This window comes from Mycolicibacterium pyrenivorans (assembly GCF_025821625.1).
Lineage (GTDB): Bacteria > Actinomycetota > Actinomycetes > Mycobacteriales > Mycobacteriaceae > Mycobacterium > Mycobacterium pyrenivorans.
In genome coordinates this window covers 1-50,321 of record NZ_JACKSH010000295.1, presented here as the reverse complement: position 1 = coordinate 50,321, position 50,321 = coordinate 1, and the positions used below count along the sequence as shown (strand labels likewise).

The window sequence follows — 50,321 nt, the reverse complement described above, 5'->3', positions numbered from 1 at the left end:
AGCCTCGATCCACCGATAAATTGGTTGGTCGTGGGGTGTCGGAATGAGGAAAGTGCCCCTTGAGCTGGGAGGATTGGTGTTCTCTACGCATCAATCAGGCCAGTTCAGAAAGGCACTTCCGGTGAAAGTGTCCCATAGGTTCGCCGCTGGGTCGGCGGTCTTTGATGATGAGCATCTCGTGTCGTGCGCGGGGCTGGTGCCGGTGATGACACTGGCCACCCAGACCGGGCTGCCGAAACTGTTGGCTGACAAGATTTCCATCCCGGCACCCAAGGTCAGATCTGGCTCGGCCAATCCGGCACCGAAGCTGACCACGGTGATCGCCGGGATGTGCGCTGGCGCTGACAGCATCGATGACCTCGATGTGGTGCGCTCTGGTGGGATGAAGAGCCTCTTCGGCGGCGTGTACGCACCGTCGACGATTGGAACATTGTTGCGGGAGTTCACTTTCGGACATGCCCGCCAACTGGAGTCAGTCCTGCGTCATCATCTGGCCGCGCTGTGTGAACGGGTGGACCTGCTGCCCGGCGCGGACACCCAAGCGTTCATCGACATTGACTCGTTGCTGCGTCCGGTTTTCGGTCACGCCAAGCAAGGTGCCTCCTACGGTCACACCAAGATCGCCGGCAAGCAGGTCCTGCGCAAAGGGCTCTCGCCGTTGGCCACCACGATCAGCACCCCCGGGTCGGCACCGGTGATCGCCGGGATGCGACTGCGTGCCGGCAAGACCGGCTCCGGGAAAGGCGCGGGCCGGATGATCACCCAAGCCATCGCGACCGCCCGCGCTGCCGGCGTGACCGGGCAGATTCTGGTGCGTGGTGATTCGGCCTACGGCACCCGCGCCGTCGTGGGTGCCTGCCGAAGCCACGGCGCCCGCTTCTCGGTGGTCATGACTCGAAACTCGGCCGTTGATCGGGCCATCACCGCGATCGACGAGTCCGCCTGGACACCAGTGAAATATCCCGGTGCGGTGCGTGATCCCGACACCGGGGACTGGATCTCTGATGCCGAGGTCGCCGAAATCAGCTACACCGCCTTCGCGTCGACCAAAGACCGGTTCACCGCCCGCCTAGTGGTGCGCCGGGTCAAAGACGCCAGATTCCGCGACGCCCTGTTCCCCGTCTGGCGATATCACCCGTTCTTCACCAACACCGACCTTCCCACCGCCAAGGCCGACATCACCCACCGCCAACACGCGATCATCGAAACCGTGTTCGCCGACCTGATCGACGGCCCCCTGGCCCATATGCCGTCTGGGCGGTTCGGGGCGAACTCGGCGTGGGTGTTGTGCGCCGCGATCGCGCACAACCTGCTGCGCGCCGCCGGCGTGCTGGCCGGAGGCGCCCACGCGGTAGCCCGCGGCGCGACATTGCGCCGCAAGATCGTCACCGTCCCGGCCCGGCTGGCCCGGCCACAACGCCGACCGATCCTGCACCTACCAGCACATTGGCCTTGGGCAGATCACTGGCTCACGTTGTGGCGCAACACCATCGGCTACAGCCCACCAGCCACCGCAACCGTCTGACCACTCGCCGAACAGGCACTACCGGAGACCACAGGAAAAGCTGGACAGACCAGCGGATTCACGCTGCCCACCCACCGCAGCACAGCAAAATCAGTCTGACCGGACCTCAACAGGGTCGATCCACGGATTGAGGCTNAAGCTGGACAGACCAGCGGATTCACGCTGCCCACCCACCGCAGCACAGCAAAATCAGTCTGACCGGACCTCAACAGGGTCGATCCACGGATTGAGGCTAAGTTCGACGCCGACCCGGCGAACTACGCTGTTGCCTAACCCTTGATCGGCGATGGGTGGTGTGGCGCCCGGCGCAGATGCGCGCGGCGGGCATCACCCATCGCCGCATTTCGCGCGACAATATCTGTGCACTACATCGGAACAGGAATCCGCTGGGATACGCGTAGGCCTGCGGTCCCGGGTGTCAATCCCGGGTGCACCATCTGGGAGGAACAAATGCCCACATCAGCAACGAAACCCACACCCGCGCAGACGCCGCCGCGGCATGGCTACATGACGGACAAGGACCGCTACCTGGACCGTCTCAAGCGCATTGAAGGACAGGTGCGCGGAGTGCACCGGATGGTCGCAGACGAGCAGTACTGCATCGACATCCTCACCCAAGTCAGTGCGCTGACCCGGGCACTGCAAGCGGTCGCGCTCGGTCTGCTCGACGATCACCTCAAACACTGCGTACTAGACGCCGCGCACGCCGGGGGCGATGACGCCGACGCCAAGATCAAAGAGGCCACCGACGCCATCAATCGCCTGGTGCGCTCGTGAGTCGCGGGACGCGGTCAGCCCAGTGACGTCAGCAGCTGTCGGCAGGCTTGTTCACAACGCCGGCAGGACTCCGCGCAAATGCGGCAGTGCTCATGGTGGTCGGCGTGGCGGTCACACTCGTCCCCGCAGGAGCGACATGCCGTGGCACACGCTTCTAGCATCAAGCGGGTCAGGTTGGCGTCGTAACCGGTATGGCGGGACAGCACGTGCCCGGTCGCCGCGCACACATCGGCACAGTCGAGGTTGGTGCGCACACAGGTGGTGAGCTGCTGCACCGAGTCTTCACTGAGGCAGGCGTCGGCGCAGGCCGTACACGCTTGCGCGCACTCCAGACACGCCTCGATACAGGACGTCAACGCGGCGCGGTCGATACCATCCAGGTCTTGCGGATAAGTTTCAAGCATCTTGCTCGCGGTACTCATACCGTCCTCCATTTCCATGGCGCGTATCGCATGGGCTGACCGTGGCGTGGCCCACGGTCGACAGCCGCATACCCATCCCCCTATGGCCAAACCCCGTTTCGGTGATGGACAGGCGCCCCTGCAACGCACAACAGCTTCAGCGGCCCTCGCACCGAATGCTGTTGATATGAAGCGGCTTTCGAATCGAAAGTCAGCACGCCTGGCCAACTTCTTGACCGCGTTGGACCCTGTGGAGGGTCGCGACGAACGACGCTGCTGCCGCCGGGCCGTGTGCGCTAGCCACGCTGTGGTGGCACCGAGGAGTCGCGTCGAGCGTGAGGACGAATCGATTAGCATCTGTGTACCAGAACAGTAGATGTCGGTGCGGGCCGTCAACGCCGCGGTCCGCCGGTCCAGCCCAATGGAGGGACGTGGGAAGGCTTCAAGCCATCGACCGCCAACTCGAACTGCTCAGCGCGGTCAGCGCGTCCATTCGCAGGCTCGGTGGCCACCCCGACACCTCCTTGATCGATGAGCTTCTCGATGAACGCTGGGAATGCCAGTGGCAGCTAAGCGATGTGCCGGCCACGGTGAGAACGGACCACGGTGCTGCAGCCTTTCGTGACGCCGGTTGACCCATGTCTTTGGGGGCGTCGGCGCGACTCAGACTTCCTGTGACGACGAGGCGCGCAGGCGGGCGTCGGTTCGTCGAACCCGCAGATGGTCAGCGCCACACCAGGGTGCGGCCGCTTTGCTCCCAGGCCTGCATTCCGCCCGCTAACTCCACCACGTCGTGATACCCCAGGTTGGCCAGAGTTGAGGCGGCGATAGTGCTCATCCGTCCGGTACGGCAGTAGACCGCCAGCGCAGTGCTGCGAACGGTCGGCAACCTGTTGATCTGCGCCTCGATTTGGTCGAACGGAATGCTGAGATCCGTGCCTGCGATGTCGCCTTCGTAGGGCACGTGCACATTGATGGTGACCCGCTCGGGTGCGGCGATAGCCTCGGCGAATTGTTGCGGTCCGATTGAGCGCGGTGCGCGAGCCGCAGTATCGGTCTGTCCTACCGGCGGCGGTGTCGACGACGATGTCAGCGGTTCGGCGGGAGAACCGCAGCCAACCAGTGTCAGCACCGCACCGACGATGGCGACGTGGACACGGACGCTCGGGATCGACGACATCACCTCCACTATCGTACTAAGCCCGATAGTAGGTCGAAGCCTCGCCCCACCACGTCATCGTGACGACGCTGAACCGGGATCGCACTCTCCCATCCGCTGCCAGGACCGTCGTGGCCTGTACGCGGCACTGCTCAACGGATACCCTCAGGGGGTATTTCGTGGTGTGGAGAGGAGATAGGGATGAGCACAGATGTGAAGCCCAAGGCGGCGGGGCTGGTACGAGTTGCGCGGCATCCTATGGTTCGCGCGGTCGTCAAGTGCGCGGTGATGTGTGCACTTGGCGCCAACACCAGGCAACGGCGCGCCGTGAAGCACGACAACAAGTGCTGCCCATGAGGACCGGGCTCTGGGTGCCGTATCGCCGTCCGTCGATGGCGAGCGATCCTCCGCATCTGAATTGAACACTTCAGCGGCAAGTTCAGTGCGACGTGGATGCACAGTGGCGGCGGAGTCCGTCACCACCGTGCCGCCGGATCCCAGAAGCGGGGAGGGCGTGGCCCCCGATGATGAGACCACCCCCGCCCCGCCATGGTCAGCAGGACGCGTCGACGTAGACCGTCGTGTATAAAACGCGCTCAACAGTTTGGTCCCGCCGATTCTGGCGAAACTCGGTGACCTCGCGGCCCGGGCGCACCCCGCTGACCGTGCACTTCTCCAGCGGTGCTGTCCCCACCTTGTTGAGGATCACCTTGTAGCCGTTGGACTCCAGTCTGTTGACAGTGTCCTGTACGGAATCGGGCCCGGCCGGCGCTGCGGCGGCCGGTTGTGCGGCCGCGATCATGAATGTGGCGATACCAGACAGAGCAATAGTCGCCAGTGCGGTCATCTTCACGGTTGTTCTCCTTTCGCGTACTTCAACGCATATACGGCTGCGCTCAGTACGTAGCTAATCAGTAGCTACATCGAGAATACATGGTTGCGAACCCATGCCAAGACCCGCGCGCCACGATTCGGTAACGAGTTAACGTCATATGCGCCAAGGCTTTTCGAAGAGTCCACATAGCTGCTCGCAGTGGTGCCGTGGGCAGGGCAGCAGCAGGCCGTCACGACCGCTCAGCAAACGCCGCGGTTAGTCACCGGGGCCGCGGGGGTCCCCATGGGTCGGGCTGAATCCGACTGTGTTCCCGGTTCTGGCGGAACAGTTTGGAGTAAGGTGCGTTATCACATCGAATGGGCGGCCCTAGCTGGCGGCGACCCATTTCGGATTCCTATGTCGTGCTCACGCCGACGCACGCGCCGGCACCTGACCGCGATGCCTTATCGTCGCGCCGATGTAGCCAGTACTGGCTGGGGCGCGAGATGGCCACGGCGGTCAAGTCGATGCAACGCAAGTGCCGCCACCAACCCAACCAATGCCAGTCCGCCCCAGAGCAGTTCGTCTGCACCGGCGTCGCGCGCGGCCTGCAGGAGTGCACCGGTGGCCAGATTGCCGGCCAGAATGCCCACTCCCACTATGGTGTTGTAGAACCCGTAGTGTGTCGCGACGAGGCGGTTGCCCGCCAAGGACACCACCGTGTCCATCTCGAACGGGAAGACCGCTGCCGATCCGACCGCCAGCAGCCCTGCTGCCATCAGCAATGCCACGATGGCCGCAATGGCACCAAAGCGCCCGCCATGGGGAACCACCAGCAGCGGCACGAACGACGCAGACAGGATGAGCATGCCGATCATCAGCGATCGTCCGGCGCCCCAGCGGGCCGCGAACCATCGCGTGATTCGCAGCTGCCCGCCCACCGCGACGAGCCCGGAGACGACGAAGACCGCGGCAACCAGCAGTGATTCGTGTTGCGGTGCCAACGCTGCAGCATGTAGCGGCAGGGCCAAATAGACCTGGAAACTCAACACATAGGACCCGATCATCGCTGCGGCGAACCACAGGAATGATCGGTTGGCCACGACGATGCGCCAGTCATCGAGGATCGCCGTCTTCTCGGCGACGGGGCTGGCGCTATGTTGTGGCAAGGCGAACAGCTGCGCCACGGTGAGCACGGCGAACACTGCGGCCGCGACGGCAGCGGCGATGCGGAAGTCCACCACCATCAGGGCCAGCCCTGCCAGCGGGCCCGCCAGGATGCCCGCCTGATAGAACATGTTGAACATGGCGAACGCTTCGACTCTGCGCTCTTGCGAATCGGCCGCCAGGTAGGCGCGCACCGCCGGATTGAACAATGCTCCTGCGAAACCCGTTGCCGCCGAGGCGATCAGAACAGCGGGCAGCGAATGCGCGAATATTAAGAGCCCAAACCCCGCGGTGCGCAGCAGGCAGCCGGCCACGATGAGCGGCTTGTAGCCAAGCCGGTCGGCCAGCGTTCCGCCGATGATGAACATGCCCTGCTGGGAAAAGTTGCGCACACCCAGAACCAGACCGACCGCCCACGCCGCCAGTCCCAGCGGCCCCGCCAGATAGCCGGCCAGATAGGGCATCAGCATGTAGAACCCGAGATTGATGCCGAACTGGTTGACCATCAGCAGTCGGCTGGGCCAGCCGAAGCTGCCGAATTGTCTGACGACACCCATCACCGCACACTCCGCACCGGATCGACCACATGGAGGCACCGCGTCCAGGAGTGAACGACCTGATCGGTCGGATCGGTGATGACGGCCGGCTCTTCCGGTGGTTGTCCACCGACAAGGCCGTGCTGGCGGCAATAGTCGTCGTTGTAGACGGTGTCGAAGTAGCGTTGCGGGCCGTCGGGGAAGACGGCGGCGATGGCCGTATCCACCGGGTGAGTTCGGGCGACCCAGCCGGCGACCAGCGCGACTGCGCCCACACTCCACCCGCCACTGGCGTAGTGGGTTGCCGCCAGCGTGCGGCAGGCCCACACCGCCTCGGCCGGCGCCACCCAGTGCACCTCATCGAAGGCGTCGTAATCCACGTTGCGCGGATAGATGCTCGAGCCCAGTCCACGCATCAACCGAGTGGCCGCGGGCTGGCCGAAGATGGTCGACCCGACGGTGTCCACCCCGATCAACCGCAGATCAGGATTGAACTGCCGCAGCACTCGCGCCACTCCGGCGGAGTGCCCGCCGGTGCCCACTGAACACACCAGCACGTCGATCTCGCCGAGCTGGGCGTGCAACTCGAGGGCCAGGCCCTGGTAGGCCTCCACGTTGTCGGGGTTGTTGTACTGGTCGGGGTACCAGGAGTGCGGGTGGGCGGCCAGCAGTTCGGCGACGCGGTCGCGGCGGGCCTGCTGCCAGCCGCCCTGCGGATGAGGCTCGGTCACCACATCGATGTCGGCGCCGTAGGCCGACAGCATCCGGTGCATCATCGGCTCCATCCCCGGGTCGGCGACCAGGGTCACGGGGTGGCGGTACACGGTGCCGGCGAAGGCCAGCCCCAAACCTAGTGTGCCGCTGGTGGATTCCACGATGCGCGCACCTGGACGAAGGTCACCGCGGGCCGTTGCCTGCTCCACCATGTGCATGGCTGGCCGATCTTTCATGCCGCCGGGATTGAATCCCTCCAGCTTGGCCCAGAAGCCGCGCTGATCGTCACTGAACGGTGAGGATATCCGCAGCACAGGAGTGTTTCCCACCATCGTGGCTAGCCGGTGATTTCGGCCGAGCCCGCGGTGGCGCGAGAAGTGAAGATCGCTGGAATGGATGGACAGAACATCAGTCATATGAGTTATCGCTTCTGCATCGAAGCCGCGACTTGGACTTGGGTGCGCGGCAGCTGACAATGGGCAGCGGTTACCGACCGGCCGTGCCCGTCTGAGCGCGGTCGGTCTGGCGCTGCCCGGTCAGCGCCGCGAAATGCAGAAGCGGGCCAGCAACTGGCGGCCCGATACGACAGGGCCAAGTCCACGCGGTGGACCGCGCACCGCTGCCCAGATCCCGTGCCCGCGGTACAGCCACGCCGCCGCGACGGCGACGGCCAACCCCAGAGCCACCAGCACGGTGGCGACCCGCGGCACCACGGCGGTGGCGAAGGTGTCGGGTGAGATCGCCGCTGAAGCGTGTTGAAAATGTGGGTGGTCCATCACCACAGCAAACTCGTGAGACACTGCTGTCGTCACTGCGTGAGGACCGTGGTCATCTGGACCGTCCGACCACGGCAACGCTACGTCACTGCCGATAAGCAGCACCCAGAAAACAACCGCCAGCGCTAACGCCGACTGCAGTCGCTTCCTCGTGGGGGCGTCGTTGTACCTCACAATGTCGCCCACTGTAGCAGCTTGTACGGGCATCCTCCGTAGGTCCCCAAGTCGAGTCCATGTCGTTACGCGCTTGCGATTCGCGGATGTGAACCGGCCGAGCAGGCGATATATGCCGACTATGTGATCTGCATGACTATCTCAGTGCGGCAACTCTTTTCACTAATTGTCTATGTGCGACAAGCTTGTGAAACTCATATGCGCAGTCCACCTACTGTTCTGGTACGTAGCAATCAGCTGGCGGCAAGCGTGACGACTCCCGAAGTCGGGCCTCGACTGCCACCGCGCCCTTGCGTGTCGTATCCGCCATGTCTCACTGGCACCCGCAATCCCATTATTAACAGGCCGGTGGCTGGGGCGGTGCGGCGATCACGCGCATCGGCAAGCCGCTAGCCCATCCTGTGGCACCGCTCAACGGGTACAGAAATGCCCCATAAAGGAGCTCAGCCCCACACAGATGGGCGATTGGGGGCCGCTCAACGCGAGTATCCAGCTAACTTTTGCGCACGGGTGTGAGTGTTAACTATGCGGCCGTATGGGCGTCACCACGCCCGGGCGCGACAATCACCGGTTGACTGGGCGGATGCGGTGAGCCGCCGTCAGGATCCGGGTGTCCTGCTGAGCTACGCCGGTGGACCGCCCGGATTCTGGTTGGGAATGTCGGTGATGGGCAGGTTGGGCGCCGGTTTGGGTGAGGGGGTGTCGGGCAGTGTCGGAATCCGGTCGGCGGGAATGTCGGCGATCGCGTTGGCTGGCGGGCCGTTTTCCCGGCCTCCGTAGCTGCTGCCGGGTGCGCGGTCGCCGAGCAGGTGGCTCACGGTCACCATGTGATAGCCGTTGGCGATCAGTACGGGAAGAAATTGATACACCAGGTCGACTGTGCTGGAGTAGGTGTCGTGCAGTAGCACCACCGAGCCGGGTTTGATTTGGGTTTTGAGCATGTAGGTGGTGGCTGCCAGGTTGGCGTCGTTGATCCAATCGAAGGGAATGACGTCCCAAAGGATTTCAGCCAGACCCTGTTTTCCTGCTTCGGCGCGTACGGCGTCGTTGGATAGTCCGCCGGCCGGGCGGTACAGGTTGGGGGCGTGACCCGTTGCGGCCGCAATCGCCTCGGTGGCTTTGCGTAATTGGCTGGGGATATCGGCGACCGGGATGGTGGTCATGTTGGGGTGCTCCCAGGTGTGGCTGCCAACCTCCATGCCGGCGTCGGCGATGCGCCGTGCCGCGTCGGGGTCGGCGGCGACCTTGTTGCCGATGAGGAAGAAGGTCGCCTTGGCGCCTTGGTCGGCCAGGACTTGGAGCAGCCGGTCGGTGAAAGGTGTCGGTCCATCATCGAACGTCAGGGCCACGCACTTGTATTTGGCGCAATCCACCTCGTCGGCGCCCAGCCGCTGTTGGCCGCGCGCCCCCTCGACCATGAACGCGGCCACGATCACGATCACCGCGACCAGCACGCCCAGCTGCCACCACAGGCCCTCACTAAAACGCCGCAACCGCATTCAAGGCACCTTTCCGCGCCCGCTTTTCCTGCCGGCGCGCTGTTACTGAGCGCGACCGTAAATGGTTGCAGGGCGCCCTGTCCAGCCAGTACTGGCAGCCGATTCACATGCTGGCGCGCCGTCCTCCGCAGGCGGGTACCGGAAACCGTTGTCCTCGCATGCTTTAGTCCGGTGGGAGTCGGCGACCCCGCCTGTGTCGATGCGGCCCCACAGCTTGCTGGTGCGGCAGCTCGACGGACTCGTACCATGGCGGAAGTCCAGCCAATCGCGGGAGACCACATGGGCTTCATCACTTCATCGGCCGCTCGTCCAGGCCGGTGGCTGCCCGTGTCGCTGACGGCGCGGCGACCGGAATCGCCGGTGTGGACATGGTTGGCGCTGGCCGGGTTGCTGGGCGCGCTGGTGCTCGCCGTGCTGGGGGTTCCGCCGGTCGATATCCACGGGCCGCTGCATTACGCCGGCATCATGGATCCGTTCTGCGGCGCAACACGATCGGTGTATCTGACAATGCACGGTCAATGGGAGGCCGCGCTGCGCTACAACCCCGCGGCTCCCCTGATGCTCGTTGTGGCGGCCGGCTGGGTACTGCGCGGCGCCGCCGGGTGGTGGACCGGACGCTGGATGCAGGTCCGAATGCCGCGTCGCGCCGTGATCGCGGTCGCTGTGGTGGCGTTAGTTGCGCTCGAGGTCCGCCAGCAGTCCAGCGTGGCCCTGCTGACCGCACCATGGACGGGCGGCTAGCTCTGTGTCAAACAGGGGATGGCGCCGGCGGCCGTGATGCCGCCGCCGACGCACATACCCCGCAGCTGATCGTTAGCACCAGCTGGCCGACACGATTCAGGATCCGGGCGGCGTTGTTGCTCCGGCTGCTACGCGACGGCCCTGGCGCGCAACCAGTTCGTCCTCGTCGACCAGAACAAGCATCGGCTGACCTGGCGCGCACAGCATCGTCACGAGGAATCGCACCGGGATGTCCGGGCGGTTGTTGGCGTCCTGGTAATGGATCACGTCACCGCCGGGTTCCCAGAACGCTTCGCCGGCTTTGAGCACGCGCGGCGGCTCACCTTCCAGCTCGAACAGGATCTCGCCTTCGAGCACATAGCCAAACGCTGGTCCGCCGGGGTGGCGGTGTGGCGGGGCGCCCGGGTCGCCCGGCGGGTACTCAATCACCACGGTCATCACCTCCGCGCCTTCGGGAAGTGCCGGCGGTGTCGCGGTCTGTATGACGGTCAGTGCCGTCTGCCACGCGGTGCTGCGCTCGGGGTTGTTCGACATCGTTGTTCTCCTCTACTTATGCGAGTCCATATTGCTCTCCGGTACGTGGTGAGAGTCCATAACGGACCGTCGAACTCAGATTGGTGGGTCACCGACAGCAAGCGAGCCCTTGGACGTCCGTAGTCCGTCCGTAGTCCGTAAGTCGTTCACGCGCTAGCCATGTATGCGCAGGCATGCCCCGGGGGCGCTGATTGGCGCTTCGGCATGCCGGCGTCGGACTGTAAGACATTTGCCACCCTTTTCTCACTGTGGCACCACTAGTCACGCCAGTATCGGAAGTGCAATATGGCCACAGTGTTGACTTAAGCACCACATCGCAGCGGGCGGCTCCGCGCCTGTGTCGGGGAAGGACCACGATGAGGGCAGTCTGCAGGTTTCTCACCGCCATCGCCGTCAGCGGGGCGCTCGCGGTCACCGCGCATGCCGTCGATCCAATATCGGCCTACGCCAATGCGATCGATTGGGACGCCATTGCGCAATGCGAATCTGGAGGCGACTGGTCGATCAGCACCGGCAACGGATACTTCGGCGGGCTCCAGTTCCAGCCCTCGACATGGGCAGAGCATGGCGGTCGAGGCAATCCCGCCAACGCAGCTCGCACCGAGCAGATCCGCGTCGCCGAGCGTGTAATCGGCACGCAAGGACTGGGGGCGTGGCCGGTCTGCGGCCGCCAGGGAGTTGAACACGTCGGCTGGTACGTGCCTATGCGCCCCACCGGATGCCAAGCCTTGGCCGCCAACATGTTTGGCATTATCGATCTGCGCCAACTGTGTCAGACGCTGACCAGTCCGGGAAGGATCGTGCTCGGCGGGGCCTGACCGTCGGGTAGTCCGCGACCACCGCGGGCGTCCGGATTGCGCAGCGGCGCAGACCACGATTGGCCGTGCGCATCGCAGCTAGACAGCTAAACGGTAGCCGATTCCGCGTACGTTCAACACCAGCAGTGGTCTGGCGGGGTCGTCTCCCAATTTTCTGCGCAGATGACCGATGTGCACGTGGATGTTTGTGATGCTGCCCGCCCAGCGCGATCCCCACACCGCGTCCAACATCTCTTGACGGGTCGTCACGGCGCCCGGCCGTTGAGCCAGCATCGCCAGAATCTCGAACTCCGTTCGGGTCAAGCTGATCTGCTCGTCGGCAAGGAAGACCTCGCGCCGCGCAATATCGACGCAAAGCCGCCCGAATACCTGCCTTGCTGGCGGATTCTCGGAATACGACCCGACAGTGTGGTCCGCCGGCGACGCATGCAAGCGGCGCCGGATTGCCCGTATGCGGGCGGCAATCTCACGACTGGAGATTGGCTTGGCGAGCACGTCGTCGGCTCCGGCGGCGAGCCCAGCGATCGTAGTGCCCTCATCACGTCGTGCGGTCAACATGGTGATATGGCCATCAGATAGCGTGCGCATCCGACGGCACAGCTGCATGCCGTCGCCGCCGCGCACATCGGCATCAAGAAGGATTATCCGGGGCTGCAAATTCTTGGCCGCGGTCAGTGCTTCATCGCAGTTGTCGGTGACCACCACCGACACCTCCTCAGCGCGAAGGTATTCGGCGAGAAGGTCAGTCCAGCCGGCGTCGCCATCGACAACGAGCACTTGCTGCGATGGTGCGGTGGGTGCGCTGTTATGCACCCACTCAATACTGCCCTACTACGTATTTCGTAGGTGGCCGGCGCGCCCGGTGCCGCGCATCTTCAACAAATCTTTATAGAACAACGATTGATTCGCGACATCGTTGGATCGGTCGCGCGATGACTTGCCGGCTGCCTTGAGGTTTATGACCGCGGCAGCGGTCAGCGCCGGTAGCGGGCACGGCGTCCGAGACGAACTCGGCTGAGCGGCGCAGCGCACCGCCGTCATGACGCGCACCGTTATCCTGGCTGCTTACTCCGACATACTTCCCATCGGGCATGTGGGAGGAGACCAGGCGGACATCTTCCGGCTCCATGTTCGCGAAGTCAGGCAATCTGACGACAAGTGTGTGCGTGGCAGGCATACCCGCGAAGATCGCCGGTCCTCAAGTTCTACTGTCAAGACTAGTACTAGCTGAGGTCGTAGATTGTTGAGTGACGCCACGATGTGATGGCGAATCCGATGAGGACGGTGGTAAATGGTGTACAGACCAGGGATCGCGCGTGGCGGAGTCAGTCATCGTCTGCGCAGTGGTTCTGCGTGGTTTGGGCCGTGCGGGAAGTGAGCGCCGACGGTGGTTGTGTGCTGGGTCGCCGGCTGGCCAAAGCAGCCGGCGCGGTGGCCGCAGGGCTGCTGGTGGCGGCGAGTTTTCCACCGCTGGGCTGGTGGCTCAGCGCGATCGTGGGCCTGGCGCTGTTGGCGTGGGTGCTGGCCGATCCGTTGACCGGCGTAGCCGGCGGCTTCGGGTACGGTCTGTTGTTCGGGTTGGCGTTCTATCTGCCGTTGTTGCCGTGGGTCGGCGCCCTGGTGGGCCCGCTTCCCTGGGTGGCGCTGGCCGTCGTGTGTGCGCTTTTTCCCGCCATATTCGCCGTGCCGGCCGTGCTGCTGCGCGGACGGATCGGGTGGCCGTTGTGGTGGGCGGCCTGGTGGGCGGCCATCGAATGGCTCAAGAGTGTGTTTCCATTCGGCGGTTTTCCCTGGGGCGTGGTCGGATTCAGCCAGGCCGACGGCCCGCTGGCCGTGTTGGCGCGCGTGGGCGGGGTGGCGCTGGTGTCGTTCACGACGGCGTTGGTGGGCTTTTGTGTGGCCGGCCTTGCCCTGCTGGTTCGGCGCTCGGCGAGCACCGATCTCAGGGTCACCGTCGCGGTGTGCGTTGTGTGCCTGGCGCTGGTCACCGTCGGCAGTGCGGCGATGGCGCCCCTGGTGTGGGCCTCAACCGGGCACGGCGGGCCCTCGGTGACGGTCGCTGTGGTGCAGGGCAATGTCCCCCGGCTCGGTTTGGATTTCAATGCCCAGCGCCGCGCCGTGTTGGACAACCATGTCCGCCAGACGCTGCGACTGGCCGACGATATCCGCTCCGGGCGAGCCGCCCAACCGCAGTTCGTTATCTGGCCGGAGAATTCTTCGGATATCGATCCGCTGCTCAACGAGGATGCGGGGCGGCAGATCACGCGGGCCGCCGGGGCGGTTGGCGCGCCCATTCTGGTTGGCGCCGTCCTGGCTCGGCCCGAGTGGAGTCCATCGACGCCGGTCAGTGCCAACTCGGTGATCGTGTGGGATCCGGTCAGCGGGCCGGGACAACGGCATGACAAGAAGATCGTTCAGCCGTTCGGTGAATACCTGCCCTGGCGTAGCTTCTTTCGCCACGTTTCCGATTTCGCCGACCGGGCCGGATACTTCACGGCGGGCGCCGGCAGCGGCGTCGTGCAGGCGGGCGGGGTGTCGGTCGGTGTCACCACGTGCTGGGAGGTCATCTTCGATCGGGCCGCGCGCGAGGCGGTGCTCAACGGCGCGCAGATGCTGGCGGTTCCGAGCAACAACGCGACGTTCAACGAGCAGATGAGCCGCCAGCAGTTGGCATTCGCCAAGATCCGGGCCATCGAGCACGGGCGCAGCGTTGTTGTGGCGGGTACGACGGGTATCAGCGCGGTGATTACCCCGCAAGGGGAGGTCGTGGCGGGCACCGGCTTTTTCGAGCCTGCCCACCTGGTCTATCGAATCCCGTTACAGGCCAACGTCACTGCGGCGACGCGGTGGGCGGCGCAGGTGCAGTGGGCGCTCATCGCGATCGCCGCCGCTACGCTAACCGCGACGCTGATCGGCCGGATCCTCACTCCCCCAGGCACCGCGGGTGACATTGCCGGTCCGGCACGCCGCGTCAACGGCTGGGTTTGGCCGCCCACCCGACGAGCATGAAGCCGGCGAGCACCAGCATCCCTGCCATGGGATAGCCCAGCAGCAGATCCTGATAGCCCACGATGCGCAACCGTGCAAGGTGCGTGTAGACGTGCACGAGCGCCATCACCGAGCCGACACCGACGAGCAGCCAGCCCAGCAGTCAGCGCAACCGTTCACGCCGATATTCCGGCGTGTAGATCGACGGTTTCCGGCTGCGCGGCAGCCGCCGCTTGGGGCTCATGAGTGACCGGCCTTCCCAACGAGTACGAAGCATCATAGTACTACCGTCATTAGTACCTCGGTGCGGATAGGTGCGTGGCCGTCGACGATTCGCTCAAGTAGCGTCCGTCGCGTTATCGATGGTGCCCGAAAGGGTGGGTAGCCAACGGCTTCGACAGTGGTGCGTTGCGCTGAGCCGGGCCTTAAGCGCAGGTCAGTGCCTAACCGACGAGATCTCCAAGGGTGAGGCCCCGCGCGGCCAACCACGGTGCAGGATCGACACGGTCGGTGCCGTTGGCGTGCACTTCCAGGTGCAGGTGGGGTCCGGTGGAGTTTCCTGTGCTTCCCATCGTGGCGACCTGGTCGCCGGCCATCACGCGCTCTCCGACGTTGACGGTGGTGCTGTTGAGGTGAGCGTACAAAGTGACTGTCCCATCGGCGTGGCGCAGCTTGACCCAGATACCGAAGCCCGACACAGGTCCGGCGGCGGTGACCACGCCGTCGGCGACGGCGTAGATTGGTGTGCCGGTCGCGTTGGCGATGTCGATCCCGCTGTGTAGCGTCCCCCAGCGGTAGCCGAATCCAGATGTGAGAATGCCCCGGGTCGGCACGACGAACAACGGCCGCTGCAGCCGTGCCTCCCGTTCGGCGCGCTGCTGGGCGAAAGCGACACCGCGGGCGAATTCCTCGGCCGCCACTGCTGGATTGACCGACGGAGCCGCCGCGATCACCTGCATCCCGCCGCCGCTGGCGTCAGTACCGGTGTGTAGAACAGTTGCTTCGGCGGTCATCACCGCCGGCCCGGAATCCATGTCTGCAGCGCCCAGTGCGGATTGGGCGGCCGCGCCCACCGCGCCGGCGGCCATCGCTGCGATCAGAACACGGCTGCGCTCCGCGCCCGCGACGACGTTGCGGTGGCGCCCTCGCCGCGGTGGTCGCATCGGACCGCTGGAGTGCCCCACAGGCGGTAGCGGTCGGTGGCGCACTCCGGCGGGGTGCCGAGGGACAGGCCCGAGCAGCCGCAGCGGTGCTTGATCAGCGTCCAAGTCGAGATCGTCGCCCAACTCGCGGGCGTGTATGACCTGGAAGTCTTTGTCGAACGCGCAGTGCTCCCGAAACATGAGTTCAGCGAGTGCGCCGAACTCGTTGAACGGAATGACCTCGGTGATCTCGGCGTCCCAGTCGGTCGCGTGGCGCGGCTGCGCGGGCCAACGCTGCTCAGCCAATCCGGGGACCTCCGCGCTGTGACCAAATCGTTACTTTGGATCAGGTGACTTAACCAAACTCACCGCCCGGTGACAAGCGATTCGACGAAACTCGTTACCCACGAACGCTTTGGGGCGCCTTCGAGGCACAGCTCGAGCCAGCCCGCCGGGCTGGCGGCGGCGTCATCGGCGCCGGCTTGCGTGGAGTCCGAGCCAGTTTAGTACTATTCGCGATAGTAGTTTTCCTGGAGCGCTGTGCATGCGAACAGAGAAGGAATCATTGTGGAAGCGTTGAGCCTGGCTGATGTATCGCGTCGCGTGTTGGTGGTGGCGTCAGTGGCAGTTGTGGTGCTGACCACGATGAGCGTCCTTGGCACTGCAACCGCGCGGGCGTTTTCTCGTCCGGGCCTGCCGGTCGAGTACCTGATGGTTCCGTCAGCGGGGATGGGACGCGACATCAAGGTTCAGTTCCAAAGTGGCGGCCCTAACGCGCCGGGCGTTTATCTGCTTGACGGCCTTCGTGCACAGGAAGACTTCAACGGCTGGGACATCAACACCGCCGCCTTCGAGTGGTATCTCGACTCGGGCCTGGCTGTGGTTATGCCGGTCGGGGGGCAGTCCAGCTTCTACAGCGACTGGTACTCACCAGCTTGCGGCAAGGCCGGCTGCTCCACCTACAAGTGGGAGACGTTCATCTCCAGTGAGCTGCCCAACTACCTCGCCGCCAACAAGGCCGTCGATCCCACCCGGAATGCCGCGGTGGGCCTGTCGATGGCCGGTTCGGCCGCATTGGTGATGGCGATCTACCACCCGCAGCAGTTCCAGTACGCCGCATCGCTTTCGGGCTTCCTGAACCTGTCCGAGGGCTGGTGGCCGATGCTGGTCGGCATGTCGATGGGTGACGCCGGCGGCTACAAGTCCAAGGACATGTGGGGCGAATCGAGTGACCCGGCGTGGAAGCGCAACGACCCGATGGTCAACATGGCCCAGCTGGTCGCCAACGGCACCCGCATCTGGATCTACGCCGGTGACGGCAAGCCGTCCGAACTGGACGCCGGCATGAGCTCGGGCAACCTGTTTAACGCGAAGTTCCTCGAGGGCTTCACACTCCGGACGAACAAGACGTTCCAGGAGACCTACATCGCCGCGGGCGGTAAGAACGGCGTGTTCAACTTCCCGCAGAACGGCACCCACCAGTGGAACTACTGGGGCGCACAGCTCCAGCAGATGAAGCCCGACATCCAGCGGGTGCTCGGCGCTTCCCCCACATCATGAAGAGGGTTCTGGGGCTGCGCTGGATGCGGGGGCAGAACCTCGCCGGAAAACGGTGCCATCCCCCGGGCTCGGCACCACCCGCGCCCAAGAAACGACACATGTCTTTCCACGCAGCGCTAACAACCAGCTAGACGCCGCACATAAAGACCCCAGATACGCCGAGCACAAGTGTGCCCAGCGGCGCGATGGCAATCATCGCTGTCGCGCTGGTAAGAGCGGCCTGCGTACGTACGCGGACATGATTCGCCGGCGGAAGGGCCAGTCGCTCAGCGCGATTCAACACCGCGACATCGGCGGCGCCCAGCGCGGCAGCCGGCGCGCCTGCGGCCAGAGCCATCAACCCGGTGAGCAGGGCACGCTTGCCGTGCCGGCGCGCGGCAGCATCGTCGGCACACATTTCTAACAACCGTGATATCTCGGCGGCACCGCGCGTCATCAGCGCAAGGCGGGGAAAGACCAGCGCCAAGCCGCGCAACGCCGTGACGATTCTGGGGTGGTGCCCGTCAAGATGGGCGCGTTCATGTGCGAGCACCGCTGCGAGTTCGCGCTCGTCGAGAGCCGCTACTGCTGCGGTTGTCACCACGATCGCAGGTGGCTTTCCTGCCACGCAATACGCGGTGCGCTCGGCGGCGTCGACGACATACACGTCGCGTTCGCCGGTCGGGCGGCCCACCAGTCGAACAGCTTCTGCATGCTCGTAAGCGTGCGCACGCAGCCGCCCAACGACGCGTACGAGCCGGATGCCGATGACGGCGACGGTGCCCACCACGGCAACCGCCGAAGCCAGCAGCATCACTTGGGGTGCGCTACCCGCCTTGCCCGCAGCCAGATCACACAGCAACCGGACGCAGGACACAACGAATGAGCCACCGTCGTGCCAGTGCGCAACCACGTCGACGATCACGAGCACAACAACGGTCAGCCAGGTGAGCAGGACACTGCCGATCGCGATTAACCAGGCCGCCACTCCCGATCGGGGAGCATGCCCGGCACGGGTGAGAAAGCCCAACGCCGGTGGTCCGAACACAATCACCGCGACGCTGTAGAGCAGCAGGCACGCCGCGACGTTCACCGCTTCTTGGCCCTGCTTGACCGCCTCGCCAGCCGCCGCAACGCTTCCCTGAGTCGCTCGGATTCCTTGGGGCCGATCTGCTCGATAAAGTAGCTGAGCACCAGTTCTGAGCGGCCTCCCCCGTCGAGCGCGTCACGCATCAACCGGGCGGTGTGTTCCTCACGGGTCAGGGTGGCCCAATATCGGTAGGCCCGGCCATCGCGTTCGCGCTCGAGCCACCCTTTGTTGTACAAGTTATCCATGGTCGACATCACGGTGGTGTAGGCAATACGACGCTCGCCCGAGAGCTCTTCGAAAATGTCGCGCACCGTTACCATCTCGGGATCGTGATTCCACACGCGATCCATCACCACGGCTTCCAGCTCGCCGAATCCTCGTACACGCACCGTTTCGCCTCCAGCAATGTCGTTGCCGAGCCTACCTCGCGCCGCACGTTTCCCCGTGGTGTGACGCGGAAAATGTCAGCGGGACTGCCCGTGTAACGCGCGTTTGGTCACCGGGTGACGGTTTGGACGGCCCGCGGATTTTGCCGTGTGAGCGTGGCTTAGCTCTGGACGATCACTGGGTCGCCGACCTTGACAGTGTTGAAATACCATTCGGCGTTCTCGGGACTGAGATTGATGCAGCCGTGGCTGACGTTGGCCGAGCCCTGCGACCCGACCGACCACGGTGCCGAATGTACGTAGACCCCGCCCCACGTCACCCGCACGGCGTACTCTCCGTCGATCAGGTAGCCCTCGGGGTCGTCGAGGGGAATTCCGATGGTGCGCGAATCGAAGACCACGCTGCGTTGCTTCTCCAGCACTTTGAAGGTCCCGAGCGGGGTTTCGAAGCCCGGTTTACCCAGCGACGCGGGCATCTCGCGCACCACTTGGTCGTCGATTTTCACTGTGAACGTGTGGGCCGAGACGTCGGCTACGCCCACCACCGCCGCCCCGGTGGTGAATTCGGTTTTCATGCCGCCGACGCGCAACGTGACCGTCGAATGCGCCGGCCAGAACCCGTCCGGATTCCACTCCACGAGACGATCGGTCAGCCAAGTGAATTCACCGTCCACCGGCCGCGGCGCGCCGACGGTGATGCTGCGCTCGGCTGCCGCGCGGTCGTCGACGGGCCCGCTGAACCCGACCAGCACCGGATGCCCAACTCCTACAACCTGGCCAGGACCTGGACGCACCATCGCGACTTGGCCGTCCATGCCCGATGCTGCGGTCGCTCCCGACTTCGCCGGCGGTGGCGCCACTGCCACCGCGGCGGCCGTGACGGTCAGTATCAAAAGCCCGCGAAGCGTGCCGTGCACGAGCCCTCCCTTCACCGCGGTGCGCAACTAGCACCATGTTACGTATGTACTACGTATGCCGCTGTGCGGCGCGCTCGTGTTACACGCGGCTATAGATGATCTAGCGACACTGCGACTTGGCCGCAGCACATGTTCTGGCGGTCACGCTAAAACGTCGACTAAATTCCTTGGTACTACCCGTGATAGCAGCCCTGCCCGTGTCAGCAGTGACGGCACTGCTTCAACCGTTGTCCTGCAACACCATTGCGCCGCTGACGCCGATTGCCTGGCTCGTGGACGCCCTATGCGCGTTCACGAAGCTGATCACATCACGGGTCTGCCGGGTGGCGACTTGATCTGGGCGGCACCGATTGCAGGCCTATCAATAGCAGGCCCACCAGGACTAAGAGCACGGCCATCGGAAAGCCGATCAGCAGATCTAGTGCCCCGACGACCCGCATGCTCGCCAGGTGAGCAATCAGATGGGCAACGGCCATTGCCGAGCCCACCACAACGAGCACCGAGCCCACCGCGCGTCTGAAACGCGCCCACCGGCGCGAGTTTCGATTCAGCCGCCGGGATCCAGCCTGGTATGTGTCGCCTGGCGCCATGGCGCTCCTGTTCCAACGCGGCCGATTATCTACTATCGAGATTAGTACTCAGCATAGTGTGGACCGGGTAGGCCCTCGGCGGGTCGCAATACGGACGTGGTCTGCCACCGGCGTTTGGCAGCCTCTTCGTGGCATCAACTCATTCGGGCGCGCCGGCTGCGGTCACCGCAGTGGATAGCTGGCGCTCGGCCAGGCGAGTGAGCCGCTTGAGGTGATCACGGCTGTACTTGAAGCCAGCCGAGCGCACCTCAATGATGAGCGGCCCGTCACGGGCCGCGATGGTTACACCCATTGGGCCGACCAACTGTCTCGTGACGATAGCCAGCGCATCTTCACCGACATAGGGCCGCCCAGCCCTACAGAGCCGCGCGAGGATCGAAGGCCCTCGACGAGATTGATGAAGGCCGTGAAGGCGCCCTCATCGGTTGGGTAATCAGCGACCGCCACGGTGAGCTGGACCATTGCGGTCAAGTCGCTGAACTGTGATCGCCGCGTTGCTTGTGGCGTACCCGGCGCCTCGGGATCCACACCTGTGCGAGCCATCCGGGTCATCATCGGGAATTCTTGGCGCACAACGGATAATGAAAGGACTTCGTTAGCAGGCAGCGCAGGTGGTGCCGCGGCATTGCGGTCCAGCAGGGTGTCCAGAATAGGGTTGGCACAGCCGCTGAGGATCGCCGCCGACACAACGGCTAGGGCCAGAGCGCGGCGGCCGCAGCGTCGGCCGCACAACATACTAACTACGCTAGTACTGGTTTTCTGCCGACAGAGGTGCTGGGTTATCGCTCCACGGTTGGAATGTCACGTCCGGTGTCGTCAGCCGGCGGTGCAGGACGCTAGCCCGGTCAGGGCGGCGAAGGTGAGGAGCGTGGTCATGCCCAGCACGAGCGCTGCCCCCCAGGCGGCGTTTGAGCCGGCGATGCGCCCCGCGGATGAGCGGCGCCCGTCGAGCCGGGCCAGTCGCAGTTGGATGCACTCGCTGGCGATGCCCAGTGCGGGCGCCGGTGCGGGAGCGCTCTGCAAGGTCTGCAGCGCCCGGTGCAGGCCCCTGGGGCCGTGGGAGCGGGCGGCGTGCGCGTCGGCGTCCAGTTCGACCAGTGTGCGAACCAATGAGGGTGAGTGACGCATCAGGGGCAGCCATCCCAATCCCGCGGCGGCGGCCTGGGCGACGGCTATCAGCAGATGATGGCGTCGGCGCACGTGGGCGCGCTCATGGGCTTCCACAGCGCGCACGGCTGCGCTGTCGAGGCACTGCCGCAGTCCGGTGCTCATCACCACCAGCGGCGGGGTGCCAGCCAGGCTGTAGGCCAGCGGCTCGGTCGCCGGCAGCCACAGCACCGCGCCGGCGTTGGGGCTGTGGCCGGTCAGCAACCAACCCAGTTCGACGTGCTTGTCGTGCAAGCGACGTCGATGCCGGCCGATGCGGCTCAGCTGCCAACCTCCGCGAATGGCGGCGGCGCCCAGCGCGGCAGCACTGAGGATTCCCGCGACGGTATCCACTCCTCCGGGCGGACCCGCGTGCAGCGCCAGCCAGCACCGGTGCAGCAGTTCGGCCAGCCCTGGCAGCGCGACCGCGGCGAGCGTGACGCATACGAGCACACCCCACAGCACCAAGAGCACCGCGGCGTCGGTGCCGCGGCGGGTCAAGGCCCGCAATATCGGTGGTGTGAGGACACCGACGGCGAGGCCGCCGACGGTCCACCACATCACTGCGGTCACCGTCGTCGGCCCCGTTCTTTGAGCCCGCGGGTCAAGGCCCGCGATTCGGCGGTGGTGGCGCTGCGCGCGAAGTGCAGCAGCGCCGCGGCGGGGTCGCCGCTGTCAGCGAGTAGCTCGCGCAGCGCGTCGGTGGCCGCCTGAATGCGGTCGCGGGTGGCCTGATAGCTGTAGGCGCGCCCGTCGAGCTCGCGGCTCAACCATCCCTTGCGGTAGAGGTTGTCCATCACGGTCATCACGGTTGTATAGGCGGGCTTGCGGAGGGGTTCGAGTTCGTCGAGGACGTCACGGACCCGCACCGCGTCGTCGGTGCGCCAGACCACGTCCATGATCGCCGCCTCCAACTCGCCCAGCCCGGGCAACGGCCGAGTCTGGCGTGCTGCGGTGCGCCGCGATGCCCGGCTGGTCGTCTTGCGGGCTGTCATGGTCTCTGCCTTTCCCCAAGCGCGGCGGCGACGGTTTCGGTGACCTCGTCGACATCGCGAAGCACCTGCATCGGCAGGCGGCGCACGGAACCGTCGGTATCGACAAGGTAACTCAGCGGCAGCAGTTGCGGTGCCCGCAACGCGCCCGCGACCGCATCGGCGTCGGTGAACGACGGATAGCCGATATTCAGGTCGCGGACCAGGGCCGCAGCCGAGGACGGCCGGTCGCGCACATCGACACCGATAACCCGCACCGCGCCTGGGGTGTCGGTGTAGGCGTCGAGCACCGGCATCTCCTCGCGACACGGTGCACACCATGACGCCCACAGGTTGAGTAGTGTCGGCGCGCCGGCTACGGCTGCACCCACATCCACCGGCTGCGAGGACCCCAGGCACCGGGCCATCACCCCGGACAGTGTCGGCACCGGCGAGCCGCCGGGCAGTGGCGCCGGGCACGGCGCGGCGCCAGCTTCGGTGGCGGCGGGGTCTGCGCGCGCCTCCAGGTGGTTCTCTGCCAGTCGCTGCTTCGCCGGCGCGGACACCGGGTCGTGACTGATAAGTACACCAGCGACGGTGGCCGCCGCGACGGCGACCAACCCAGCCAACGCTCGACCCCGCACCGCTAGCTGTCGCGCTCGGGCGCTGGACCGACTGCGGTCACCGGATGCGACGGTACTCCCTCGCCTCCCACTGGGCAGGAACGCAATGTCGTTACCCGCCGCCACAACGCCCACCCCAGCACTGCCAACGACGCCGCCGCGATCGCGGGCTGAATCGGCGCCCACACGGTAAATGCCCCGCTGACGCCGACGGCGGCCACCACCAGTTTGTTACACACCGGGCAGCCCACCGCCAGCACCGAGCCGACGTTGGCCAGTATCCCGGCACGTCCCGGCGCCGCGGATACAGCCGCGCGGCCATGGACATAGGTTGCCGCCAGCACACCACTGAGCAATGCAGTCAGCGCCCACGCGGCGTAGCTCCACCACGGCACCGGCGTCATGCGAACGAAAAAGGGGTTGGCCAGCAAGGCGCTGGGAACGCCCACCGCCACAGCGACAACTGCGGCCGCCAACACTGCGACGGCGAGCTGCAGCCACACCACACGACGCGCCATCCTCTGACCACCATCCCGCACGCCCAGTCCCACAACGTTCCTCAGCTTAGTACTAATCCTCATAGTATTTAACGGTGCGGGTGATCGTGCGATACGGCCTTGTCGCCGGCTTGCGCACCGATGTGGGTGGCCGGTGCGCGGTCAGCGCCGCAATGCCCACGTTTGCGCTCACCACGCTCCCAGCACCGCGGTGATCAGTAAAACGGCGGCAAGCACAAAGACTTTGAGCCGAAGATCGATGATCAAGCTCATCCTCCCTGTGTCCGATTGGGCATGTGTCACTGGCCGAGACATCCCGGCCACCCCTAACTACTATCCTACATAGTAGCTACGTTGTGTAGGCCCGCGCCGCCGACGCCCAGCAGCTGCACTAGGTCACCGTTCGATGCGGATGACTCAACGGATCGCGCACGTGCCAGGCCCAGACCGTTATCACAATGAGACTGTGACCCATGTTTCCAGTGTGACAGTAGTGATGTACGTTGCGTGTACGTACTGGACAACTGCTTACTGGCTGGAGCCGTAGCTGCGCCAGGGGAGCTCTGACGGACGGCCGGCCGACGGTGATACGCCAGCGCCCCCGCTAAGGGAGATCATGTGATGAGGCCCCTACGCCACTGGGTCAGCCGCCTCACCGCCGTGACGATCGGTGTTGCCGTGCTGGCCTGTGGTGGTGGCGTCACCGCGCAGGCCTCCCACAATGGCACCGGCCATTCGGGTTCGGAGATCTCCGTGCTGGTCGCCGACCTCGCGCAGGCCAATCAGCGCCTGGCTGACATCGGCGCGCAGATTCAGGGGCAGCAGGAAGGTGTTAACAAAGCCCTGGTGGAGGTTGCCAACGCGCGTGATGCTGCCGATGCCGCGCGCCGCGACGTGCAGGCCAGCGAGCAAGGGATGGCCGATGCGAACGCGGCGATCGCCGCCGCTCAAAGGCGCTTCGATGACTTCGCCGCCGCTACCTACGTCAACGGCCCACCGCAAGCGCTGGTTTCGGCGGCCAGCCCGGAGGACATCATCGCCACCGCCAGCGCCGATCAGACCCTGGCGCTCAGCCACCGCAACGTGCTGACCGATCTACAGCGCGCCCGTACCGAGCAGGCGAATCGGGCGTCCGCGGCGCGCGCGGCCCAGCAGCGCGCCGACCAGGCAGCCGCCGATGCCGAGCGAAGTCAACAGGCGGCGGTGGCCGCCCTGACCGAGGCGCAACGCCAATTCGGTGTCCAGCAGGCCGAAGTCGATCGGCTCGTCGCCGATCGTGACGCCGCGCGGGCCCGTCTCGACGCCGCCCGTCCGGCGCCCTCACCGTCAACCCAGGCGCCTGCGAACGCCGCGGGCGCCGAGTCTGCGGCTCCGGATCGGTGGGACCGGCAAGGTCCGGCCGGGGCACCGGCGCCCGCCGACACCGGTCAATGGGACACCACTTTGCCGATGGTGCCCAGCGCCAACGTAGCCGGGGACCCCATCGCCATCGTCAATGCGGTCCTGCAGATCTCGGCGACCTCGGCACAGGTGACCGCCGACATGGGCCGAAAGTTCCTGACACAACTCGGGATCCTGCCGCAAGCCTCCGCACCCGCCGACCCCGGATTCACCAACGGGCGCATCCCGCGGGTGTATGGCCGCCAGGCAATGGAATACGTGATCCGCCGGGCCACGTCGCAGCTGGGTGTGCCCTATTCCTGGGGCGGCGGCAACGCGAACGGACCATCCCGCGGCATCGACCAGGGCGCCAACACCGTCGGATTCGACTGCTCCGGACTGATCCTGTACGCCTTCGCTGGTGTGGGCATCAAACTGGAGCACTACTCCGGCACGCAGTACAACTCCGGACGCAAGGTCCCCTCATCACAAATGCAACGCGGCGATCTGATCTTCTACGGCCCCAACGCAAGCCAGCATGAATCGATGTACCTCGGCAACGGGCAGATGATCGAAGCGCCCTACACCGGCTCGGTGGTTAAGATCTCGCCGGTACGCACCAGCGGCATGATGCCGTATGTCACCCGACTCATCGAATACTGAGAGCTCTCGAAGCTTTCCGGGCTGACATGACCGTTCGCCGCTGAGGGCGGCTGTTCGATGTGAGCCACCTTGTCACCGCCGAGCTGCGGTCAGTTGATGTAGTTGAGGCTGGTCATCATCCCGGCTTCCTGGTGATAGGTGTTGTGGCAGTGCAACATCCACTCGCCGGGGTTATCGGCGACGAACGACACGCGCAGCTGCTGCATGGGCAGCACGATCACGGTGTCCTTGCGTGCGCCGGGGCGCCCGTTGGTGGTGAGCACCTCGAAGGTGTGGCCGTGCAAATGCATGGGATGCCACATCATCGAGGTGTTCTTAAATGACAGCGTGACGCGTTGACCCTCACGGACTTCCAATGGCCGGGTGTTGGAGAACCGCAGACCGTTGATCGTCCAGTCGTAGGGCATCATCGACCCGCCCAGATCGGCCGGCAGCTCCACGTCGGCGCGCGCAGCCGGCAACGCCGCACCCGGGGCAGCGCCGAACATGTCAATGGTGCCGACACGACCCTGCAGCTCCGGAGGCGCATAGTCGGCGGGCGGTGGCGAACCCGCCCCGCTGACCAACAGTGCCCGTGCCGACGCGTTCTTTCCTTCCGCGGCCGCAACGAGCGGGAAGACGCCGTCGCGGGCGGTGACCACCACGTCGTAGCGTTCCCCCATCCCGATCAGCACCGCGTCAACTTCGGTGGGCACGACCGGAAAGCCGTCGGTGTGGGTCACCGTCAATTTGTGCCCGGCCAACGCGACCCGAAAGGCGGTGTCCGAGCCGGCGTTGATCAGCCGGATCCGCACACGCTGACCAGGCTTGACACGAAAACTGCTGGCGGCCTTCGGAATACGCCCGTTGATCAGATAGTAGGGGTAACTGACGTCTCCGGCGTCGCCACCGAGCAGTGAGCTGCGGCCCGCTCCCCCGACCCCCGGAACGGTTCCCCTTCCGGGCATGCCCGGCATGTCGCCCATCCCGGGCATGTCGTGTCCGCCCATTGAATTGCGAAGCCCGTCATAGATCTGGGCCGGGCTCGATCCGACGCCGTCGGTCCAGTCGTCGAGCATGACCACCCACTCGGCGTCATAGCTGCCCGGGTCGTTGGGGTCGTCGACGATGACGGGGAAGTACAAACCTGTGTCAGCGTCCAGTCCAGTGTGCGGATGAGCCCAGTAGGTGCCTGGATATGGAACGGAGAACCGGTAGGTGAAATCACGGCCGGCGGCAATGTCCGGTGTGGCCGGCGACGCGCCATCCATGTCGTTGCGCAGCGCGATGCCGTGCCAGTGCACCGACGTGGTGCGGTCGAGCCGGTTGCGCAGCGTGACGGCCAGTTCGTCGCCCACCGACGCGCGCACCAACGGGCCCGGAACCGTGCCGTTATACGAGACCGTCTGCGCCACCGTGCCGCCGAGATCTACACCCGTGCGATCCGCGGTGAGCGTGGCCGACACGGTGCGCCCGCTGTGCGGGCGGCGTGCCTCCGCGCCGGCAACCGCGTTATTGGGCACGACGACGGTGCTGCCGCGCGAGCACGCGGCCAGAGTCGCCCCGGCCGCCACCGTTGCGGCAAGAAAGCTTCGCCGACTCCACTGCCCGCGCAGTTCAGCCATTACCCGCACGCCCCTGTCGCGACTCATCTTGTCCGGGTTTGTCGCCGCGTACACCCCCATCAGAGGTGGCGACTCGGCGACTTTGGCGACCGCCCGCTGCGCCGAATAACGTCGCCGTGGCGACAACGACGAGCCCCCAACACAAGACCAGTACGCCGGTCAGCGCCAGCCAGAGCTGCCAGTCCCCGGCGGCGTCGAACGCCACTGGCGCCCATCCCATACTCATAGCGGCCTCCTTCGCTGACCACGATGCGAGCCGCAAGCCGCCGAAACGATAAGGGTCGTGTGAAGATTCGTTGAAGAATGCCGTGGGGCGTCACCGCGTAGCGGTGACCCGGCACCATGAACTCCATGAGCAACACATCAGTGCCCTCGGGTGAGGATGCGCGAGGCTACCGGGCGCTCGTGGTCGATGACGAGGCCGCGCTGGCTGAGGTGGTGGCCAGCTACCTGAATCGCGAGCACTTCACCACCCGCATCGTCGACAACGGTCCCGATGCTGTGGCCGTGGCCCGCGACTTCGACCCCGACGTGGTGATCCTCGACCTCGGTCTGCCCGGTATGGACGGGTTAGAAGTGTGCCGCCAGCTGCGCACCTTCTCCGACGCCTACGTGGTCATGCTCACCGCCCGCGACACCGAAATGGACACCATCGTGGGACTCACTGTCGGCGCCGACGATTACGTCGCCAAACCCTTCAGCCCACGCGAACTGGTGGCACGCATCCGCGCGATGCTGCGGCGCCCGCGCGCCACCCCCGAGCCCGAGAGCGACCGCGGCGGCGACTTACCGGCCCCGCTGTCGTTTGGGCCGTTGCGTATCGACGTGGCGGGCCGAGAGGTGTCTCTGGATGGTGAACCGATCCTGTTGACCCGCACCGAATTTGACATACTCGCCGCCCTGTCGGCGCGCCCGGGCGTGGTACTGAGCCGCCGCCAGTTGCTTGAGACCGTGCGCGAGGGGCCCTGGGTCGGTAACGAACACCTCGTTGATGTCCATATCGGCCATGTGCGACGCAAACTTGGCGACGATCCAGCCGCACCGCGTTACGTCATCACCGTTCGCGGCGTTGGATACCGCATGGGAAGCGGGCAGTGATGGCCACGCCGATGCGTCGGCGGCCCGGCATCGGTATGCGGCTGCTGATCGCTCAAACCATGGTGTTGCTGGCCGGCGCCATCACCACCTGGGTGGTCGCCGCAATCGTGGGGCCCCCGCTGTTTCGTGAACACCTACACCAAGCCGGCGTGGCTGCCGGTTCCGCCGAGGAGTTCCACGCCGACGAGGCCTACCAGTACGCCACCGCGCTATCGGTCGGCGGCGCGGTGGCCGTCTCGGCGTTGGTCGCGTTCGCTGTCAGCTGGTACGTCAGCCGCAGATTGCAGCGTTCCATCACTGAAGTGGCGTCGGCGGCCACCGCGGTCGCCGAGGGCCGCTATGGGATCCGGGTATCACCGCCGCACCTCGGTGAGGACTTCGACTCGCTGGCGCAAGCTTTCAACCAAATGGCAGCCCAGCTGCAGGCTGTCGACACCAGCCGGCGGCAGCTGTTCGCCGATCTTGCCCACGAAATACGCACTCCTGTATCGGTTTTGCAGGCCTACACCGAGGCCATCGAGGACGGTGTGCGGTCATTGACTCCCGACACCACCGCGATGCTGCGCGACCAGACTCAGCGCCTGGTGCGTTTCGCCGAGGACGTCGCCGCGCTGGCGCAGGCTGAGGAAAGCGCGACTTCGCTGGAGTTCGCCGACATCGACGTCGCCGAGCTGATCGCCAAGACGGCGGCCGCGCTGAGCGGGCGCTACCGCGCCAAGGCCGTGTCGTTGTCGACGCATCTGCCCACCACCGAGCTGCCGCCGCTGTGGGGCGATGAGCAGCGACTGTCCCAGGTACTGGCGAACCTCCTCGACAACGCGCTACGGCACACACCGCCGCACGGGCGGGTCGACGTGCACGCCGACACCGATGGCACCAGACTCCTGCTGCGCGTCACCGACACTGGCGAGGGCATCGCCGCGGAGCACTTATCGCATGTGTTCGAACGGTTGTACCGCGCCGATGCGGCCCGCACCCGCGACCACGGGGGCTCCGGGCTCGGCCTGGCCATCGCCAAGGCGCTCGTTGAGGCACACGGCGGCCACATCAGCGCCACAAGTCGGGGTGCGGGGACCGGGACAACGTTCACCATCGCGCTTCCGCTGCAACGCAACGTGGCCTCAGCGCACGCCGGCACGGTTGAGCGGGCACTCTGAACGTTCAAGCATCCAAAAGTGGTGGGCGGATGGAGTTCTCACACCCGCAGCAGCGCCTCCACGGTGGCGTGGGCAAGCTTCTCGCGGTCTACCGGACTGATCGGCGCCGTGTCCAGCAGCGCCCGTGCCGAGGCGTTGTCGGTGTAGGGATAGTCGACCGAGAAGATCAGCCGGTCGATGCCGACCGTCGACAACGCGCATTGCAGCGGCGGGAAAGTGGTATAGCCACTGGTGGTGAACCAGACGTTGGTTTGGAAATACTGCGCGACCGGTTGGCGCAACTCGGTCATTGGGCTCAGCACAGTGTCGATGCGGGCCAGGGCGAACGGAATCATCTCCCCCATATGCCCCACGATGACCCGCAACTCTGGGAGGCGATCGAACACCCCCGTGCTGATCAACCGCAGGACATGTAGTGCGGTCTCGGCGTGCCAGCCCCAGCCGGCGGTGGCCAGCAGATCGGCCAGCACCGGCGGCAGTCCGCCGAAGTAGATCTGTGCCACCTGCGGCGGCGGAAACGACGGATGCAGATACAACGGCACGCCCAAATCGGCTGCCGTAGACAGCAGCGGCGTGAAGTCCGGGTGATCGAGGAACCGGCCCTCGATAAGCCCGTTGATCATGGCGCCGCAAAAACCGAGAGTTCCCACCGCTCGCTGCAGTTCGGTCGCCGCAGCCTGCGGATCGCGCATCGGCAGCGCGGCGAATCCCGCGAACCGATCCGGATGTGCCGCAATGACTTCGGCCAGATCGTCGTTGGTTTGACGAACCACATCCACGGCTTGAGCTGCAGGCAGCGCTTCGGCGCCGGGCACCGTGTGGGACAACACCTGCATGTCGATGCCCGCGGCGTCCATGTCGGCGAGGCGGCCCGCGCCAAGGTCTTCCAGCTTGTCCTGGATTCGGGCCAGTTGAGGATGCTTGCGCAAGTTGGCCAGCGCTTCGGCCGGCTGCAGACCGGGATGGGCGTAGTGCTCTTCAATGGCGATGACCCGCATATCAACTCCCTCGGATTGCATGATCCCCTACCCGGTAGGGTATCTGGGTTTCAAGGAGGTGGGTTCCCGTCGGCCCGTTTACACAAACGCGGTGCTGTCCGAGGCGCCGGGCGGCAACACCTGGGTCTCACCAAAGAGCGGTCCCCGTGCCGGAGGGACAACACCGGCACGGGGACACGGGGGAAAGTTCGCCGTCTGAGGTCGGCGGGCTCGGCCCTACAGTGAGCCGAGGATCTGCTGCATCGTGTCGATTTCCTTCTGCTGAGAGGAGATGATCGCCCGCGCCATCTCGATTGCGGGCGCGAACTGACCGCTGTCGACCTCGGTTTGCGCCATAGTGATGGCGCCTTTGTGGTGTTCGGTCATCTGCGTCAGGAACAGCCGGCTGGCCTCGACACCTTGCGCGTCGCGCAGAGCGGTCATGTCTTGCTCAGACATCATGCCTCCGCCGCCGCTCATGTCTCCCATGTCATGTCCCGGCATGCCTGGCATGCCGCCGCCGGGCGACGTCGTGGCCATCCCCCAATCGGCCAACCAGCCCTGCATTTGTTGGATTTCGGGCCCTTGAGCCGCCTTGATCTGGTTGGCCAACGACACCACGCGCGGCTCGATGCCCTGCTTGGCCAGCAGCATGTCGCTCATCTCGATCGCCTGCTGATGGTGCGGGATCATTCCCTGCGCGAAGCTGGCGTCCGCGTCGTTGTGGGCTTGGGCCTGCGTGCCGCCACCGGCCGGCGCTGATGGTGCCGGCGTCGCCGCGGCCGAGGTCGTCATGGTCGCCATGTCATGCTCGCCCTGCGGATTGTCGCTGCTGCAGGCGCTCAACGCCACCGTGACCGCTGCCGCGGCCGCGGCGAGGGTAACGAACCGTTTGGTGTGCACACGAATTCCTTCCGTAGTCATCGGTGGTGATGCTTTGTCCCCGGTGGACGATGCGCCCGGCGGGCGAGCGCATGCCTGACATACCCGGCGATTGGCTGTCCACTCATCGGCTGCCAGCGTGGAGCCCAGACCTAAGGGTCGGCTCGTCATTCGATGAAGAATCGGTAAAGACTGCCGGCGGCGTCGCAACGCGATCAAGCCACTCATGTCGGAGCATGTCCGAGGTACGTCGAAGAATCGCCGCGGTCTGAGGGTTTCGGCCGCCCATAGTCGGGTGCGCGGACCGCACCTATCCGCACTTCAGCGGCCCCCGGGCGAGCCGCATATACCCTATAGGGGTATTTCGGAGGGAACCGATGTCTAGCGGCAGTGTTTACACGACCCCCGACGGGTCGACGATCGCCTACGAGCTCACCGGCCGGGGACGGCCCGTTGGTTATGCCCATGGAGTGTTGCTCAGCAGGGCGCGCGTGCGGCGCCTGGAGCTGTTCGACATAGATGCCGTTGCTGCCGGTCGCCGGCTGCTTACCTACGACCAGCGCGGGCATGGCCACTCCACCGGGCGCGCGGTCGCCGAGGATTACCGCTTCGAGCGCGCCGCCACCGATCTGCTGGGCGTACTCGAGGCCGCGGCGATCGATGAGCCCATTGACTTCGCCGGCTCATCCCTGGGTGCGGCGGCCGTGCTGTGCGCGGCCTTGGCCGCGCCGGAGCGGTTCGGCCGACTGGCACTGCTGATTCCGCCGGTTTCCTGGGAAGCAGGCCCGCGCCCGGCCCGCCAGTGGTACGCCGATACCGCGCGCCGCATAGACGAGATCGGCCCGGCGGTGTGGCGCAAAGAATGGGCGCAAGCTGCACCGTTGCCCATCTTCGCCGACTATCCGCAGGCGAAGTTCAGCCCGGATGTCCCCGACGAACTGCTCGCATCGGTGCTCCGCGGAGTCGGCCTGTCGGAGCTGCCCGACCCGGACGCGCTGGCCGCGCTGCACCATCGCACGCTGATTTTGGCGTGGGACACCGATCCCCTGCATCCGGTGTCGACCGCGGCGCGCCTGCATGTGCTGATGCCCCACTCCACCTTGCACGTCGCCCGTTCGGTCGCAGACGTCAAGACGTGGACACAGCGAACCGCGGAGTTCTTTGGCGGCTGACCTGACGCTTAGTAGCGGCGGGCGTTGTGGATCGGAGCGTTCGAGATGGGCGACACCTTCACCGGTGTGCCGTACGTCGAGGCGTGCACCATCATCCCGTCACCGATATAGATGCCCGCATGAGAGACATCGGAGTAGAACGTCACGATGTCACCGGGTTGCAGGTCCGAGACTGCGACCGGTTGACCTCCCTGCGCCAGCGCCTGACTCGAACGCGGCAGCGACTTGCCGTTCTGCAGGAACGCCCACTTGATCAGCCCCGAGCAGTCGAAGGCATCCGGACCCGTGGCGCCCCACGAATAGGGAGCACCCACCCGCGTCAATGCCGCCTGCACCACAGCCACTCCCTCGCCCGTCGGCGGTGCCGCAACGTCGCCCGGCGGCTGGCCGGGCATCGCGATAATCGCCGGGTCAGCCGGGGGCGGAACAGGCGGCAGTGGTGGAGGCGGCGGACCCGGATCGGCCAAGGCGGTGCGCTGATCGGGCGTCAGTGCGTCGTACTGTGCCTTCACCGCGGCGATCTGGCGCTGCAGCGCACTTTGCTTGGACTGCAGCTCGGCGCGCACCGCGGCCGCCTGCTCCGCAGCCGAACGCGCAGCGTCAGCCGATGCGGTTGACGCCTGGGCCGCCATCACGGCCCGCTCGTTGGCTTTCTGGAAAGCCCGCATCTGGTCGGCCATCTCGGTGGCCATCGCCCGCTCGACCGAAAGCTGATCAATCAGCTGCTGCGGAGAATCGGCGGAGAGCACCGCCGATACCCCGTCCGGGCGACCACCCATGTACATCGCCGCCGCGACCTTGTCGACGGCGCCCTGATACTTGATCAGTTCCGCCTTGGCCGCTTCCAGTGCCGCCTCGTCGGCGGCCTTGCGGTCCTCGGCGTCCTTTTGCGCGGCAAGTTTGGCGTCCAAGTCCAACTGCGCCGAGTGCATGGCCTCAGTGGTCTGTTCGGCCGTGCGGGATAACTCGTTAAGCCTGGCCAGCGCGTCGGTGGCCGGATCGGCGCTCACATTGCCGGCCACCATCGAGCCCAACACCGCCGCAGCCGCAAGCGCGCCACCAAGCCATCGCCCAAACGACGAACCCCTACGTGCTTTACGGTCGAGTTTCAAAACGGACGATCCTTAACTGCGATGGCCGAAGTCCGGTGAAAGTACGTAGGTCTCGAATAGGTTACGAAACGGACACGGAGTTGTCCATGCGGAGCGGGCAACTGGCGCAGCGCTTGCGGTCCCGTCCCTAGCGCACAGCGGCCCGCGACAGCGCTTCGCGGGCCGCGACAGCGCTTCGCGGGCCGTGGTGGCCTCACCGTTGTGGTGAAGTGTGTGCCGTCCCAACGGTGGCTGGGCGTGGCGACCCAATGCCGCGTTGCGTGTCCGAACACGCGTCGGGTCCGAATGCCGCACCAGTGATGGCTCGCCTCGCCGACTGTGCGCTCAGGACTCGATGATGCGCACCAGGTACGGCGACATGCCGGCGGTGCGCAGTGGATGAACGCCAACCTGGCCGTAGCTGCTGGCCGACTCCAGTACTTGACCGTTGCCGAGGTAGATGCCCACATGCTGGGTGCCGCCCGGCCCGTAGAAGATCAGGTCTCCACGCTTGGCTTGCGAGGGTGGAATCTTGCGGCCGGTGTTGTACTGGTCGCCGGAGAACTTGGGAATCAGCACCCCGACGCCGGCGAAGGAGAATTGGGTGAATCCCGAGCAGTCATAGCCCACGGTGTTCGCGCCGGAGTCCACGCCTAGCGACGGTCCGTTCGGCTTGCCACCGCCCCAGGAATAGGGAACACCGATCTGGGAGGCCCCGCGCCGGATCACGTATTCGATCGCCTGGCTGCCCCTGACTCCCGTGAGGCGCCCGGGAACCGCGCTGGGCGGCACGGCGGTTTCGCCGCCGATCCCGAGGCTGCTGAGGAACTTTCGGCCCAGCTCCATCGTCGTCTGCGTGGCGAGGCGGCTCACCTCGAGCGAAGCGTTGGCGATCGCGACCGGATCACCCGGCGCACCGGAACTGACGATCTTCGGCAGCGTCGGATCCCACTGCGCGTCTCCCGGCTCCGCGGACGCGGGCGTGGCGAGTGTGGTCAGAACTAACAGCGCGCAGCAGGCTATCCCCATCGCCCGGGTGAAGCGCAGATGCCTATGGCGCATGGACTTTCACCCTCTCCAGTCACAAGGCGTCTGACGACAGCTGCGGCGCGCCGCTATCCCGGCGGCCGAAACTCGCATCCCCGGTCGCGGCGTCGGTCGATCGTGCGCTGATCGCGAAGCGGTGGAAACGTTGCTGGCCTGCGGCTTACGGGTGCCCGGCGCATCGCGGCTCACCGCCGGACGCAACCTCCTTACGGCACCAAATGCTTCGGAGGTAGCCGGAAGCATCGACGCAGCGACGACATCAGCCCTTCCCATCGGAGACTCCTTAACTGCGTAATCAGGCGCTGGGAAAGATCCGCGACGCTTTCAAAACAAGAGCCAGATGTGTTTTCCCACAACGCAACATACATCCCTTTCGCACCATTAATAACGCTAGTCACACAATTGCAATCTTCGTAGTTAGCCCAGGACAACGCCTTTGATCAGGGCAAACGACCACCAAACCCGTGTTGAGACCGATACGTGAATCGCTAGTACTGAGAACCGCAGTACTGGGCCGAGCATCAGCGTCCCGACGGTTCTGCACCTGTTGGCAAGCTGGTGTACCGGACGGTGAGGCTTAGGCTCGGCACGGCGCTACATGGGCCGTTTGAGTTAGTGCCCGAGCAGCAGTATGTACTGAGCCGCGACTTGCTGATGTGCATCCTCGAGTGACGGTGATCGTGCCTCGATGACGTATCGGTCCACCGGTGCGACGCAATAGAAGCCCTCTGTGACTTGCATGCATTGGCTGGCGGGCATGAATTCGACGCGATCGACGAGCTTCCCTGCTGAAGCTTGGATATCAGCGGTGAACTCGTCGACCATGAGAAGCGCGGCGTAGGCGTCTGACAGGCGGTATATGTTCGTCTTGGCTCTAGCCGTCAAATCCATGACCGTGTCGTCGAACAAGGCAGACGACCAGATCGGGTCGTTTTGGAAATGCAATGCCCCGCGTTTGCCGAATCGTGCATTCTGTACCGTCGTGGCCTGGTCCGGCGGCAGCAGCAGCGTACGCGCCAATAAGCCGGTGGGATCGAGGGCGATTTCGGCGAAATCTGCTGGATCGGTCGCCGGGAACTGGTCGATGATGACGCGTTGGCGGTTGATGACGTTTGCCACGAGCCGTGCTGCTGGCGCCGGGCCGCCGACCGATACGGCAACCTGGGCAAGTACATACGGGCCGTGGAAAGCAAAGGAGCGCATAGCGATCCACTGGCGTCCCTTCTGGGAGTCCGTGACGGTATAGCTGATGGCCAGCGCCTCGGGGTGTCCGGGAATCGAGACTTGTTGTGGCGACGCCCAGTTGCTCGGTTCGGTCAATTTCGTTTTCCGGAGGTCGGAGACCGCTGCAGCCGCCGACGGCGGGTCGCCAAATCGCAGTACAGCGTTCAGCAGGCTCTTCCCATTTTCAGCCTGGCGCGCGGAGGCGAATCCGTTGATGAAGTTGTGTCGGCCCGACACGGCCGCCAGTTCAGGCGGCCCTAGTGTCGTCAGCGCGTCGGCGTCGGTCAGCACGCGTGCACCGAACGAGTCTTGCACCTTAAGGGCGGTATCGACTTCCCATGGACCGACGACAAAGTTGGCCATCCGCTGAGCCTCCACCAGTACCCCCCGTACATGCGTGCCCGCGGTTCCCAACGCTGGGCGCGGCGTGGTCGGGTAGGGGCCCACGTCGAGCAGCGTGGGGTCCACGACCATTTGCGGCCCGTCGACGGCACTGACCGGTGCGCCAGGTACCATCGTGGTGCACGCGCCGACAATCGACGCCACCGCGGTAAGCAGCGCCACCCACACCGCCGGGGCCGGTCCGATCGACATCCGCAACCCCGCAGTCCTCAATAATATGGCGGCCCAGACCCCTGGGGCTGCAACACCGGATTCCTGTTCGGCCGAGCTACATTCGGTGGTCGACAGCTGTGCAGGCCACGTCACGTGTCGACCTCACTCGCACTCGACACGATGTCGCGGAAGGCAAGTCGTTGGTGTCTCGTCATCCACAGATCCCGTGCTGGCACCCCAAGTTCCCGTAGCTGCGGATGGATGCCTACATCTCCCAGAACTACGGCCAGCGTGCATACTATGGCACATAGTAGTGACGGTTCCATTGCGGCTGACGAGTCGGCAATTCCTGATACAACCCCACACAGCCGCCTTGGCGGCCCGCACCCGTTCGACCAACGAGGGGCAGGCCGGACCTCCCCTGCAGCGCAGCACGGGTGCGTTGAGCGGGCAGTGTCAACTGAGTATTTGTACCGCAGGCCCGCTAGTATGTACGTACGGAAATAGTAGATGGCGGGGACCGGCTCGGAGTTTGATGGCAGAGGATCGGGGAATGCTTTACCGAATCTTTAACGAAGGACTAGTGCAGCCATACACGAGCCAGCAACTCTGGAGTTGATCATCGCCGTCGCGCCGCGAACGGCCAGGGGTGAAGGCTGCTCGTACCTGCGGGTTGAAAGGCAGCGAAGGCAGAGAGGGGAAGAGCGATGCGGCGGATCGGTTCGGTGACCGGTCGGCGTGGGTCGCGGTTCTGGTTGATCGCCCTGGTGACGCTATCGGCGGTGGCGATGGTGCTCACCGGCTGCACCAGCAAGCCGGCTGCGCCAGCACCTCAGGTGATCGCAGAAAAGGGCGATCCATATAGCGACCTGTTGGTGCCCAGGCTGCAAGCGTCGGTCACCGACCAAGCCGTCGGCGTACCGGTGGACGCCCCGGTCACAGTCACCGCCGGCGACGGCGTCCTGGGCACCGTCACCATGGTCAACGAAGCGGGCAATCCGGTCGACGGACAGCTCAGCCCCGACGGACTGACCTGGGCGACGACCGAGCCGCTCGGTTACAACAAGCAATACACCCTCAACGCCGAGGCGCGTGGACTCGGCGGCATCGCCCGCAACAGCATGACATTCCAGACGGCATCGCCGGAAAACCTGACAATGCCCTACGTCCTGCCCAACGACGGTGAAGTAGTGGGTATCGGCCAGCCCGTAGCGATCCGCTTCGACGAAGACATCCCCAACCGGTTGGCGGCGCAAAAGGCCATCAAAGTGACCACCAACCCACCGGTAGAGGGCGCGTTCTACTGGCTCAACAACCGCGAAGTGCGTTGGCGCCCAGCCAAATACTGGAAACCCGGCACCACGGTCGAGGTGACAGTCAACACCTACGGCGTCGACCTCGGCGATGGCCTCTTTGGCCAGGAGGACATCACCACCCGGTTCAGCATCGGCGACGAGGTCATCGCCACCGCTGACGACAACACCAAGACACTGACCGTGCGGCGCAACGGTGAAGTGGTCAGATCCATGCCGCTTTCCATGGGCAAGGACAGCACCCCCACCGACAACGGCCCCTACATCATCGGCGACCGGTATTCGCACCTGATCATGGACTCCTCGACCTACGGTGTGCCCGTCAACTCACCCGAGGGGTACCGCCTCGAGGTGGATTGGGCCACACAGATGTCCTACAGCGGCATCTATGTGCATTCCGCGCCGTGGTCGGTGGGCAGCCAGGGCCGCGCCAACGTGAGCCACGGGTGCCTCAACGTGAGCCCGGCGAATGCAATTTGGTTCTACGACAACACCAAACGCGGCGACATCGTCGAGGTGGTCAACACTGTCGGACCGACGCTCTCGGGTACCGACGGTCTCGGGGACTGGAACATCCCATGGGAGCAGTGGCGCGCAGGCAACGCAAACCTGTAAACCCCCGGCCGAGCACGGGATTCATGGCTGCAGGCACTACGATCCGGGTTCGTAGCGGAACTTTGTGAGCGAGAACGGAGTAAGCATGCGCTCAACACTGGTTGCGCTGCTGGGCATTACGGTGTTGGTGGCCGGCGCATGCTCAAACACCGAGACGAAGTCGAGCCAAGGCGACTCCAGAGGTCTTGCACACATCCACGGCCTAGGCATCAATCCCGCCGACGACGCGCTGTACGCCGGCACGCATTACGGCGTGTACCGGCTCGCCAGCGAGCGCGATCCCGAACTCGTCGGCGGCGTCGTGCAGGATTTCATGGGCTTCACCGTTGCCGGACCCAATCACTTTCTGGGCAGCGGCCATCCCGGCGCGGACGACCGCGATGCCCCACCGTCGCTGGGACTGATCGAGACCACCGACGGCGGACAATCGTGGGCATCGGTGGCGCTGAGCGGCGAGGTCGATTTTCATTCCCTCGACTACCGCCACGGCCTCGTCTACGGCCTTGACAGCGGCAGCCAGACCGTGATGGTGAGCACGGACAAACGCACGTGGGATCGACGCGCCGCCATCAGCGCCGTCGACATCGCCGTGTCACCGCGCAATCCCAACGAGATCCTGGCGACGACCGCCGACGGTCTGATGCGCAGCCTCGACCAAGGCAGGACGTTCACGCCAGTCGCCGCGCAACCCCAACTGGTCTTGCTCAGTTGGCCCGACGACGGCCCCTTGATCGGGGTCGATCCCACCGGAACCGTGTATGCCAGCGAGGATTCCGGCACGACGTGGCAAGCGCGACGGGCCTTGGGCGAGCGCCCACAGGCGGTTCTTGCACGAGGTGGTGGGGTCGTGTTCGTAGCGACCGAAACGGGAATCCAGCGCTCGACCGACGATGGATCCACCTTCGAGTCGTTTTATGCCTTCGCCGCACAATGAGCACGAACCGGACTTGAGCAGGCGCACCACGCCTGCCGAATCCGGCCCGTGGAGTGCGGACAAGCTGGCAGCTGCAGCCGATGAAACCGAGACACGACTGCACAGGTATGCCGTTGCCGGCTTGCTGCACCGGCAACCCGACGGAGATTTTGAACCTGACTCTTTGCACCGCCTGAGGCTGATCCAGTTCGCGCAGAGCAGGGGCATAACCGACGAACACCTGGCCGCAGCGATCACCAGCCAAGGCGACCTGCTCAGCATTTTCGACGAACTCGTCCCCGCCGCCGATGCCACGGTCAGCCTCGTCGACGTCGCCCACGACCTCGGTCTCGACGACACCACAATCACGGACCTAGCCAGGATCATGGACTGGGACGACGTCGGTGCTGGAACACAATCCGACGTAGCCACCCTGCAAGTAGCGGCCAAAGCGCTGGCACTCGGGATGCCCCGCGATGCCCTGATGCAAATAGTCCACGTCTTCGCCGACGCCACCGACCGCCTGGCCGACGCCATCGTGCGCACCTTCCACAACTACGTCCACGAACGCTTCCGCGCCCAAGGACTCACGGGCCCGGACCTGCTGGCGGCCAGCGAGGCAGTCGGCAAACCACTGCTCGACCTCGTCGAACCCACCCTTGTGTATTTCCACCGGCGGGCCTATCAGCGCGCCAACCGCGAAGACCTACTTCGCCATCTCGCCGAGCCGACCACACCGCCGTCGACCACACCTGGCCAGGAGCAGGCCACCGTCCTCTTCGTCGATCTGGCCAGCTTTACCCCACTGACCGCGACCATGGGCGATCATGCGGCAGCTGAAGTATTGCGCAGGTTCGGCATCACAGTGCGCAGCAGCGCCGCACAACACCGAGGAAGGATCCTCAGGCGCGCCGCCGGCCAGTTCCTGATCACCGAGACCTCCGCGACGCGACCGGACATCATCCCCCAAGCCGACTTCACTGCCCTGCCCCGCGGCGACTCAGGGGAATTCCCGATCCGATGTGTCTTGTCGAAGTCCGGCAGCGCATAGGCAGCCGCTCTACCCGCACGACGGACCCCGTGTGCGGCATGCTCCTGCATCCCGCCGACGTCGTAACCCAAACACCTTGGATGGAACGGAATGCATTTCTGTAGCGAGGCCTGTAAGCAAGCATTCGTCGACCACCCCGATCGCTTCGTCACCACTGAACGCCGTTAGGCAAGCCGCCAACTACCGCGCCCGCCACCGCCTACCAGAGCATGAGTGTTCATCGAACACCATTGCTGTGTTCGCACAACACCAGACGCGCCGGGGACTGCCGTGACTGGGTGCTGCCATCTGAACTACTGGCCGCGTACGTACACAGTAGACTGGCCGGCGAGGCATCGCAGCCTGCGTACCGTACGACACTCGACAACACTCGCGTATGACCGGAGGTGACAATGCGCAAGCACACCAGGTACAGGCTCGCCGCAGCGATCGTCATGGTCGGCCTGGCCTCGGTTCTGGCGATAGGCAGCCCATCTGCGCTGGCACAGCCCGGTGTGCCACCACCTCCTCCGGCCCCCATCGATCCGGCGGCGGCGCCACCTCCGCCAGCCGATCCGTTCGCGTTCCCGCCGCCACTTCGACCAGCGGATCCGTTTGCGCCACCGCCACCGAACCCGTTCCTGCCGGCTCCGTTGGCGGCGACGTCTCAGCCGGTCCCGGAAGGCACCCCGGCGGGGCAGAACCCGACTCCGTACGTCGGGGAGCCGGTTTTTGCGCCGCCGTCGTTCAACCCGGTCAACGGGTCGATGGTGGGCGTCGCAAAGCCGATCTACATCAACTTCGCCCGGCCGATCGCCGACCGCGCGATGGCCGAACAGGCGATCCACATCTCGTCGAACCCGCCGGTGCCCGGCCGGTTCTACTGGACGAGCGACACCCAGGTGCGGTGGCGACCCCAGGACTTCTGGCCCGCGAACGCCACCGTCAACATCGACGCAAGCGGCGCCAAGTCCAGTTTCCGCACCGGCGAGTCGCTGGTGGCGACGATCGACGACAAGACGCACCAGATGCAGATCCACCGGAACGGGAAGCTGGAGAAGACGTTTCCGGTGTCGTTAGGCAAGAAGGGCTTCGACACCAAGAACGGGACCTATTACGTGCTGGAGAAGTTCGCCGACATGGTGATGGATTCCTCGACTTATGGCGTGCCGGTCGACTCGGCGGAGGGCTACAAGTTGAAGGTGCAGGACGCCGTCCGGATTGACAACAGCGGCATTTTTGTGCACAGCGCGCCGTGGTCGGTGGCCTCGCAGGGCAATTCGAACGTCAGCCACGGCTGTATCAATCTCAGCCCGGCCAACGCGCAGTGGTTCTTCGACAACTTCGGCAGCGGTGACCCCGTCGTGATCAAGAACACCGGTGGCGGCCTGTACAACCAGCCCGACGGCGCCTCGGACTGGCAGATCTTCTGAGCCGACGTCGTCCGCGGCGTTGAGAACCGCGATGCACGCGCGCTGCTGCATATGTGGGGTAGGCATGGAAGATTTGGGCAACCCTATGACCTCGCCACAACGTCTATCGTGCGCTGTCGAGAACGCCGTTAGCCCGGGCCAGTTCAACGTTGACAAGATGGCGACATCCCCGCGTCGGACCACCGCGCTGTGCAGTGCCATGGTGGCCAGCCGGGACTTCTGTTCGACGCGGACAAGGACGACCCTGAGTTCGGGTACCGCTCACCTTTCATCCGGGAGTCGATGCTGTATCTGACGATCCTGTTGGAGAACACTAGGGCGTTGGCGCGGTAGGCCTCGGTGATGGGATGGGCCAGCCAGCGGTAGTAGGGCTGGCGGGCGAGCTTGAGGAACCCGCACGTCCTAGCGCGGCGATCGCGTCGTTGTCATCCTCGTTGCCTGTGCGGGTACTTGCCAGAAAGACGTCGCAAAGTTTCGTCGCGATTCTCACGACTTCGGTATCTGGGATCAGGTCGCCTATGGTTTTGAGCGCTACGCACGCGCACGCACGGATGCTGCTCGATCTGCTCGGAAGGAGATCCGAGCAGTCGGAGTACTCGGCGAGCTTTGCCGCAGCGTCTCGCACGTCTTTCTTATTGCCGACCAAGATGAACTGACTTGTAGACCACGCATGCGAGTCGGCCATCGCTAATGCGTTGCAGTCATCGAGTAGCGCGTTGTGTTGTGCTCATGCAGTCCGATACCGATGAGCAGCACGGTCAGGGGAAACTCGTTGGCGATGTATTTGAACTGGTTACTCACATCGGTCATGCGTTCCTGGCGGCCGCGCAAGAAGTGCAGGTCGTCGATGATGAGCAGCCGTGTCTCACAGGAGGACACATCGTCAAGAGCGAACCGCAGCAGTTGTTGTGCGCTCGCCCGCTGCCCTCCTGGGTGGGCGTAGAAGTCGCATAATGCCGCGTTGAATTCGCGCGTGCCGGTGGAGGCAGTCATACCGATCCGGCACACCGGCCACCGTTCATCTCCGGCGCGTGTTGTTGTCCCGTAACGCTCGATATGTCTGCGGTGCAGGCGTTTGCCGAACACCCGCGAGACGGTGCTTTTGCCCAGCCCGGGCAGTCCGCTGAGTGCGATCATCGGTTTGGTGTCCTCACCGGTCTGGCAGTTGCAGGCCACGAAGTCTTCGAGTTGCTCCAGCACGGATTGGCATGCGGCGGTCATCAGTGCCCATTTGGGCGTGCCAGCGGCATTCGTCATCGTCGTACCTCTAAGACACTCGAGGGCGCAGCGGTGTTGCGAGGTCGACCACGATCCTGTTTCCACAGCAGATGCATGAGGGCATTGCGCATCCGCAGAGGCGGACCCAGCGGCGATCTCCTCGCCGGTCCGGCCCTCGGCAGCCAACTCATCGGCGCGGCGCAGTTTGCGCACGATGTCCTCCGCGGAATGCCGCTTCCGACCAGCCATGTGTTTCATCGTCCCTTCCAGCCCGACATCGGGCCACAGGACTCTAAAACCCGCCGGTCTCATTCACGGGGAACACGCCAGGTGCTCGATCACAGCCGTGGCCAAATCGACCTCGACACCGCCAGTCACGTCGGACATCCACAAGTAGGCCCGTGCAATGCAATCCCGCGTCCCGGCCGACCCGGTGCTTCCCTGAACAGCCAAGTGGCAACAAAAGAATCGCGCAGCACGCCCATGCGTCGCCGACGCCACGCCGATTTAGGCCGAAGGGCTTCCACCAACGGCCAACCGGCCGTAGGGATCGAGAAGCGCTCTACCGGTGCCACACCTAAGCAACTCCACCCAGCTTGTGATGTCTTCTGAAGCATGTGCCTGCCCAAGCCCAGAAGCAATAGGCCAGACCGCAAAGTTATCGACATTCCACCGCGCAGCGATCGCCCTCGCGGCGTTCTTGCCGGTGCATTGCAGCCGTCCGTGCCGAACCCGCCACATCTCAATGGATACCGGCACGATCGACGGGTCTGCTGCACGAATAGGTGACATCTGAGTTGGCTTGCCCTGGGTGGGTGAGCTGGAAGGATGTCCTTGTGCCCAGGCCCTACCCCCAGGAGTTTCGCGACGACGTCGTGCGGGTCGCTCGAAACCGCGACGACGGCGTGACGATCGAGCAGATCGCCACCGATTTCGGAGTGCACCCGATGACGCTGCACAAGTGGATGCGCCAAGCAGATATCGACGAGGGCGCCAAGCCTGGCAAGAGCACGAGTGGCTCGGCTGAGCTGCGAGAGCTTCGTCGCCGGAATCGGTTGTTGGAGCAGGAGAACGAGTCCTGCGTCGAGCTGCGGCCTATCTATCGCAGGCCAACCTGCCGGGAAAAGGATCTACCCGCTCGTAAGTGAGCTCGCCGCCGACGGGATCCCCGTGGCAGTGACGTGCCGGGTGCTTAAGCTCGCCCGCCAGCCCTACTACCGCTGGCGCGCCGATCCGATTGTCGTCTGCCAGGAGGATGGGACCAGTGTGAGCTGATTTTGCCAGGGTGATGGGACCACCTGGATTGCCAGTTATGGGACCACCGGCGCGTCGCGTCGGTGGTCCCTTCATCTGTTCGTTTGATCGCCGTGACGGTCCAAGTCACGGAGGCGGCGGGCATGGCTTTTCGGGAGGTCAGTGTGAACGAGATCAGGGAAGTGTTGCGGGTGTGGCTGGGGGTCGCCGGGCTACCGGCACCGGGTTACCGCACGATCGCCGCGCATTGCGGCGTGGACCGCAAAACGGTGCGCCGCTACGTCGAGGCCGCGCAAGCGGCTGGTCTGCACCGTAGCGACGGCGTTGAGGCCGTCGATGACGGGTTGATCGGGGCGGTCGCCGACGCGGTGCGCCCGGTGCGCCCGGATGGCCACGGCGCAGCGTGGGAACAGCTGCTGGGCTTCGAGGACCAGATCACCGCGTGGGTGGCCGGCGATGGTGAGCGGCGTCCGTTGACGATCACCAAGATCGAGACGCTGCTGGCCCGTCAGGGGTGCGTGGTGCCATATCGGACGTTGAACCGATTCGCCGGTGAGCGTTGCGGTTTCGGCCGCAAGGACACCACGGTGCGGGTCGCCGATGGGGATCCCGGTGTGGAATGCCAGATCGATTTCGGCTACCTCGGGATGCTCACCGACGCCGATGATGGGCGGCGCCGCAAGGTGCACGCGTTGATCTTCACCGCCGCCTACAGCCGACACATGTTCGTGTGGCTGTCGTATTCGCAGACTCTGGCGGCGGTGATCGCCGGCTGCCAGGCGGCGTGGGAGTTCTTCGGCGGGGTGTTCGCGGTGCTGATCCCGGACAACCTCAAGCCGGTGATCGCCGCCGCTGATGCGGTCAATCCGCGCTTCACTCAGGGGTGGCTCGACTACGCCGGCCATGTCGGATTCCTCACCGACCCGGCTCGGGTGCGCTCCCCGAAGGACAAACCGCGAGTGGAGCGTGCGGTGCAGTACGTCCGCCGAAACTTCTGGGACGGTGAAACATTCACCAGTATTGAGCAGGCGCAGCAGGCTGTCACCGTGTGGTGTCTTCGTACTGCCGGGACCCGTATCCACGGCAGCACCTGTGCACGGCCGGTGGAGGTGTTCACCACCGAGGAGCAACCGCTGCTGCTGGCGGTGCCGGGCGCCTACGACGTGCCGGTGTTCAAAGCGGTCAAGGTGCACCGCGATTTCCACGCCGAAGTCGCCAAAGCCCTCTACTCGCTTCCCGAGCAGTGGATCGGCACCACCGTCGACGTACGTGCTGACTGCGAGCTGGTGAAGTTCTATCACCGTGGTGTGCTGGTCAAAGTCCACCCCCGTCAGCCTGCGGGTGGCCGCAGTACCGACCGCGCCGATCTACCCGAACACAAAGTCGGTTACGCGTTGCGGGACTTGACGACACTGATCGCCACCTGCGCCGCCTATGGCCCCAACGTCGGGATCTACGCCGAACGCATCCTCGACGATCCGCTGCCGTGGACGCGGATGCGCACCGTCTATCGCCTGCAGGGCCTGGTGCGCCGATACGGCGCGCAACGCGTCGAGCAGGCCTGTTCGGTGGCACTGGATCTCGATGTCGTCTCGGTCAACAAGATCGCCTCGATGCTCGAGCGTGCCACGGAGAACGCGACCCCGGTACTGCCACTGGCCGTCGGCCAAACCGCTACCCGGTTCTCGCGTGATCCATCTGAATTCAGTACCACCGCAACGTCATTGACCGTCATCGCCAATACCGGACTCCGAGGGGATCTGCTGATATGACCACTACCAACCGCGTGGCCGCAGACCCGGTCGGCGCCGACCTGCTCCGACTGCTCAAAGCGCTCAAACTCGGCGCCCTGGCCGACACTCTGCCCGAACGGGCCGCACTGGCCCGCCAGCACAAACTCAGCCACATCGGATTCCTCGAAACACTGCTCGCCGACGAGGTATCCCGACGCGAATCCCGATCAGCCGCCCTACGGGCGGCCAAAGCCGGACTCGACCCAGGCATGCGCTTCGACTCCTGGACCGCACAACAGGACCTGCGCTATGACCGCACCCTGCTCGGCGACCTGACCTCGCTACGATTCCTCGACGCCGGACAGTCCGCAATCATCCTCGGGCCGGGTGTTATCGCGGGTTCGAGAATGAGAATGCCGCGTTCTTCCTGTTCAGGACGTTGTTGCGATTGATGCGACGTTGGGTAAGGGGTGGATGCCGCGTGTTATCGCGGGTTCGAGAATGAGAATGCCGCGTTCTTCCTGTTCAGGACGTTGTTGCGATTGATGCGACGTTGGGTAAGGGGTGGATGCCGCGGCGGGCCAGTTCGCGTCGTAGATCGAGGTTCTCGCCGTGTGCTCGCTCGAGGGCGTCGCGGAGTGCTTGCAGTTGCTGGCGGTGCTGTTTCTTGAGGTCGGCGATCTGGCGGGTCAGCGTGATGACGAGCGTGCTGTCGGTGTCGATGGGTTGGTCGGCGGCGGCTTTGCGGCGGGTGCCGCGCAGATGCTCGATTCGTTTGCGCAGTTCGGGATGGTTGTAGAGGAAGGCGTGGGAGACGCCGGCTTCGCGTTGCACGGCTTGGAAAGTGATCGCCTCGCCGCGTTTGACCAGTCGGCGGATGGCTTGTTCGGCGTCTCGGGTTTTGTTCTGCGACTTGACTTTCGCTGCTTCGGTAAGTGCGGTGATGCGGCGTTCTCGGGAGTCTGTCATGGAGTGCTCCTGCGGTGGGCGGTGAGGTCGAGAGTCAGCGGGACTGGTCCAGCGCTGGGTCGATGACACTGGGGTGTCGCGCCGTGGGCTGAGGAGTCGGGCACGTCGTCCAGAGCGGCCAGGAGCTTGGTGAGCGCGTGGTGTTCAGCGCGGCGGCGGATCAGCCAGACGTTGTCGTCGGGCATGGAATGACCGTGTCGTTGCTCGAATTCTGTTGTGGCCCGGTCGATCAGGGTGGTGGTCTCGCGGAGTTGGCGGTGTAGCACGTCGTGGTGGGTGTGGTCGGTGACGAAAACTGAGCAGGTCAGGCAGGCGTTGCCTTTGTCGCAGGATTGAAGCGGTGGCAGCATGCACCACCCGTTGGGCAGGAATCGGTCCGCGCGGCGGAACAGGTGCAGACCGTCGTGGTCGTCGCTGCAGAGTTGGATGCGGGTGCCGTCGGAGCGCAGCTTGGCGGTGGCCAGGAACGCCTGCTCGGCGTGCTCATCGCGGGCGGCGATGTAGTGCATCGTCATGGTGGGCGTGGCGTGCCCGGCGTAGCGCTGCAGGACGTGGACCGGTAGCCCGAGTTCGGCCAGTCGGGTCAGCCGGGTGTGCCGGAAGCGGTGGGTGTGGCTCAACCGCACGGCGTGGCCCTTGGCGTCGGTGATCTGAACGAGGTCGCTGAGGGTGCGCAGCACCCAGTTGTAGGTGCCTGCTGGATAGGGTTTGTCGCCGCGACGGTTGCCCAGGCGCCGCGCGAACAGGTACCGCCTGCTGCAGTCTGGATACTGGGTTTGCAGCCAACGGTGTTGTTCGGCAATGACTTCGGTGACCTCGTGGTCAACAAGGATGGTGTCGGGTGCGACGTCGATCTTGCTTTGTGCGTAGCGGAACCTGGTCAGCATTTGGTCGTCGTCATCGCCAGTTGCGGTGACTCTCGGGGCGGCGGAGAGGCAGTCGAAGTCGCAGGTGCGGATTTCGCTGGCTCGCCGGCCGGTAAGGATCTGCAGCAGGATCATCCGCATCGCTTGCGGGTCGTCGAGTCCGTTGGCGGTCAGCGTGGTGCCGTCGCCGCGGGTGATGGTCATCTGCTCGGTGCGCGGCAGCCCGATCAACGGCAGCGCCGCAGTGATCTGAGCGAGCGCGTGATCGTCGATGTAATTCGCATCGTTGAAACCGCGCTGATGCGGTATCCGAGTGACCCGGCCGAACCAGCTGGCCGCGTGTGCGGCGCTCACTCGTTGCCACGGCTCGGCGCCGAGGACGCTGCGAGCCTCCCCGGGATTGCCGGCGATGAAATCCAACAGGCCGGCTACCGCTCGCAGGTCGTCGTTGATTCCCCGGATCGGAACGGTTCTTCCCAGGTGGCGGGTGTCGGATTGGCGGGTGACACGGTTGGCGGCCACGGCGGTCCACCGCGCGAATGCCTCCGCCTGCTCGACCGCGGTCGTGGGGTCACCCAGGATGTCAGTCGGGTCGTCGAAGCAAGCGGTTAGCCAGTTGTCGAAGCGGCGGAAGCTGCGCATGCGTTCCTGGCTGACCGTGGTCCAGCGCAGCGCCCCGGATTCGAGCATCGTGCCCAGATGCCACTTCACCGCGGCCCGCAACCACGGAAGCTGGATGTCTCCGGGTGAGCAGCCGTAATTGGAGACCGGTTCACGATCGGTCAGCGGGATCCGCGGATCGCAGCGCGGGTGCCAGAAGTCCAGCTGCCACCACGGGCCGTCGTGGCAGGCGGCGATCAGCGCGTGTCGGGCAAAACCGAATAGAGCGTGCACTCGGCCCCGGCCTCGGACTGAGGGCAGTCGCCTGCCCTTGCTGAGATAGAACCAGCTCTGCAACGCCGCGGCGGCGTCGTAATCCATCGCCCGGATCGATGAGGGGAAATCACGGCCTTCGGCGACGGCCCGCCGGATCATGTTGGCCAACTGCGCCATCGCCAACACCGAGACGCGGGTGCCATCACTGGCCTGCCAGTGCGCCATCCACGCCAGCTCCGCGGCGAACGGGACGGGCAGTCCGCTCAGGTCCAGATGCGGCCAATCGTTCTCGGTGATCGAGGCCCAGTTCTGGATACCGGGCCCGAGCACGGGGCCACGCCACTGTGCTGGCAGCCCTTCCCAGAGCCGCCAGATCGGATCGAGGTGGTCGGCACTGCGCAGCCGCAGGTGGCTATGCTCGTCGATCATTCGGCCACCCGCCAGCTGCTGGCGTAGGAAGCCCAGTTGGCTGCCGCTCGCAGGGCTTCGTCGTCGCGGACCCAGCCGTAGAGGTCAAGGGTGGTCTGCACATGAGCGTGGCCAAGACGCCGGGAGACCACCCATTCCGGCGTCCCGGCGAGCAACAAGGCGGTGGCATGGGTGTGGCGGAACCAGTGCGGCGTCCACCCGAGTGGTCCGATGCCCCGCCGACGCAGCGTGGCCACTTTCTCCCGGACCGTCGTCTCCCGCAATGCGGCCAACAACGGTGGTCTGGCCACATTCACCAGCAGCGGCGATGTGTCCATCAGACCGATCCCGGATTCGGCTGCCCGGCAGGCGATGTCGGTGAGATAATCGGCGAACAGCCGCTCGAGGTCAGCCCCAACATAGACTCGTCGCGGTCGCATCATCTTCACCCGCGCCCCGTTGGGGTTATCCGAGCGAGGCACGATCTGCACATACGCGGTATCGCCGCGGCCGAGCACGAACTCGCCGATCCGCAGACCCAGCGCCTCCCCGAGACGCATCCCGGTCTCGGCCAGCAGGGCGAACACGAACCGGTCCCGCAGGTTTCCTTGCCACGAACCGGACTCGGTATCGAAGACCGCGCAGCCATCCAGGACCGCCTGGATCTGCTCGGGCAGCAGCAAGGGCGGTCTGTCGCGGCGTCGGTCGCGGCGCACCCGCACCAGCGAGGATGCCGCCGGGGCCGACCGCGCATCCAGATGCGCCAGCAAGCCCCGGGCCGGTCGCTGTCGCGGAGTTCCTCGAAGTAGCTGTCCTGCTACCGCCACACCGGATACTGCCTGATGCCAGCGGTAGAACGAAATCAATGCTGCAAGGCGAACTTCCAGTGTTGCAGCGGTCGGTGCCTGGTCCGACTCGGCCAGCCGATGCTCAACTGTGCGGCCATTGCGCTGCCAGGACAGAAACGCCGTGAATGCGGGGACACCGACATCGCGCCATCCATCGGATTGTCCGCGTTGTTCCAGGAAGCTCCACCACTGCGCCAACGACGTCGCATACCCGCGCACCGTGTTCGGCGACCACAGGTGCCGGTGGGCTTCTATCCACTCCTCGACGGGACGGACCGTTGCGAAGTCCTCCCCAAGCACGGTCCAGGTCCGCTTCCCTCCCGCAGGAGACACTGCCACCGGATACGCCATCGTTGCCGTTCCTTCACGTCGAAGAACNCCCGCCGATAAACCGGCAACAACGATGACTTGCCCAGCATCAACCCCCTTGTTGCATACATAGATTCGAGCGTGTTGCTACCCGTTGATAAC

48 protein-coding genes and 1 pseudogene are annotated in these 50,321 nt (G+C 65.0%); 18 read left to right on the top strand and 31 right to left on the bottom strand.

The annotated features are described in order from the left end of the window. The first annotated feature begins 121 nt into the window (after positions 1-121). Both H7I57_RS32555 and H7I57_RS32550 read left to right on the top strand, forming a co-directional pair. On the top strand, positions 122-1,525 hold the full coding sequence (locus H7I57_RS32555; protein WP_013470146.1) for an IS1380 family transposase: 1,404 nt from the start codon (positions 122-124) through the stop codon (positions 1,523-1,525). A gap of 450 nt (positions 1,526-1,975) precedes the next feature. Further along, on the top strand, positions 1,976-2,302 hold the full coding sequence (locus tag H7I57_RS32550; protein ID WP_013470201.1) for a metal-sensitive transcriptional regulator: 327 nt from the start codon (positions 1,976-1,978) through the stop codon (positions 2,300-2,302). Positions 2,303-2,316: 14 nt separating this feature from the next. On the opposite strand, the gene H7I57_RS32545 is transcribed toward H7I57_RS32550, so the two are convergent. Continuing rightward, positions 2,317-2,724, bottom strand: a complete 408-nt coding sequence (locus H7I57_RS32545) for a four-helix bundle copper-binding protein (protein ID WP_013470200.1) — start codon at positions 2,722-2,724, stop codon at positions 2,317-2,319. Positions 2,725-3,134: 410 nt separating this feature from the next. Between H7I57_RS32545 and H7I57_RS32540 the strand changes: the two genes are divergently transcribed. Beyond that, positions 3,135-3,338, top strand: coding sequence for a hypothetical protein (locus H7I57_RS32540; protein ID WP_060937726.1), 204 nt, complete (start codon positions 3,135-3,137; stop codon positions 3,336-3,338). A gap of 89 nt (positions 3,339-3,427) precedes the next feature. Here the strand turns inward: H7I57_RS32540 and H7I57_RS32535 are convergent, their stop codons facing one another. From H7I57_RS32535 to H7I57_RS32510, 6 genes are all read right to left on the bottom strand, one after another. Then, complete coding sequence (locus H7I57_RS32535) at positions 3,428-3,883, bottom strand: rhodanese-like domain-containing protein (RefSeq protein WP_013470199.1); 456 nt, start codon at positions 3,881-3,883, stop codon at positions 3,428-3,430. A 532-nt stretch (positions 3,884-4,415) separates the two neighbouring features. Then, entirely contained in the window at positions 4,416-4,715 is a 300-nt protein-coding gene (locus H7I57_RS32530) for a hypothetical protein (protein WP_013470198.1), read from the bottom strand. A gap of 425 nt (positions 4,716-5,140) precedes the next feature. Then, entirely contained in the window at positions 5,141-6,400 is a 1,260-nt protein-coding gene (locus H7I57_RS32525; protein ID WP_013470197.1) for an MFS transporter, read from the bottom strand. After that, a complete protein-coding gene (locus tag H7I57_RS32520; RefSeq protein ID WP_013470196.1) occupies positions 6,400-7,509 on the bottom strand; it encodes a PLP-dependent cysteine synthase family protein in 1,110 nt (369 codons plus the stop codon). Before H7I57_RS32520 ends, H7I57_RS32525 begins: the two co-directional genes overlap by 1 nt. A gap of 120 nt (positions 7,510-7,629) precedes the next feature. After that, entirely contained in the window at positions 7,630-8,076 is a 447-nt protein-coding gene (gene lpqS / locus H7I57_RS34095) for a putative copper homeostasis (lipo)protein LpqS (protein WP_013470195.1), read from the bottom strand. Positions 8,077-8,666: 590 nt separating this feature from the next. Then, positions 8,667-9,542, bottom strand: a complete 876-nt coding sequence (locus H7I57_RS32510) for a polysaccharide deacetylase family protein (RefSeq protein WP_013470194.1) — start codon at positions 9,540-9,542, stop codon at positions 8,667-8,669. Positions 9,543-9,821: 279 nt separating this feature from the next. Between H7I57_RS32510 and H7I57_RS32505 the strand changes: the two genes are divergently transcribed. Then, positions 9,822-10,283, top strand: a complete 462-nt coding sequence (locus tag H7I57_RS32505; RefSeq protein WP_013470193.1) for a DUF2752 domain-containing protein — start codon at positions 9,822-9,824, stop codon at positions 10,281-10,283. Between the two features lie 96 nt (positions 10,284-10,379). On the opposite strand, the gene H7I57_RS32500 is transcribed toward H7I57_RS32505, so the two are convergent. Continuing rightward, positions 10,380-10,817, bottom strand: coding sequence for a cupin domain-containing protein (locus tag H7I57_RS32500; RefSeq protein WP_013470192.1), 438 nt, complete (start codon positions 10,815-10,817; stop codon positions 10,380-10,382). A gap of 356 nt (positions 10,818-11,173) precedes the next feature. Between H7I57_RS32500 and H7I57_RS32495 the strand changes: the two genes are divergently transcribed. Then, on the top strand, positions 11,174-11,635 hold the full coding sequence (locus H7I57_RS32495; RefSeq protein ID WP_013470191.1) for a transglycosylase family protein: 462 nt from the start codon (positions 11,174-11,176) through the stop codon (positions 11,633-11,635). A gap of 78 nt (positions 11,636-11,713) precedes the next feature. Here H7I57_RS32495 and H7I57_RS33675 read toward each other — a convergent pair whose 3' ends face one another. Then, positions 11,714-12,448 carry a response regulator transcription factor gene (locus H7I57_RS33675; RefSeq protein ID WP_013470190.1) on the bottom strand — a complete coding sequence of 245 codons (735 nt, stop codon included), beginning with the start codon at positions 12,446-12,448 and terminating at the stop codon, positions 11,714-11,716. A gap of 552 nt (positions 12,449-13,000) precedes the next feature. On the opposite strand from H7I57_RS33675, the gene lnt reads away from it, so the two are divergent. After that, complete coding sequence (gene lnt / locus H7I57_RS32485) at positions 13,001-14,644, top strand: apolipoprotein N-acyltransferase (RefSeq protein ID WP_041789268.1); 1,644 nt, start codon at positions 13,001-13,003, stop codon at positions 14,642-14,644. On the opposite strand, the gene H7I57_RS32480 is transcribed toward lnt, so the two are convergent. Both H7I57_RS32480 and H7I57_RS32475 read right to left on the bottom strand, forming a co-directional pair. Further along, a complete protein-coding gene (locus tag H7I57_RS32480) occupies positions 14,607-14,750 on the bottom strand; it encodes a hypothetical protein (protein WP_013470187.1) in 144 nt (47 codons plus the stop codon). The genes lnt and H7I57_RS32480 overlap by 38 nt on opposite strands. 316 nt (positions 14,751-15,066) lie before the next feature. Continuing rightward, complete coding sequence (locus H7I57_RS32475) at positions 15,067-16,071, bottom strand: M23 family metallopeptidase (RefSeq protein ID WP_048468753.1); 1,005 nt, start codon at positions 16,069-16,071, stop codon at positions 15,067-15,069. 261 nt (positions 16,072-16,332) lie between these two features. On the opposite strand from H7I57_RS32475, the gene H7I57_RS32470 reads away from it, so the two are divergent. Continuing rightward, positions 16,333-17,325 carry an esterase family protein gene (locus H7I57_RS32470; RefSeq protein WP_013470185.1) on the top strand — a complete coding sequence of 331 codons (993 nt, stop codon included), beginning with the start codon at positions 16,333-16,335 and terminating at the stop codon, positions 17,323-17,325. 127 nt (positions 17,326-17,452) lie between these two features. On the opposite strand, the gene H7I57_RS32465 is transcribed toward H7I57_RS32470, so the two are convergent. The 10 genes from H7I57_RS32465 to H7I57_RS32420 all read right to left on the bottom strand — a co-directional run bounded on the left by H7I57_RS32465 (position 17,453) and on the right by H7I57_RS32420 (position 23,545). After that, entirely contained in the window at positions 17,453-18,397 is a 945-nt protein-coding gene (locus H7I57_RS32465; protein ID WP_013470183.1) for a M56 family metallopeptidase, read from the bottom strand. Then, on the bottom strand, positions 18,394-18,783 hold the full coding sequence (locus H7I57_RS32460) for a BlaI/MecI/CopY family transcriptional regulator (protein ID WP_013470182.1): 390 nt from the start codon (positions 18,781-18,783) through the stop codon (positions 18,394-18,396). Before H7I57_RS32460 ends, H7I57_RS32465 begins: the two co-directional genes overlap by 4 nt. Positions 18,784-18,941: 158 nt before the next feature. Further along, the gene (locus H7I57_RS32455) at positions 18,942-19,697 is read right to left on the bottom strand and encodes a L,D-transpeptidase (protein ID WP_372510499.1); all 756 of its coding nucleotides are present in this window, start codon (positions 19,695-19,697) and stop codon (positions 18,942-18,944) included. 308 nt (positions 19,698-20,005) lie between these two features. Continuing rightward, positions 20,006-20,206, bottom strand: a complete 201-nt coding sequence (locus H7I57_RS32450) for a hypothetical protein (protein ID WP_085978087.1) — start codon at positions 20,204-20,206, stop codon at positions 20,006-20,008. 220 nt (positions 20,207-20,426) lie between these two features. Further along, a complete protein-coding gene (locus H7I57_RS32445) occupies positions 20,427-20,579 on the bottom strand; it encodes a hypothetical protein (protein ID WP_013470179.1) in 153 nt (50 codons plus the stop codon). Next, positions 20,570-20,974, bottom strand: coding sequence for a hypothetical protein (locus tag H7I57_RS32440; protein WP_174546032.1), 405 nt, complete (start codon positions 20,972-20,974; stop codon positions 20,570-20,572). Before H7I57_RS32440 ends, H7I57_RS32445 begins: the two co-directional genes overlap by 10 nt. A 129-nt stretch (positions 20,975-21,103) precedes the next feature. Then, entirely contained in the window at positions 21,104-22,006 is a 903-nt protein-coding gene (locus H7I57_RS32435) for a M56 family metallopeptidase (protein ID WP_234713826.1), read from the bottom strand. Then, the gene (locus tag H7I57_RS32430) at positions 22,003-22,428 is read right to left on the bottom strand and encodes a BlaI/MecI/CopY family transcriptional regulator (protein WP_013470176.1); all 426 of its coding nucleotides are present in this window, start codon (positions 22,426-22,428) and stop codon (positions 22,003-22,005) included. The genes H7I57_RS32435 and H7I57_RS32430 overlap by 4 nt, the downstream gene beginning before the upstream one ends. Next, a complete protein-coding gene (locus tag H7I57_RS32425; protein WP_013470175.1) occupies positions 22,425-23,048 on the bottom strand; it encodes a TlpA family protein disulfide reductase in 624 nt (207 codons plus the stop codon). Before H7I57_RS32425 ends, H7I57_RS32430 begins: the two co-directional genes overlap by 4 nt. 2 nt (positions 23,049-23,050) lie before the next feature. Continuing rightward, positions 23,051-23,545: a hypothetical protein gene (locus H7I57_RS32420; protein ID WP_013470174.1), complete on the bottom strand. Its 495-nt coding sequence runs from the start codon at positions 23,543-23,545 to the stop codon at positions 23,051-23,053. 600 nt (positions 23,546-24,145) lie between these two features. Between H7I57_RS32420 and ripA the strand changes: the two genes are divergently transcribed. Continuing rightward, complete coding sequence (ripA, locus tag H7I57_RS32415) at positions 24,146-25,567, top strand: NlpC/P60 family peptidoglycan endopeptidase RipA (protein WP_013470172.1); 1,422 nt, start codon at positions 24,146-24,148, stop codon at positions 25,565-25,567. Positions 25,568-25,656: 89 nt separating this feature from the next. On the opposite strand, the gene H7I57_RS32410 is transcribed toward ripA, so the two are convergent. Further along, the gene (locus H7I57_RS32410; protein WP_041789258.1) at positions 25,657-27,171 is read right to left on the bottom strand and encodes a multicopper oxidase family protein; all 1,515 of its coding nucleotides are present in this window, start codon (positions 27,169-27,171) and stop codon (positions 25,657-25,659) included. 342 nt (positions 27,172-27,513) lie between these two features. Between H7I57_RS32410 and H7I57_RS32405 the strand changes: the two genes are divergently transcribed. Continuing rightward, positions 27,514-28,269, top strand: a complete 756-nt coding sequence (locus H7I57_RS32405; protein ID WP_013470170.1) for a response regulator — start codon at positions 27,514-27,516, stop codon at positions 28,267-28,269. Further along, on the top strand, positions 28,269-29,426 hold the full coding sequence (locus tag H7I57_RS32400; RefSeq protein ID WP_013470169.1) for a sensor histidine kinase: 1,158 nt from the start codon (positions 28,269-28,271) through the stop codon (positions 29,424-29,426). The genes H7I57_RS32405 and H7I57_RS32400 overlap by 1 nt, the downstream gene beginning before the upstream one ends. A 38-nt stretch (positions 29,427-29,464) precedes the next feature. Here the strand turns inward: H7I57_RS32400 and H7I57_RS32395 are convergent, their stop codons facing one another. Together H7I57_RS32395 and H7I57_RS32390 are read right to left on the bottom strand one after the other, a co-directional pair. Beyond that, positions 29,465-30,424, bottom strand: a complete 960-nt coding sequence (locus tag H7I57_RS32395; RefSeq protein ID WP_013470168.1) for an amidohydrolase family protein — start codon at positions 30,422-30,424, stop codon at positions 29,465-29,467. Between the two features lie 216 nt (positions 30,425-30,640). Next, a complete protein-coding gene (locus tag H7I57_RS32390; protein WP_013470167.1) occupies positions 30,641-31,306 on the bottom strand; it encodes a DUF305 domain-containing protein in 666 nt (221 codons plus the stop codon). Positions 31,307-31,776: 470 nt separating this feature from the next. Between H7I57_RS32390 and H7I57_RS32385 the strand changes: the two genes are divergently transcribed. Beyond that, entirely contained in the window at positions 31,777-32,457 is a 681-nt protein-coding gene (locus tag H7I57_RS32385; protein ID WP_234713827.1) for an alpha/beta fold hydrolase, read from the top strand. A gap of 8 nt (positions 32,458-32,465) precedes the next feature. Here H7I57_RS32385 and ripC read toward each other — a convergent pair whose 3' ends face one another. The 3 genes from ripC to H7I57_RS32370 form a co-directional block, all read right to left on the bottom strand. Continuing rightward, entirely contained in the window at positions 32,466-33,569 is a 1,104-nt protein-coding gene (gene ripC / locus H7I57_RS32380) for a peptidoglycan hydrolase RipC (protein WP_063840598.1), read from the bottom strand. A gap of 324 nt (positions 33,570-33,893) precedes the next feature. Continuing rightward, positions 33,894-34,610, bottom strand: coding sequence for an NlpC/P60 family peptidoglycan endopeptidase RipB (gene ripB, locus H7I57_RS32375; protein ID WP_013470164.1), 717 nt, complete (start codon positions 34,608-34,610; stop codon positions 33,894-33,896). Positions 34,611-35,207: 597 nt separating this feature from the next. Further along, entirely contained in the window at positions 35,208-36,413 is a 1,206-nt protein-coding gene (locus tag H7I57_RS32370; protein WP_013470163.1) for a DUF7373 family lipoprotein, read from the bottom strand. Positions 36,414-37,081: 668 nt separating this feature from the next. On the opposite strand from H7I57_RS32370, the gene H7I57_RS32365 reads away from it, so the two are divergent. The 4 genes from H7I57_RS32365 to H7I57_RS32350 all read left to right on the top strand — a co-directional run bounded on the left by H7I57_RS32365 (position 37,082) and on the right by H7I57_RS32350 (position 41,678). After that, the gene (locus H7I57_RS32365; protein WP_013470162.1) at positions 37,082-38,302 is read left to right on the top strand and encodes a L,D-transpeptidase; all 1,221 of its coding nucleotides are present in this window, start codon (positions 37,082-37,084) and stop codon (positions 38,300-38,302) included. An 85-nt stretch (positions 38,303-38,387) separates the two neighbouring features. Beyond that, positions 38,388-39,236 (top strand): F510_1955 family glycosylhydrolase, encoded by an 849-nt coding sequence (locus H7I57_RS32360; protein WP_013470161.1) that lies wholly within the window; start codon positions 38,388-38,390, stop codon positions 39,234-39,236. Between the two features lie 163 nt (positions 39,237-39,399). Continuing rightward, positions 39,400-40,266: a hypothetical protein gene (locus H7I57_RS32355; RefSeq protein WP_041789257.1), complete on the top strand. Its 867-nt coding sequence runs from the start codon at positions 39,400-39,402 to the stop codon at positions 40,264-40,266. 392 nt (positions 40,267-40,658) lie between these two features. After that, a complete protein-coding gene (locus H7I57_RS32350; RefSeq protein ID WP_013470159.1) occupies positions 40,659-41,678 on the top strand; it encodes a L,D-transpeptidase in 1,020 nt (339 codons plus the stop codon). 687 nt (positions 41,679-42,365) lie between these two features. Here H7I57_RS32350 and H7I57_RS32345 read toward each other — a convergent pair. Next, positions 42,366-43,109 carry an ATP-binding protein gene (locus tag H7I57_RS32345; RefSeq protein WP_234713829.1) on the bottom strand — a complete coding sequence of 248 codons (744 nt, stop codon included), beginning with the start codon at positions 43,107-43,109 and terminating at the stop codon, positions 42,366-42,368. A 623-nt stretch (positions 43,110-43,732) separates the two neighbouring features. On the opposite strand from H7I57_RS32345, the gene H7I57_RS32340 reads away from it, so the two are divergent. The 3 genes and pseudogenes from H7I57_RS32340 to H7I57_RS32330 form a co-directional block, all read left to right on the top strand. After that, positions 43,733-44,044, top strand: coding sequence for a transposase (locus tag H7I57_RS32340; protein WP_264028491.1), 312 nt, complete (start codon positions 43,733-43,735; stop codon positions 44,042-44,044). 249 nt (positions 44,045-44,293) lie between these two features. Next, on the top strand, positions 44,294-45,922 hold the full coding sequence (istA, locus tag H7I57_RS32335; protein ID WP_013470157.1) for an IS21 family transposase: 1,629 nt from the start codon (positions 44,294-44,296) through the stop codon (positions 45,920-45,922). Further along, positions 45,919-46,269 (top strand): annotated as a pseudogene (locus H7I57_RS32330) (ATP-binding protein); the annotation flags it as partial. The gene istA and the pseudogene H7I57_RS32330, both read left to right, overlap by 4 nt. Positions 46,270-46,408: 139 nt before the next feature. On the opposite strand, the gene H7I57_RS32325 reads toward H7I57_RS32330, so the two are convergent. From H7I57_RS32325 to H7I57_RS32315, 3 genes are read right to left on the bottom strand one after another with little or no spacing between them, the layout of a single operon-like run. Next, the gene (locus tag H7I57_RS32325) at positions 46,409-46,852 is read right to left on the bottom strand and encodes a DUF6262 family protein (RefSeq protein WP_013470155.1); all 444 of its coding nucleotides are present in this window, start codon (positions 46,850-46,852) and stop codon (positions 46,409-46,411) included. Then, positions 46,849-49,023: a tyrosine-type recombinase/integrase gene (locus H7I57_RS32320; RefSeq protein WP_013470989.1), complete on the bottom strand. Its 2,175-nt coding sequence runs from the start codon at positions 49,021-49,023 to the stop codon at positions 46,849-46,851. Before H7I57_RS32320 ends, H7I57_RS32325 begins: the two co-directional genes overlap by 4 nt. Beyond that, positions 49,020-50,201 (bottom strand): tyrosine-type recombinase/integrase, encoded by a 1,182-nt coding sequence (locus tag H7I57_RS32315; protein WP_264028488.1) that lies wholly within the window; start codon positions 50,199-50,201, stop codon positions 49,020-49,022. Before H7I57_RS32315 ends, H7I57_RS32320 begins: the two co-directional genes overlap by 4 nt. Positions 50,202-50,321: the final 120 nt, after the last annotated feature.

Excerpts from the sequence above, each read along its gene's own strand:
- H7I57_RS32550 (WP_013470201.1), top strand. The coding sequence starts at position 1,976 with ATGCCCACATCAGCAACGAAACCCACACCCGCGCAGACGCCGCCGCGG.
- H7I57_RS32545 (WP_013470200.1), bottom strand. The coding sequence starts at position 2,724 with ATGAGTACCGCGAGCAAGATGCTTGAAACTTATCCGCAAGACCTGGAT.
- H7I57_RS32535 (WP_013470199.1), bottom strand. The coding sequence starts at position 3,883 with ATGTCGTCGATCCCGAGCGTCCGTGTCCACGTCGCCATCGTCGGTGCG.
- H7I57_RS32525 (WP_013470197.1), bottom strand. The coding sequence starts at position 6,400 with ATGGGTGTCGTCAGACAATTCGGCAGCTTCGGCTGGCCCAGCCGACTG.
- H7I57_RS32520 (WP_013470196.1), bottom strand. The coding sequence starts at position 7,509 with ATGACTGATGTTCTGTCCATCCATTCCAGCGATCTTCACTTCTCGCGC.
- lpqS (WP_013470195.1), bottom strand. The coding sequence starts at position 8,076 with ATGCCCGTACAAGCTGCTACAGTGGGCGACATTGTGAGGTACAACGAC.
- H7I57_RS32510 (WP_013470194.1), bottom strand. The coding sequence starts at position 9,542 with ATGCGGTTGCGGCGTTTTAGTGAGGGCCTGTGGTGGCAGCTGGGCGTG.
- H7I57_RS32505 (WP_013470193.1), top strand. The coding sequence starts at position 9,822 with ATGGGCTTCATCACTTCATCGGCCGCTCGTCCAGGCCGGTGGCTGCCC.
- H7I57_RS32500 (WP_013470192.1), bottom strand. The coding sequence starts at position 10,817 with ATGTCGAACAACCCCGAGCGCAGCACCGCGTGGCAGACGGCACTGACC.
- H7I57_RS32495 (WP_013470191.1), top strand. The coding sequence starts at position 11,174 with ATGAGGGCAGTCTGCAGGTTTCTCACCGCCATCGCCGTCAGCGGGGCG.
- H7I57_RS32480 (WP_013470187.1), bottom strand. The coding sequence starts at position 14,750 with ATGGCGCTCGTGCACGTCTACACGCACCTTGCACGGTTGCGCATCGTG.
- H7I57_RS32445 (WP_013470179.1), bottom strand. The coding sequence starts at position 20,579 with ATGGGTGTAACCATCGCGGCCCGTGACGGGCCGCTCATCATTGAGGTG.
- H7I57_RS32430 (WP_013470176.1), bottom strand. The coding sequence starts at position 22,428 with ATGACAGCCCGCAAGACGACCAGCCGGGCATCGCGGCGCACCGCAGCA.
- H7I57_RS32420 (WP_013470174.1), bottom strand. The coding sequence starts at position 23,545 with ATGGCGCGTCGTGTGGTGTGGCTGCAGCTCGCCGTCGCAGTGTTGGCG.
- ripA (WP_013470172.1), top strand. The coding sequence starts at position 24,146 with ATGAGGCCCCTACGCCACTGGGTCAGCCGCCTCACCGCCGTGACGATC.
- H7I57_RS32410 (WP_041789258.1), bottom strand. The coding sequence starts at position 27,171 with ATGGCTGAACTGCGCGGGCAGTGGAGTCGGCGAAGCTTTCTTGCCGCA.
- H7I57_RS32405 (WP_013470170.1), top strand. The coding sequence starts at position 27,514 with ATGAACTCCATGAGCAACACATCAGTGCCCTCGGGTGAGGATGCGCGA.
- H7I57_RS32400 (WP_013470169.1), top strand. The coding sequence starts at position 28,269 with ATGGCCACGCCGATGCGTCGGCGGCCCGGCATCGGTATGCGGCTGCTG.
- H7I57_RS32395 (WP_013470168.1), bottom strand. The coding sequence starts at position 30,424 with ATGCGGGTCATCGCCATTGAAGAGCACTACGCCCATCCCGGTCTGCAG.
- ripB (WP_013470164.1), bottom strand. The coding sequence starts at position 34,610 with ATGCGCCATAGGCATCTGCGCTTCACCCGGGCGATGGGGATAGCCTGC.
- H7I57_RS32370 (WP_013470163.1), bottom strand. The coding sequence starts at position 36,413 with ATGTCGATCGGACCGGCCCCGGCGGTGTGGGTGGCGCTGCTTACCGCG.
- H7I57_RS32365 (WP_013470162.1), top strand. The coding sequence starts at position 37,082 with ATGCGGCGGATCGGTTCGGTGACCGGTCGGCGTGGGTCGCGGTTCTGG.
- H7I57_RS32360 (WP_013470161.1), top strand. The coding sequence starts at position 38,388 with ATGCGCTCAACACTGGTTGCGCTGCTGGGCATTACGGTGTTGGTGGCC.
- H7I57_RS32350 (WP_013470159.1), top strand. The coding sequence starts at position 40,659 with ATGCGCAAGCACACCAGGTACAGGCTCGCCGCAGCGATCGTCATGGTC.
- istA (WP_013470157.1), top strand. The coding sequence starts at position 44,294 with ATGGCTTTTCGGGAGGTCAGTGTGAACGAGATCAGGGAAGTGTTGCGG.
- H7I57_RS32325 (WP_013470155.1), bottom strand. The coding sequence starts at position 46,852 with ATGACAGACTCCCGAGAACGCCGCATCACCGCACTTACCGAAGCAGCG.
- H7I57_RS32320 (WP_013470989.1), bottom strand. The coding sequence starts at position 49,023 with ATGATCGACGAGCATAGCCACCTGCGGCTGCGCAGTGCCGACCACCTC.
- H7I57_RS32315 (WP_264028488.1), bottom strand. The coding sequence starts at position 50,201 with ATGGCGTATCCGGTGGCAGTGTCTCCTGCGGGAGGGAAGCGGACCTGG.